Here is a 55,281-nt window from a genome sequence, read left to right as displayed (position 1 = left end):
CGTCGATGGCAGGTCCCAAGCGCCCCGAAGGCCGCGTTCCGCTCGAAGGCATTCCGGCCGGCTTCGCCAAGGCGATGGAGACCGAGTACAAGAAGGCTGCCGAAATCCACAAGCGCTATGCCGTCGAAGGCACCGACCATGATCTCGGCCATGGCGATGTCGTCATTGCCGCCATCACGTCCTGCACCAACACCTCCAACCCGAGCGTGCTGATCGGCGCCGGCCTCTTGGCGCGCAACGCCAACCGGCTCGGCCTCAAGCAGAAGCCGTGGGTGAAGACCTCGCTGGCGCCGGGCAGCCAGGTGGTCGCCGAATATCTGGAAAAGTCCGGCCTGCAGAAGGAGCTCGACCAGATCGGCTTCAACCTGGTTGGTTTCGGCTGCACCACCTGCATCGGCAATTCCGGCCCGCTGCCGGCGCCGATCTCCAAGACCATCAATGATAAGGGCCTGATCGCCGCCGCAGTGCTCTCCGGCAACCGCAACTTCGAAGGCCGTGTTTCACCTGACGTGCAGGCGAACTATCTGGCGTCGCCGCCGCTGGTGGTAGCCCATGCTTTGGCCGGCACCGTCACCAAGGACCTGACCACCGAGCCACTCGGCGAAGGCCGCGACGGCAAGCCGGTCTATCTCAGGGATATCTGGCCGAGTTCGGCCGAGATCCAGGAGTTCATCGAGAAGAACGTCACACGTGAGCTATTCGCCCGCAAATATGCCGACGTCTTCAAGGGCGACGAATACTGGCAGAACGTCAAGGCGCCGGAAGGCCAGACCTATGCCTGGGACGACAACTCGACCTATGTGCAGAACCCGCCCTATTTCGCCGGCATGACCTCCGGTTTCGGCAAGATCGGCGACATCAAGGGCGCGCGCGTGCTCGGCCTGTTCGGCGACAAGATCACCACCGATCACATCTCACCGGCGGGTTCGATCAAGGCCGCTTCCCCGGCCGGCAAATACCTCACCGACCATGGCGTCGGCGTTGCCGACTTCAACCAGTACGGCACAAGGCGCGGCAACCATGAGGTGATGATGCGCGGCACCTTCGCCAACATCCGCATCCGCAACCACATGCTGGGCGAGAACGGCCGCGAGGGCGGCTACACCATCCACTACCCGTCGAAGGAAGAGGAATCGATCTACGACGCGGCGATGAGGTACAAAAAGGAAGGCGTGCCGCTGGTCATCTTCGCCGGCGTCGAATACGGCAACGGCTCCTCCCGCGACTGGGCAGCTAAAGGAACGAATCTCCTCGGTGTCCGTGCCGTCATCGCCCAGTCCTTCGAGCGCATCCATCGCTCCAACCTGGTCGGCATGGGCGTCATCCCCTTCGTCTTCGAGGAAGGCACCTCATGGGCCTCGCTCAACCTCAAGGGTGACGAGCTGGTCGAGATCGACGGCATAAGCACCATCAAGCCACGCCAGACGATGATCGCCAAGGTGACCTATGGCGACGGCACCGTGAAGAACGTGCCGATCATCTGCCGCATCGATACGCTGGACGAACTCGACTACTTCAAGAATGGCGGCATTTTGCAATACGTGCTGCGCGATCTGGCCGCGTAGCGGCCAGGGCTTAGGCAGTAGGGATTGGGCGGTAGCGGGGAACGACATCCCCTACTCCCTACTCCCTACTCCCTACTCCCTACTCCCTACTCCCTACTCCCTACTCCCTACTCCCTACTCCCTACTCCCTACTCCCTACTCCCTACTCCCTACCTCACCACCCTCACCACCGTCCGGTCCGACACCAGCGGCAACAGCCGCGCCATTGTCCGCGCTGTCACCGCCACGCAGCCTTGCGTCGGTGTGAAGCCTGGGCGCGCCAGATGGAAGAAGATGGCGCTGCCGCGGCCGCGCCGGCGCGGCGCCATGTTCCAGTCCAGCACAAGGCAGGCGTCATAGAGACGGTCGTCGCGCCGCATTCGCTCATGGCTGGCGCCATAGGGGATTTTCACCGGCCGGTTGTAGTTGCGGTCGTCCGGCACCTCGCACCAGCCGAGATCGGCGCCGATCGGCGCCATCGCCAGCCGGGTTTTGCGGCCGGCCGCGAAATGATCGCCCCGAAAATATCCTGACAAAATCCGCATCTCGCCAAGCGGCGTCGCACCGTCGCCTTCGCGCTTGTTGGCTGAGATGCCGCCGCGTCCGAGCGCGCAGGCAAACACCTTGCTGCCGGCCTGCAATATCCCCTGGCTGGGGTTGCCCGGCCTCGCCCGAACCACCAGCACACGCAGCCCTTTCGGCAAAATTGCGCCGGCTGCATTGCGATCGCGTTTTTTCTTGTATGATCGTGTCACGGAACAAATCACTGTGATCGGACTGTTGCGCCGGTCAGCTTCCGCATAAATGGGGGGCGGTCAACTGAAAATTCTTTTCAAAACAATGGATTGATCCATGACATCACGTACCATTCTGATCGTTGACGACGATGACGACCTGCGCGGAACCCTCGTCGAGCAACTGGCCCTTTACGAAGAATTCGACGTCTTGCAGGAAGCGACCGCCGCCAAAGGCGTCGCCGCGGCGCGCGGCGGGCTCATCGACCTGCTCATCATGGACGTCGGGCTGCCCGACATGGATGGCCGCGAGGCGGTGAAGATCCTGCGCAAGGGCGGCTACAAGGCGCCGATCATCATGCTGACCGGCCACGATACCGATTCCGACACGATTCTGGGCCTCGAGGCCGGCGCCAACGACTATGTCACCAAGCCGTTCCGCTTCGCCGTGCTGCTCGCCCGCATCCGCGCACAACTGCGCCAGCACGAGCAGAGCGAGGACGCCACCTTTTCGGTCGGCCCCTACACGTTCAAGCCCAGCCAGAAGCTTCTGATCGACGCGCGCGGCGGCAAGGTGCGGCTGACCGAGAAGGAAGCCTCGATCATCAAATTTCTATATCGAGCCGACCAGAAGGTGGTGACGCGCGACGTCCTGCTTGAGGAAGTGTGGGGCTACAATTCCGGCGTCACCACGCACACGCTCGAAACTCACGTCTACCGGCTGCGCCAGAAGATCGAGCGCGATCCTTCCAATGCTGAAATTCTTGTGACAGAAAGCGGCGGCTACAAGCTGGTTCCTTAAACTTTTCATTGTTCAATAGGCGGTCGGGGCGGGACTGTTTCGGGGAGGATCCGGCTGGGGGAGCCTGGATCGGCCCGCTTCGCAGATTGAAGTGTTAGAGCGTCCTTTGCGCCTCCAATTGGACACGCGGCGCTCTAAGGGAGGGATTGGACTGACCGTTCGGGGACGCAGCTAGAGATGGCGCTGGATGACGACATCCGCATCCTGTCCGCCGTGAAGCTCTTTGAGGGTTTCACGCAGGAACAGCTGCGCCTGCTCGCCTTCGGCGCCGAAGCCACCCATCTGCAGGCCGACCGCAAGCTGTACCGCGAGGATGACGAAGCCGACTCAGCCTATATCGTGGTCAGTGGCCGCATCGTGCTCTACCGCGAGCATGACGGCGACCGCATCCCGATCGGCACCGCCGGCCCCGGCACGATCCTCAGCGAACTGGCGCTGATCGCCGACTCAAGACGGCTGACCAGCGCCTCGGCCGAGACCGATTCGGAAGTGATAAGGTTGAGCCGCAAGATGTTTCGCCGCATCCTGGAGGAATATCCCGAGGTGGCGGTGAAACTGCACCAGCGCATCCTCGATGATTTCCAGGCCATGATCGCCCGCATCGAGAAGCTGGCGCCAAGGTTTGGCGGGTAGGTCCCCGCGACCGCGCTCACGCTTGGGTGTGTCGAGATTCAGGTCAGGCCGAGTCGAAAATGGCTGATACCGAGAACCGGAGCGTATTCAAAGTACGCACCGGACGCGCAGGTATCGGCCATTTGCAGGCCGGCCTCACCTGAATATCGGCACGCCTAATCCAGGTCGAACCGCGCAATCACCGGCACATGGTCCGAGGGCCGCTCCCAGCCACGCGCCTCTCGCAGGATCTCATAGCCGGCAAAGCTCGGCACCAGGTTCGGTGACGACCAGACATGGTCGAGCCGGCGGCCGCGGTTCGAGGCTTCCCAGTCGCGCGCGCGATAGCTCCACCAGGTGTAGAGCTTCTGCTCTGGCGGCACGTCGAGCCGCATCAGGTCGACCCAGTCGCCGGCGATCCGCATCGCGTCGAAATTTTGCGTCTCGACCGGCGTGTGGCTGACGACGTTGAGCAATTGCTTGTGCGACCAGACATCGTGCTCCTGCGGAGCGATGTTGAGGTCGCCGACCAGGATCGAGGCCGACACCTCGTCATGCGCGGCGCGGATGGCGTTCATCTCGGCAACGAAATCGAGCTTGTGGCGGAACTTGCGGTTGATCTCCGGATCGGGCTCGTCGCCGCCGGCCGGCACGTAGAAATTGTGGACCAGGATTGCCTTGCCGCCGGCCTGCACCTTGACCGACAGATGCCGGCTGTCATCGATCTCGCAGAAGCGCCGTTTCTCGACAATCTCGATCGGCCGCCGCGCCACCGTCGCAACGCCGTGATAGCCCTTCTGGCCATGGAATGCGATGTGCTCGTAGCCGGCCTTGCGGAACGCCTTTTCCGGAAACAGCTCGTCGGGAACCTTCGTCTCCTGCAGGCAAAGCACATCGGGCGCCTGCTCCGTCAGCAGCCGCTCGACGATCGGCATGCGCAGGCGCACGGAGTTGATGTTCCAGGTGGCGATGGAGAAGGGCATGCGGCGGTCCGAACAAGGTCGCCGATCTACTGCCAGCCGAGCGCCACAAACACAAGCCAGCCTTTGCGGGCGGCGGCCCTGATTCAGGTCAGGCCGAGTCGAAAATGGTGGTCTCCGAGAACCGGAGCGGAGCGTACTTAAACCACGTGAGCACCGGAAGCGCAGGAGATCGCCATTGGCAGGCCGGCCTCACCGCATCTAGCGCTGGTTGGTGTTCAGCTCGCGGTTCGCCGCATAGTCGATGGCAAAGGTGTCCGCAGGGAAGCTGACGCCTTCCTTGGTGTTGTAGATCATCACCGTGGTGTCCTTGCCCTGCGCGTCGGTGATGGTCCACTGGCGCAGATCATAGGATTTCGGATCGAACATCATGGTGATCTTCGAATTGCCGAACACCGACTTGTCGGCAAGCTGGATGGTGGTGAGGTCGCTCTCTTCCTTGATCGATTTCACGCGGCCCCCCGAGAGGTCGATCTTGGTGTCGAGCAACAGCTTCAGCGGCGTCTTCGACAACGGATAGAGATCGGACGTTTTCAGCCGCTTGTTGAGGATGACCACCGACTTGCCGTCGGAAATCACCCGGAAATTCGACTTGCCGTCATAGTTGAAGCGAATCTTGCCTGGCCGCTCAAGGAAGAACTTGCCGCCGGTCTGCTGGTTGTTGGGGCCGAACTGGACGAACTCGCCGCTCATCGATTTGACCGAGGAGAAATGGTCGGCGATCTTTTGCGCCGTCGGCGGCACTGCCGCCTGCGCCGAGGCCAAGAGCTGGAACCCCGGCACGACGTTGATGGCCGCGGCGCCGGCAAGCATCAGGCCAAGGCCGAGCAACTGGCGACGGTTTGGAGCGAAATCGCTGATCGCGGAAAGATCGTTTTTCATGCCGGTCACTCTCGTGTGGTGTGTGTCTCGTTGCAGTCCGTGGACCCCCAGTTAGACTTAAGTTTGGCGGACCGGACAGCGCTCAGTCGCTGTAACGCGCCAAAAGGTTCAAGGTTGCCGCCGGGCCGTATGGGCTGATCAGAACTTGTCGTCCTCGGTCGGCACCAGGATTTCGCGTTTGCCGGCATGGTTGGCCGGGCCGACAATGCCTTCCTTCTCCATCTTCTCGATGATCGAGGCGGCGCGGTTGTAGCCGATGCCGAGCCGGCGCTGGATATAGCTGGTCGACGCCTTGCCGTCGCGCAGCACGACCGAGACCGCCTGGTCGTAGGGATCGTCGGAATCCTCGAAATTGCTGTTGCCGCCACCGCCAGCGCCGCCCTTGCCGGACGGCTCGTCATCGTCCTCGCCGTCATCCTCGGTGATGGCGTCGAGATATTCGGGCACGCCCTGAAGCTTCAGATGGGCGACGATCTTCTCGACCTCGTCGTCGGCGACGAACGGGCCGTGCACGCGCTGGATGCGGCCGCCGCCGGCCATGTACAGCATGTCGCCCATGCCGAGCAGCTGCTCGGCGCCCTGCTCGCCCAGGATGGTGCGGCTGTCGATCTTCGACGTCACCTGGAAGGAGATACGGGTCGGGAAATTGGCCTTGATGGTGCCGGTGATGACGTCGACCGACGGACGCTGCGTCGCCATGATGACATGGATGCCGGCCGCGCGCGCCATCTGTGCCAGGCGCTGCACCGCGCCTTCGATGTCCTTGCCGGCGACCATCATCAAATCGGCCATCTCGTCGATGATGACGACGATGTAGGGCATCGGCTCGAGATCGAGGTTCTCGGTCTCGTAGATCGCCTCGCCGGTCTGGCGGTCGAAGCCGGTCTGCACGGTGCGCGAGATTTTTTCGCCCTTCTTTTCAGCCAACTGCACGCGCGCGTTGAAGCCGTCGATGTTGCGCACGCCGACCTTGGACATCTTGCGGTAGCGGTCCTCCATCTCGCGCACCGTCCATTTCAACGCCACCACGGCCTTCTTCGGGTCGGTGACCACCGGCGTCAGAAGGTGCGGGATGCCGTCATAGACGGAAAGTTCGAGCATCTTCGGGTCGATCATGATCAGCCGGCAGTCCTGCGGCGTCAGCTTGTAGAGCAGCGACAGGATCATGGTGTTGATGGCGACGGACTTGCCGGAGCCGGTGGTGCCTGCGACCAGCACATGCGGCATCTTGGCGATGTCGACGATCACCGCCTCGCCATTGATGGTCTTGCCCAGCGCCAGCGCCAGCTTGGACTTGGTCGTCTCGAAATCGCGGCTGGCCAGGATCTCCCGGAGATAGACGGTCTCGCGCTTGGCATTCGGCAATTCGATGCCGATGGCGTTGCGGCCGGACACCACGGCGACGCGGCAGGCAATCGCGCTCATCGAGCGGGCGATGTCGTCGGACAGGCCGATGACGCGCGACGATTTGATGCCGGGCGCCGGTTCCAGTTCATAGAGCGTGACGACGGGGCCGGGCCGCACCGCGATAATCTCGCCCTTGACGCCGAAATCCTCCAGAACGCCTTCGAGCAGGCGCGCATTCTGCTCCAGCGCGTCCTTGGACAGGCTGGCGTCGCGCACCACGTTCTTCGGCTCCGACAGGAAATGCAGCGACGGCATTTCGAATGTTTCCGAGCCGATCAGCGAGGTCTGCGCCTCGCGCTGGACGCGCGCGCCGGGAGCGGGACGCGGCGCAGGTGCGGCGACGCGGGTCGCCGCATCTGACCGGAAGTTCTGCACCTTGGCGTTCGGCGCGGCACGGCGCTGGACCGGCTCGTCGTCGAGTTCGACCTCCTCGTCGCCATTGTCGAAACCGGCATCGAGGACGTCGTCATCGTCCGGATCGACGGAAACGCTGCGGTCATTGACCATGGCGGCGAAGAATTCCGGCTCGACGCGGGCGCGGCCATCCGGGCTCATCCGCGCTTCGGCGAATTCCGCCGATTCGACCCGTTCGGCGGCGCGGCGCCATGCGGTGGAGCGCTGCTCCATCTCCGGCTCGAACTCGTCGCGCTCCTGCTGGCGGCGCACAGCCCGGCGATGCATCCAGGCGCGGAAAGACAGCCACCAGTGGGTAACGGCGCCGAGCGCCAGTATCCCCTCGTCGCCCTCGTCTTCGTCGAAGAGCAGGTCGTCCTCTCGGGGATCGGGCTCCGCGGTGCGCTCCATGACGGCAAAGCCGTTCTTGCGCGCAATCAGCGCCGAGCCATAGGCAAACAGCCACAGCGCCGGCGCAATGAGCACCATGGCAATGATGCTGGCAACGATACCGGTCGGGTAGCCGCCAATGACCACGCCCGGAATATTGAGCACCATGTCGCCGAACACACCGCCGAGGCCGGTCGGCAACGGCCACGTCTTGGGCGGCACCACGCAGCCGGCCATCGCCGCCGCGAGCAGCGCGAAGCCGAACCACGCAAGGCCGCGCTTCGGCAGCCTGTCGACGCCGCGCGCCGAAAACAGGAGAAAGCCCCAGATCACCGCCGGCACCAGGGCGGCGACCGCGGCAAGGCCGAAGAACTGCATGGCGAGGTCGGAGAATACCGCGCCCGCATAACCCATGGCGTTGGTGACGATGTTGGCGGTGGCGTGCGAGAAGCTGGGATCGGCGACGTTCCAGGTCGCCAGCGCCGCGACGCCAAAGGCGACCAGCGCAAACAGGCCGGCGCCGACCAGCCGCCCGACCTGGCGCCGCGCGAATGCCTGGATGCCGTGCCCCGTATCGGTCAGCGCGAGCGGTGCTGAAGCCCCTGAACGCATGCTTCGTTCCCCGTCTGTCATGGACTGGCCGGGCGCATGACGCACTCCGGCAGATTCGGATGTCAGACTATCGGGGGGAAGGTTAAGGCCGCATTAACTATACGCACCCAGAGCCACGATCTTGCTCACTCCACTGTAGGCAGTCTCAACAGTTCGGAACCAATCCGGTCGACGTCTCCCCGCCGGCGGCCATCACTAGAACGTGATTGCGCAGGGACCGAGGCCTGCCAGCACGGTTGCCAAAAAGAGACGCCCGGAATGACCCGGGCCTCAAAGCGTGAACTCCTTTCGGGAGCGTCACGACAGGATGGGAGAATGCGGGGCGGCCGAGGCCGCCCCGCAAGGCTTACGAGTGGTAGGCCGCTTCGCCATGCGAAGTCAGGTCGAGGCCTTCGCGCTCGGCGTCGGCTGTCGGACGCAGACCGATGATCAAGTCGACGACCTTGTAGAGGATTGCGCTGCCGATGCCCGACCACAGCAGGGTTACCAGGACGCCTTTGCCCTGCGCCAGCAGCTGCGTGGCCGTGCCGGCATAGCCGGCGGCGAAGTCGGCCGTCGAATAGTCGACGATGCCGGCGCCGCCGAGGGCGGGATTGACCAGAATGCCAGTGCCTAGCGCACCGATGATGCCACCGACGCAGTGGACGCCGAAGACATCGAGGCTGTCATCATAGTCGAACGTGTTCTTCACCACCGAGACGAAGAAGTAGCAGACGAAGGTGGCAACGATGCCAAGCACGATAGCGCCCATCGGGCCGGCAAAACCTGCAGCCGGCGTAATCGCGACGAGGCCGGTGACCGCGCCCGAAACAGCGCCGAGCATGGAGGCTTTGCCGCGCAGCAGCGATTCAAGCACGATCCAGGCCACTGCCGCCGCCGCCGTGGCGACGAAGGTGTTGATCATCGCCAGCACCGCATAGGCGTTCGCTTCGAGGTTCGAACCGGCGTTGAAGCCGAACCAGCCGACCCACAGCAATGAAGCGCCGACCATGGTCAGCGTCATCGAGTGCGGCGCCATGATGTCCTTCTTGTAGCCGATGCGCTTGCCGATCATCAGCGCGCCGACGAGACCGGCAATGCCCGCATTGATGTGAACGACCGTGCCGCCGGCGAAGTCGATGGCGCCGAAGCTGAAGATCAGGCCGGACGGGTCGGCATAGGCGCTCGGGCCGCCCCAGAACCAGACCATGTGCGCGATCGGGAAGTAGATTAACGTCACCCATAGGATAACGAAAAGGATCAAGGCGGAGAATTTGACGCGTTCGGCGAATGCGCCGACGATCAGGGCGGGCGTGATGCAGGCGAAGGTCATCTGGAAGACGACGAACACCAGTTCAGGAATGGCGACGCCCTTGCTGAAGGTTTCCGAAAGCGTCGATACGTTGACGCCGGAGAGAAACATCTTCGAAAGGCCGCCGACGAAGGCGTTGCCCGGGGTGAAGGCGAGGCTGTAGCCGTAGAAGACCCAGATGATCATGACCACGCTGGTGATGGTGAAGACCTGCATTAGCACCGACAGCATGTTCTTGGTACGAACCAGGCCGCCGTAGAAAAGCGCAAGGCCGGGAATGGTCATCAACAGCACCAGCACGGTGGAAATCATCATCCACGTGGTGTCGCCCTTGTCGACGGTAAAAGCCGGCGCTGCTGGCGCTGCCGCCGCGACGGCGGGAGCCGCCTCCTGCGCGAAGGCAGCAACCGTGCCCAATGCTCCGAGCGCTAAGGAGCCCAGCAGCGCGGAGCGCGCCACTGACTTCAAGGTGGAAGGTATATTCATTGAACTCTCCATTGGAATACGTGTTCGCCGCTCAAAGTGCGTCGGTGTCTGTTTCGCCGGTACGGATGCGCACCGCCTGATCGATGCCGAAGACGAAGATCTTGCCGTCGCCGATCTGGCCGGTCTTGGCCGCCGCCGTGATGGCTTCGACGGCCTTGTCGACCAGGTCTGTGCTAACCGCGACTTCGATCTTGATCTTCGGCAGGAAACTGACCGCGTATTCCGCCCCGCGATAGATTTCCGTGTGTCCCTTCTGACGCCCGTAGCCTTTGACTTCGGTGACGGTCAGGCCCTGGATGCCGACGGCGGTGAGCGCTTCGCGCACCTCGTCGAGCTTGAACGGCTTGATGATTGCCATCACGATTTTCATAAGGTTTCACCCTTTGCTGTTGCGGTCCCCCGCGTTTGCACACCTTCACCGATCCCAAAAAGCCCGGAGAGTGCCCAACGGGATTCAAGCTCCGTGCCAGTTGCCGAAGCAGGGTGTTAACTCATTGTAAACAAACGGATCGCTCGAGTCCCGGCGCCACGGTGCGCACTGTCAACGGACAGTCACTGATTAAAAAGTAGGCAATTTTTCGAAAATGCCTATTCCGCAGGCGGCCGCTTCAGCCGGATCAGGCCTTCCTGGGCAACCGAGGCGATCAGCGTGCCGTCGCGGGCAAACAGCGAGCCGCGGGTGAAGCCGCGCGACCCCTGCGTCGACGGGCTGTCCTGCGTGTACAGGATCCAGTCATCGAGCGGATGGCTGCGATGGAACCACATCGCATGGTCGAGGCTCGCCGCCTGGATGTCGCGGTCGAAAATGGCGCGGCCGTGCGCAAAGGTCGAGGTGTCGAGCAGCGTCATGTCGGAGAGGTAGGCAAGCACCGCCGCCTGGATGCCGCGGTCGGCCGGCACCGGGCCGGTGGTGCGGATCCAGATGTTCTGCTGCGGCTCCAGCTTTTCGCGGCTGGTGTAATGCTTCAGCATCACCGGCTTCATCTCGATCGGCCGGTCACGCTCCCAGTAGCGCTTGATGCCGTCCGGCACCGCCTCGCCGAACTTGCCCAGCAATTCGCGCTGCGACAACAGGCTGTCGGGCGGCGGCACGTCGCGCGGCATCGGCAGCTGATGCTCAAGGCCAACCTCGTCCTGCTGGAACGAGGCTTCCAGCGAAAAGATCGCCTGGCCGTGCTGGATCGCCACCACGCGCCGCGTGGTGAAGGAGCCGCCATCGCGGATGCGGTCGACCTCGTAGACGATCGGCACCTTGGTGTCGCCGGGCCGCATGAAATAGCCGTGCAGCGAATGCACGTGGCGCTCGGGCTCGACGGTGCGCTGCGCGGCGACCAGCGCCTGGGCGATGGTCTGGCCGCCGAAAACGCGCTGCCAGTCGAGCTTGGGGCTGCGACCACGGTACAGATTGTGTTCAAGCTGCTCGAGGTCGAGAATGCTGAGAAGCTCGTCCATGGCCGCCGTCATGCTTCGTGACCTCGCCGTAAGATGCTATGGCGGTTTCCGACAGGAATGGCGGGCAGTCAAGGCCGGAATGCCCCAGTGGGCGGGGATGGTCGAGACTTCGAAAGGAATTGACATGGCGAACCGCAACCCGGACGCAAAAACCCCGCTCGACGTGCTGGTCGCTGGCGCCGGCTATGTCGGCCTCGCCGCCGCCGTGTCGCTGAAACAGGCGCGGCCGGGCCTCGCCGTGGCGGTCGTTGATGCTGCCCCCGCCGGCGTCTGGCAGAAGGACCGCCGCGCCTCGGCGATCGCCGCCGCCGCCTGCCGCATGCTCGACCAGCTCGGCGTCTGGCAGGAAATCGTCGGGCAATCGCAGGCGATCACCGAGATGATCGTCACCGATTCGCGCACCGCCGATCCGGTGCGTCCGGTGTTTCTCACCTTCGATGGCGAGGTCGCGCCGGGCGAACCGTTCGCCCACATGGTCGCCAACAAGGACCTGAACAGCGCCTTGCGCCGCCGCGCGCAAAAGCTCGGCATCGACATCATCGAAGGTGTCGCGGTCGCATCGTTCGACGGCAATGGCGCCGGCATCACCGTGCATCTGGCCGACGGCGCGGCGATTGAGGCGCGGCTGCTGGTCGCCGCCGACGGCGTCAATTCCAAATTGCGCGACATGGCCGGCATCAAGACGGTGAAATGGGAATATGGCCAGTCCGGCATCGTCTGCACGGTGGCGCATGAGCGCCCGCACAATGGCCGCGCCGAAGAGCATTTTCTGCCGGCCGGCCCGTTTGCAACGCTGCCGCTCAAGCCGACCGAGGACGGCACCAACCGTTCGTCGCTGGTCTGGGTCGAACGTTCCGAGGATGCCGAAAAGCTGGTCTCGGGCGACGACCTCGTCTTCGAGCAGGAGCTTGAATTGCGCTTCGGCCTGAAGCTCGGCGAAATCCGCGTCACCGACAAGCCGCGCGCCTGGCCGCTCGGCCTGACCATCGCGCGCGCCTTTGTCGCCCCGCGCATCGCGCTTGCCGGCGACGCCGCGCACGGCATCCACCCGATCGCCGGCCAGGGCCTCAATCTCGGCTTCAAGGATGTGGCGGCCCTTGCTGAAGTGGTGGTCGAGGCCGATCGCTTGGGACAGGATATCGGCGCGCTCGACGTGCTCGAGCGCTACCAGCAATGGCGCCGCTTCGACACGGTGCAGATGGGCGTCACCACAGATGTGCTGAACCGGCTGTTTTCCAACGACATCGGCGCGCTGCGCCAGCTCCGCGACATAGGCCTCGGCCTTGTCGAACGGATGCCCAGGCTGAAGGAGTTCTTCATCCGCCAGGCGTCGGGGTTGTCCAACGGCACACCACGGCTGCTCAAGGGTGAGGCGATTTAGGCCGGGAATGAGTGCCGCTTTGTCTTAGACGCGGCTCGGCTCCTGACATCAGCCACGCAATGTTGGCGCGGTGGCGCACGATCACGTAGATGCCGCCGGCGATGACCAGCAACCGGTAGGGCAATGGTTGTTCCATGCCGAGGGCGATCGCGGTGAGCGCCGCCAGCATCGAACTCAGGGACACAATTCGGGAAACTGCCAACACCACGGCAAATGCCGTCGCCGCGCCTAGACCCACAGGCCAGGACATCGCCAACAAAACACCCAACCCCGTCGCAGCCGATTTGCCGCCGGTGAAATTCAGCCAGATCGAACGGCTATGCCCAAGCAAAACAGCGAGTCCGGCCAGGCATACAACCCAAGGAGCCCAAACGGGCATATCAGATATTGCCGACGGCGGCGTTGCGGAAGACCAGAAACAAAACCAACGGGCAAAGATGACCGCTGCCGCCCCTTTCAGCACGTCCACCAGAAGCACCACCAATGCTGGCCATTTCCCGAGTGTGCGCAATACATTTGTCGCACCGGTGGACTTGGAGCCGTGCTCCCGGATATTCGATGCCCTTAAGCAGTTTCCCCGCCAGATAGCCGGCAGGCGTAGAGCCGATAAGGTAAGCGGCAGCCGATCCTACCACGCTCGCTATCCAGAATGACATGCGCCCGGGCTGTTTCTCAGTTGACCTCAAACCCCAGCTTCTGCCGCAGTCGCAGCATGCGTTGGTCGGCGACCTTGAAACTCTGCTCGCCGCTCTTGGCAACACGATCCAGCATCTGCAGCAGATCTTCGCGCTCATGCGGATCGAGGCGCTCGCGCAGGAAGGGCGCCAGCTTGTCGATGACGATCGTCGTGTCGTCGATCTGCGCTGCGGCCCATTTGGCGTAGACGACGGCTTCATCGGTCTTCTTCTGGTTGTCCGCAATCTGCGAGATCACCTCGCGGATGACCGTTTCGCGCTTCGGCAGGATCGGGCCGTGCTCCGCTGCCAGTGCGGTGATCAGCGTTGCCGCCGCCACCACCGGATCGTCGATCGCCGTCAGCGGCGACAGCGCCGCCTGCTTGCGCAGCTTCTTGCGCCTTATGTTGCCCTGGACGCGGCCGACGACGTCGGCGACCTCGCGCGCGGCTTCGTTCATGGCCTTCATGCGATACCACCAGAACGCCCCGGCTCCCAGCACGCCGAGAATAGCAATCAGGAAAGGCATGTCGAATTCCCCCGAAAATTGCGGCGACGATAGGAGAACTCCGGCGGTGCTTCAACACGCAAGAATTGTATCTGATGAGAAAACAGAGCTGGCCCCCTAATCATCCAGACGCCGAGATCGGACGTCCTGGGTTCAGATCGCTCGTCACAGGCATCTGATGGTGCAACCGCTTAGCGATAACGCCGACTTCGCATCGAGCGCTGTGCCCATCATGACGATCCGTTCGGCCACTGCAACGCGGCTGTCGGCGCGGTGACGCCAACCTGGGACGATCCGATGTTCCACCCGTTTCTCTACGGGTCGGGGCAAGAGGCGGAATACCGCGCCGGCTTCTACGGCCTTGCCGGCTGGCACAAGGAAGGCCATATGCTGCGCGCGCTGTTCGAGGGCGTGATGTTCGAGCATAGGCGCCACATCGAAGTCTTGAAAAAAGCCGGCGTCGGCTTCGACAGAGCCGTGCTATCCGGCGGCGGCTCGCGCAGCGAACACTGGCCGCAGATCTTCGCCGACGGGCTTGGCGTGCCGATCACCGTCCCCGAAGCGCGCGAGACCGGCGCGCTTGGCGCGGCAATCGGCGCCGGGGTCGCGGCCGGCCTGTTCGCCGACTACGAGGCCGGCGTTGACGCCATGACCCGGTCAAGCGCCGCCTACCGTCCGAACCCGGCCATGCAGGACCATTACAACAGGCGTTATCGCGCCTATTGCGGCCTTGCCGATACGCTGCGATCGTTCTGGGCCGAACAGGCGGCAGAACCGAGTAGAACACCGCCGAGTAAACCACCGCAATGACCCAACGGCTCGATGGCGACTACGACTACATCATCGTCGGCGCAGGCACGGCGGGCTGCGTGCTGGCCAATCGGCTGAGCGAAAACCCGGCGACGCGCGTGCTGCTGCTCGAGGCCGGCGGCAGCGACAATTATCACTGGGTGCATATCCCGGTCGGCTATCTCTATTGCATCGGCAATCCGCGCACCGACTGGATGATGAAGACTGCCCCCGAAGCCGGCCTGAACGGCCGCTCGCTGGTCTATCCCCGCGGCAAGGTGCTGGGCGGCTGCACCTCGGTCAACGGCATGATCTACATGCGCGGCCAGGCGGCGGACTACGATGGCTGGCGGCAGATGGGCAATGTCGGCTGGGGCTGGGACGATGTGCTGCCCTACTTCCTCAAATCCGAGGACCATCATGGTGGCAAGACCGAGCTGCATGGCTCCCGCGGCGAATGGAAAGTGGCGCGGCAACGCCTGTCGTGGCCGATCCTGAACACCGTGCAGGAGGCGGCCAAGGAATTCGGCATCATGCCGCGCGAGGATTTTAACGACGGCGACAATGAGGGGTCCGGCTTCTTCGAAGTCAACCAGAGCAAGGGCGTGCGCTGGAACACAGCCAAGGCATTCTTGCGCCCGGCGCTGCGACGGCCGAACCTCAGGCTGGTCGTCAACGCGCATGTCGAGACGGTGTTGTTCGAGGGCAAGCGTGCTATCGGCGTTTGTTATCGCGTCGGCGGCCAAACCATCGAGGCAAAGGCCAGGAGCGAGGTGCTGCTGACCGCCGGCTCGATCAACACGCCGAAACTGCTGGAGCTTTCCGGGGTCGGCGAGCCGGATCGCCTCGCCGCGCTCGGCATCGATGTGGTTCACGCCAGCCCCGATGTCGGCGAGAACCTTCAGGACCATCTGCAGATCCGCACTGTCTACAAAGTGTCGTCGGCGCTGACGCTCAACACGCTAGCCAACAGCCTGAGCGGCAAGGCGAAGATCGCGCTGCAATATGCCTTTGGCCGCTCGGGACCGATGTCGATGGCGCCGAGCCAGTTCGGCATGTTCTCGAAATCCGATCCGTCGATGGCGACGCCGGACCTGGAGTACCACGTCCAGCCCTTGTCTACCGACCGGCTGGGCGACCCGCTGCACCCGTTCCCGGCAATCACCATGTCGGTCTGCAATCTGCGGCCCGAGAGCGTCGGCTCGGTGCACGCTACGACGCGCGAGCTGGCCGTGCAGCCGGAGATCCGGCTGAACTACCTCTCTACGGCGCGCGACCGCGAGATCGCGCTGCGTTCGGTGCGCCAGGCGCGCAGCATCATGACCGCCAAGGCTCTTGCCGGCTTCCATCCGGAAGAAATCCTGCCTGGTCTCGCCCACCAGTCGGACGAGGACCTGCTGCACCAGATCGGCTCGATCGCCACGACCATCTTCCACCCGGTCGGCACCTGCCGGATGGGCATCGATGACCGCGCCGTCGTCAGCCCGGACCTGCGCGTGACCGGTATCGAGGGGCTGCGGATCATCGACGCGTCGATCATGCCGCGCATCGTCTCCGGCAACACCGCCTCGCCAGTGGTGATGATCGCCGAGAAGGCGGCGGATATGATCCGCCGGCCTGCATGACGTCGCCGCCGCCTATGACCCCGGCACGTCGTAGATCGCCCTGACTTCGACGGTGCCGATTTCAGCCAGCGGAATTTTGCCGGCGATCTCCAGCGCCTTGTCGAGAGTGTCGGCTTCGATCATGACGAAACCAAGCAACTGCTCCTTGGTTTCGGCAAACGGACCGTCAGTGATCAGCCGCTTGCCTTGGCGCCGCCGCACCGTCTTCGACGTCTTCACCGATTGCAGCGCCTGCGCGATGATCAGCTTGCCTTGCTGGTCCAATGACCGGTCATAGGCCATCGAATCGGCGTCGAGCTTGGCCAGACGCTCAGGCGTCATGGCATGGAGGTCCTTTTCCTCGCCGTAGACCAGACAGACATATTTCATTTCCAGCTCCCTTGCTGTGACGAACCATAGGTGATCACGGCGCCGGCGGCATCCTTGCCGGCAGCAGCGTGGTCGAGCACGCAGACCGCAATGCCGATCACGGCGACCGCAGCAAGCAGCCGGCCGAAGCCGGAAGGTCGCGAGCACTCGATCTCGTGTAGACGCGCGCTTTTGTCGGCGTCGTTCCAATGGGCAGAAAACAGATTGTTCATCTTGGATCTCCATCCGCCACGAGAATCCGTGGACGCTCGCAGGACGGCCGGCGCCGATGCAAGTCGACATTTTTGCACGCACATTTTTTCAGAAAAATTTGCAGGGCACGCCGGCGTCGCATCCGGCCGAAACAGCGCGGTGGTCTTCCCCTGCCGCCGCGCTATAGTTGGAGGGAACGCCGCGTGGCCGGCGCTGTCGCTGTAATCAAGGAGAATTCTATGGACCGTACCGCAAACGCCGTCTGGAAAGGCAATCTGAAGGAGGGCACGGGCACGCTCGACAGCCAGAGCGGCACCTTGAAGGGCACGCCCTATTCGTTCAAGGCTCGCTTCGAGGACGAGAGCGGCAAATCCGGCACCAATCCCGAAGAGTTGATCGCGGCGGCACACGCCGGCTGCTACGCCATGCAGCTGTCGCATTTCCTGGCCGAGAACGGCACGCCCGCCACCGAGCTCGACGCCAAGGCGGTGGTGACGCTGGTGCCCGGCACCGGCATCACCGGCAGCGCCATCACCCTGATCGGCAAGGTGCCGGGCATCGATGCGGCGAAGTTCAAGGAACTGGCCGAGAAGGCCAAGGCGGAGTGCCCGGTTTCGAAGGCACTGGGGGCCATCGCAGTGTCGCTCGACGCGAAGCTGGGGTGATCCGCCGATTTTGCCCGGGGTAGCGATTCTTCGCGCCCCCCTCTGCCCTGCCGGGCATCTCCCGGGGAGATTGGAAGCTCGGTAGCTGGCACTTTCTTTCGACGTTCGTGATTGGCGAAGGCCGGCGTGACATCTGATCTCCCCACTTGAGGGGGAGATGGCCGGCAGGCCAGAGGGGGGTGCTGTCCCACCAACGTCTCGGATAACTATTAGGCGCCCAGCGCATCAAGCCGGGCGCGAAGGGCTGCGACTTCCTGCTCCAGAGCCTCCAATCTCGCTTCCAGGTCGGAAGCAGGCAAGGCCGGCGCGCTCCGCTGCACCGATAACGCCGCGACGTCCACCGGTCCTGCGAGCAGATGCACGTAGCGGTCCTCGCGCTGGCCTGGCCCGCACGGTATTTCCTGGATCAGCGGCGGTCGGCGGCCGATCAGCATGTCGAGTTCAGCGCGCAGGTCTTCGATCGACGAAAACCGCGCCATGCGCTCAGCTCGCGCCAGCAACTCATGCGCCGTCTGCGGCCCGCGCAGCAAAAGCAGGCCGATCACCGCAGTCTGCGGCCTCGTCAGCGAGAAGCGCTGCGCCATCTGATGCTCATAGCGCTCGACGCGCGAGCCGAACATCTGACGCACCAGCCCCTTCTGCTCGAGCAGCTTCAGCGTCCGATGCACCTCTGTCGGCTCGAGCGCCATCACAGGCTCGCGCGCCGTCTTCTGGTTGGCGGCTGCAAGTGCTGCATTCAGCGTCAGCGGATAGACATCCGGCGTCAGCTCCTTCTTCTCGATCAGGCAGCCGAGCACACGGACTTCGATCGGATTAAGGATTGGAAGCTCTTCGCTCATTGGGTTGAGTATCCTTTCTAGCGCCGGCGAGACAGCGCCCACCTCTCTGTCCTACCGGATATCTCCCCACCCGTGGGGGAGATGTCCGGCAGGACAGAGGGGCGCGCGAAGGATCGCCGCGTTCGAGATTGCCGCGAGCGAACTCGCCTCAACTAAACCCGCCGCTCCACCATCATCTTCTTGATCTCGGCAATCGCCTTGGCCGGGTTGAGCCCCTTCGGGCAGGTCTGGGCGCAGTTCATGATGGTGTGGCAGCGGTAGAGCCGGAACGGGTCTTCGAGATCGTCGAGCCGTTCGCCCGTGGCTTCGTCGCGGCTGTCGATCAGCCAGCGATAGGCCTGCAGCAACGTCGCCGGGCCGAGATAGCGGTCGCCGTTCCACCAATAGCTCGGGCACGAGGTCGAGCAGCAGGCGCACAGGATGCACTCGTAGAGCCCGTCGAGCTTTTCGCGATCCTCATGGCTCTGCAGCCATTCCTTGGCCGGCTCTGGCGACACTGTCTTCAGCCATGGCTGGATCGAGGCGTGCTGGGCGTAGAAATTGGTGAGGTCGGGCACCAGATCCTTGACCACCTGCATATGCGGCAGCGGGTAGACCTTGACGGCGCCGGAAATGTCGTCGCAGCCCTTGGTGCAGGCCAGCGTGTTGGAGCCATCGATGTTCATGGCGCAGGAGCCGCAAATGCCTTCGCGGCATGAGCGGCGCAAGGCAAGCGTCGGATCGATCTTGTTCTTGATCCAGAGCAGCGCGTCGAGCACCATCGGCCCGCAATCGTCCATGTCGACGAAATAGGTGTCGATGCGCGGGTTCTCGTCATCGTCGGGCGACCAGCGGTAGATGCGGTATTCCCGCAGGTTGGTGGCGCCCTCCGGCTTCGGCCAGGTCTTGCCCGGCTGCACCTTGGAGTTCTTGGGAAGCGTGAGTTCGACCATTACCTCAGATCCTTTCGGATGACGGGCTTCGGCACCATGGTTAGTATACCCTGGCCTTCGGCGCGATCTTGGCAAGACTGATGCCGCCGTCCTTTTCCGCCACCAGCGGCTCGGTGTGCACGGGACGATAGCTGAGGCTCACCTGGCCGTTCTCGCTTAGCCGGGCCAGCGTATGCTTGCGCCAGATAGTGTCGTCGCGGGCCGAGAAATCTTCGCGCGCATGCGCGCCGCGGCTCTCCTTGCGCGCCTCGGCGCCGTAGACCGTGGTGATGGCGTTGGCCATCAGATTTTCCAGCTCCAGCGTCTCGACCAGGTCGGAATTCCAGATCATCGAGCGGTCGGAGACTTTCAGGTCCTTGAGCCCGGTCCATATCTGCGAAATGCGCTTGCAGCCGTTTTCGAGCGACTCCTGTGTGCGGAACACGGCGGCGTCTTCCTGCATCGCCTTCTGCATTTTCTCACGCAGAACAGCGGTTGGCGTCGAGCCATTGGCGTGGCGCAGCCGGTCGAAGCGGTCCATGATGTTTTCGACCGAGGCTTCGTTGGGCGAAGGGATCGCCGAATTACGGTCGATGACCTGGCCGGCGCGGATTGCGGCGGCGCGGCCGAACACCACCAGATCGATCAGCGAGTTCGAGCCCAGCCGGTTGGCGCCGTGCACGGAGGCACAGCCGGCCTCGCCGACCGCCATCAGCCCGGGTGACACCCGGTCAGGATTCTCGACAGTCGGGTTCAGCACCTCGCCCCAGTAATTGGTCGGCACGCCGCCCATATTGTAGTGCACCGTCGGCAGCACGGGGATCGGCTCCTTGGTCAGGTCGACGCCGGCGAAAATCCTGGCCGATTCCGAAATGCCCGGCAGCCGCTCATGCAGCACGGCCGGATCGAGATGGTCGAGATGCAGGAAAATATGGTCCTTGTTCTTGCCGACCCCGCGGCCTTCGCGGATCTCCAGCGTCATGCAGCGCGAGACGACGTCGCGCGAGGCCAGGTCCTTGGCCGACGGCGCGTAGCGTTCCATGAAGCGCTCGCCCTCGGAATTGACGAGATAGCCGCCCTCGCCGCGCGCGCCTTCGGTGATCAGGCAGCCGGCGCCGTATATGCCTGTCGGATGGAACTGCACGAACTCCATGTCCTGCAGCGGGAAGCCCGCCCGTGCCGCCATGCCGCCGCCGTCGCCTGTACAGGTGTGCGCCGACGTCGCCGAGAAATAGGCGCGGCCATATCCGCCGGTCGCCAGCACCACCATCTTGGCGGAGAAGCGATGGATGGTGCCGTCGTCGAGGTTCCAGGCGACCACGCCGGTGCAGGTGCCGTCCGGTTCCATGATCAGGTCGAGCGCAAAATACTCGATGAAGAACTGTGCATTGTTCTTCAGCGACTGGCCGTAGAGCGTGTGCAGGATGGCGTGACCGGTGCGGTCGGCGGCAGCACAGGTGCGCTGCACCGGCGGGCCGTCGCCATAATTCATCATGTGCCCGCCGAACGGCCGCTGGTAGATCTTGCCCTCTTCGGTGCGCGAGAACGGCACGCCGTAATGCTCGAGCTCGTAGACCGCCGCCGGTGCCTCGCGCACCAGATATTCCATGGCGTCGACGTCGCCCAGCCAGTCCGAACCCTTGACGGTGTCGTACATGTGCCACTGCCAGGAGTCCGGACCCATGTTGGACAGCGACGCGGCAATGCCGCCTTGTGCCGCCACCGTGTGCGAGCGGGTCGGGAACACTTTGGTGATGCAGGCCGTGCGCAGGCCCTGCTCGGCCATGCCGAGCGTGGCGCGCAGGCCGGCGCCGCCGGCGCCGACGACCACCACGTCGAACTTGTGGTCGACAAAGGTATAGCCGGTGGCCGATTTCGCGTCCTTGGCCAAATCAGCCTCCGAATGCCAGTTTGAGCAGGGCGAAGATCGAGGCGACGCCGACCGCTATGGTGAAAAACGTGCTGAGTGCGATCAGCGCCAGCTTCATGCCTTCGGCATGCACGTAATCCTCGATAATGACCTGCATGCCGACACGCATATGGGTGAGACCGGAAACGAGCACCAGCGCCAACACCAGCGCCACGAACGGACTGGCGAGCGCCGCCCGCACCTCGGCGAAGCCGGCGCCATTGAGCGCGATCAGGAACCCGACGAAGAACAGTATCAGCGGGATGTTGGCAATGGCCGTCAGCCGCTGTCGCCAGAAATGCCCGGTGCCTTCGCGGGCCGAGCCCAGACCGCGGACCTTGGCCAGCGGCGTGCGCATATCGTTGTTGTTCGTGCCGCTCATCACAAGGTTCCCCGCGCCATGTAGCCGGCGACCCAGATCAGCAGCGTGAGCAGGATGGAACCGGCGAGCGTCGCCCAGGCGATCTTCGATGCCGTGTGTTTCTCCAGCCCGGCGCCGGTGTCCCAGACGAGATGGCGCACGCCGCCCAGCATGTGGTGCATCAGCGCCCAGGTGTAGCCGAACAGGATGAGCCGGCCGAGCCAGGTGCCGAAGGCCCAGTTGATCCAATCGAAAGCGCCTTGCGAACTCGCCGCCGCCATCAGCCACGCGGCGACCAGCAGCGTGCCGAAATACAGCGCCCCGCCAGTGATGCGGTGAATGATCGACATCGTCATGGTGATCGGTGGGCGGTAAATCGTCAGGTGCGGCGAGAGCGGCCGTTCACGTCTGGCGGTTCGGGTGGCTGGTGATTTGCTCATGGCTGCCCCAGTTCGATGTCCGGAGCCGCGGTGGAAAGCGGCACTTACCGCCTCGATATATGACTTCAGACAGCCGGTTTCTAATGCTCTTTTTGCACCGCGTCAAAGCCGGAAAATCGTTTTGAAAACGTCATTTAGTCTGACAAAAGGCTGCTGTTTCGCTTCAATCGATTTGGCCACCGTCGAAAGCCGGCGCACCGTTCGCTGCAGTGCGGCATTTCCTTTGCAATCGACGCAGGCTATCGTTTGCAGGTCTGTGGTGTCGAGCCCCTCTTCATCACCAGCGCCTCGCGCGCGTCGATCACGATTGCGTCATGCGACGCGGCTTCCTGGTAGCGGCTGGACTGGTTGGCGGGTGATGCGGCAAACTCCTCGGTCGTGCCATCGGGCCTGACAACGCGCAACGCCGTGCCGAGGTTCTGGATGGTGATCATGCCGCCATTGCCGCATCTGTAAGTTGCCGTGCCGACAGCAGACCGCGGCGCGGTAAGGTCGGTGACGATCTTGGCTGAAGGTGCGGCAGGCGCTGTCGGAGCCGTTGCGGAAGCCGGGGGCGCCACAGGTGCGGCGGACTGCTGAGCCGGCACGGGCGCGACAGTGGGTGGTACGGTATTCACCGCCGTCGGCGCGCCGTTCTGCGGCACGCAGGCTGCGGCAGTCAGCAAGGGGATCGACAACAGCGTCACCCGAAACGTGCGGCGTAACGCCATATGCTGTCCTCCTGCGCGGCTAACTAGCCGCGATGTTCCACCAAGATCAAGCTCACCCGACGTCAGCGTAGTTGTGTGCGTCGCGGCCGATGGTGCGGGCAAGCATGGCCGAATGATGACGCCCGGGTTTCCATCCCGTCGGATATTAACCATGTTTGGCGAGAGGTCGCCGCCGGATGCGCCTGCCCTCTTAACAAAGGTTAAGAAAAGGTTAATTTCCGATTCGATCGGGTCCACAGCAGAGAGGACACCATGCTTTCGAATTCAGGAAGAGCGCGCCTTGCGGCGCTTGTGCTGGCGACAGCCAGTCTCGGCTTCGCCGCCCCGGCAATGGCCTGGTCGCGCCATCATGACCGCGTCTATGCCGATTCCCTGGGCAATCTCGTCATCGACAGCGCCGCCGGCTACAAGCGCATCATTGTCGGCCAAGGCAGGCTGGCCAAGAAATTGTCCGACTACACCAGCGCCGGGCAGCCGGAAGCGGGACCGGAAGTCCTTTATGAAGACGAGGCGGATCACATCTCCAGGCGTGGCTGCTACCAGCCGCCGGTGTTCGTGAAGGGCCGCTCCTATATGTACGGCCTCTCCGACGGCGAAATGCCCAACCTCAGCCCTTGCCGCTGATGATCCGGCACGGCCGAGAGGCCGTTTAAGCGAGACGCTAACCGACGCTGCCTGTATCCGGGATGAACACCGTTTCGGCCCGCTCATAGGAAAGCGGCACGCTGTCGCGGCCGTTCTTCTTGGCCTTGTAGAGCGCTTCGTCGGCGCGCCGCCTCAGCGGCTCCAGCCCTTCGTCGCCGGTGCGCGCCGCGACGCCGAAGCTCGCGGTCACCCTGGTGCCCGGCGGCAACCCGTCGACACTGCCGGCCGAATAGTGCGTGCGCACGGCTTCGGCAAACAGCCGCGCCGTGGCAAGATCGCTCAGCGACAGAAGCACAGCGAACTCCTCGCCGCCGATGCGGCCGGCAACCGCACGCGTGCCGGCGGCCGCGCGAAGCTTGGCGGCGAAGTCGGCGATCACCTGGTCGCCCGCGGCATGTCCGTATTTGTCGTTGAGCGCCTTGAAGTGATCGAGATCGGCCAGCACCAGCGCGACCGGCACCTTGGCGGCGGCGCAGTGTTGCAGCACCAGCAAGGCGCGCTCCTCGAAACCCCTGCGGTTGAGCAGGCCAGACAGCGGATCGGTGTGCGTCTCGGTCTTCAGCGCCTTCATCACGTCGAGCGCAGCTGCCGAGAACAGGCAGAGCGCGATCAGCAACGACAGCAGCGCGTGCGACAAAAGCGCCGTCGTCCAGTAGGACGAGCCATAAAACCCGTCATAGCTGGTGAACGGCCCGTGCGAGATGACGACGAGCAGCGTGCGGCCGATAAAGTTCAGCCCGGACAGCAGCGACAGTACGAACAGGATTTTTTCCGTCGGGCCGTTCTTGCGCACGGCGCGCAGCTCGGCGGCGACCAGCAGGCTGAGGCCGCCAAAGCCGAAATTGATCGACAGGATGCGCCAAGTCAAGTCCGGCTGGACGAACAGGAACCAGCAGAATGCCACCATCCCGCCACCCGCCAGAATGCCGATCGCGATATAGGGCACGCGCCTGCCGTAGCGTGAGATGATCGCACCGACGAGGCAACAGGCGGCGAGCGTGAAGCAGAGGTTGGAGACCAGCTTGGTCAGCACCATGCCGCCGGGCAGCGTGAAATACTGCAGCAGGAAGCCGGGCGCGGACACGCAATAGCTCGTGCCGAGCACAGCCAGATAGGGCCGGTGGCGCTGATAGAACCATAGCACGAGGAACGCCGCGCCGAGCGCCAGCGCGATCGTCGGATTGAGCAGCGCTATGAACAGGCCGGTGTCCAAAGGACGGTGACTTCCCCGCTTGACGTCAGGGAAGACCTTAGAGCGCAAGCCCCAACAAGCGGTTAAGCCGGGACGAATATGCAAGTCGCCACTGATGAAGCTGCTGCACGGAACCGGGACCTGAGGCAGGCGTTTCGTGACAGCAATCAAGGAGAAGTTATTCATGGCCGACACGATCACGCTGACCGACCACGAAGCAATTCGCTCATGGGCCGCAGGGCGCGCCGGATTTCCGGCGATCGTCGATGTATCGCCCGAAACCGGAACGCAGCCGTTGCTGAGGCTCGTCTTCGGCCAGCACGCCTATCAGGACCAGGATCAACCTGAACGCCCGGTCAACGCAGGCGGCTACGAGCTGGTCGAATGGGACGAGTGGTTCAAGATCTTCGACGAGCGCGAACTGGCGCTGGTGGTCGCGGCCGACGAACCCGGCAGCCGGGAGGAATTTCATGAAATCATCCGGCGTGCCGGCTAGGGAATATACCCCAAGGGTCTTAGAGCGGCGCGCATTAAACAAAACCCCGAACGGTTTTGCCGTTCGGGGTTTGCATAAGCTCAGATCAGGCTTGAAACAGTCTGCGCTATTTCCAGTCGCGGATGTCGACGAAATGGCCGGCGATCGCCGCCGCCGCCGCCATCGCCGGCGACACCAGATGGGTGCGGCCCTTGAAGCCCTGCCGGCCTTCGAAATTGCGGTTCGAGGTCGAGGCGCAGCGCTCATGCGGCTTCAGCCGGTCGTCGTTCATGGCCAGGCACATCGAGCAGCCCGGCTCGCGCCAGTCGAAACCGGCGGCAATGAAGATCTTGTCGAGACCCTCGGCCTCCGCCTGTTCCTTGACCAGACCGGAGCCCGGCACGATCATCGCATCGACATGCGCACTCACCGTCTTGCCTTCGACCACCTTGGCCACCGCACGCAGATCCTCGATGCGGCCATTGGTGCAGGAGCCGATGAAGACGCGGTCGAGCGTGATGTCGGTGATCTTCGTGCCCGGCGTCAGCCCCATATAGTCGAGCGCGCGGATCTTTGACGTCCGCTTGTTCTCGTCCGTGATCTCTTCCGGATTGGGAACGACGCCCTGCACCGAAACGACGTCCTCGGGCGAGGAACCCCAGGAGACGATCGGCGGCAGCTTGGCCGCGTCGAGCACGATCACCTTGTCGAAATGCGCGCCCTCGTCGGACTGCAGCGTCTTCCAGTATTCGAGCGCGGCGTCCCACGACGCGCCCTTCGGCGCGCGCGGCTTGCCCTTGACATAGGCGAAGGTGGTTTCGTCGGCCGCGATCAGGCCGGCGCGCGCGCCGCCCTCGATCGACATGTTGCAGATCGTCATGCGGCCTTCCATCGACAGCGCGCGGATCGCCTCACCGGCATATTCGATGACATAGCCGGTGCCGCCGGCGGTGCCGATCTCGCCGATGATGGCGAGGATAATGTCCTTGGCGGTGACGCCTTCCGGTAACTGGCCATCGACACGCACCAGCATGTTCTTGGCCTTGCGCTGGATCAGCGTCTGCGTCGCCAGCACATGCTCGACCTCGGAGGTGCCGATGCCATGCGCCAGTGCGCCGAAGGCGCCATGCGTCGAGGTGTGGCTGTCGCCGCAGACGATCGTCATGCCAGGCAGCGTGAAGCCCTGCTCCGGCCCGATGATGTGGACGATGCCCTGGCGGATATCGTTCTCGGAATAATATTCGACACCGAAATCCCTAGCGTTCTTGGCCAACGCCTCAACCTGGATGCGGCTTTCCTCGTTCTTGATGCCGAATTTGCGCTCCGGCGAGGTCGAGACATTATGATCGACCACGGCCAGCGTCTTTTCCGGATGCCGGACTTTTCTGCCGGTCATGCGCAGACCTTCGAAGGCCTGCGGGCTGGTCACTTCATGGACGAGATGGCGGTCGATGTAGAGCAGACAGGTGCCATCATCCTGGCGATCGACGACATGGTCGTCGAAAATCTTGTCGTAGAGGGTGCGCGGTGCGCTCATGTGCGTAAATCCGTCGATTTGCAAAAAGGGGAAGGGCAGACGCGCCGAAGCCTTCGGCCCGGCGAAAGCGGCTTAGCTAAGTTGGCTGGTGAGCGCGCCGGAAATGCGCGAAGAGAAACGCGACGGCAGGCGTTTTCTGTCCTGCAGCACGAAACCCTTATAGGCCGGATCGCCAAAAAACTCTTCCATGGCGTGGCTCATACCAATGTTTTGGCTTTTCGGCAATTGCGGCGTGTTTTCGCTTCTCCCCTTGTGAGAGAAGGCGAAGAGGGCGGCGCTCAAAGCACCTCGAACACAAAAGTCTTTACCAACGCATCCGGCTCGGCGATCGCATAGCAGCGGAACCATGGGCTTTGCTCGGCCGGCCGCCATTTCCCGGCCCGCTCCAGCCCGTCGAACACGGCCTGGAAGCCGCCGCTGTCAAACACCTGGTCGCGCACGGTGAAGATCGCGTGGCCGCCTTTTCTGGTGATGCGGACAAGCTCGTGCAGGCCGGACGCCGGCGCATGGCTGATGGTGAACACGCCAGTCGAGAAGAAGGCGCGGAAATGCCCGTCTGGCCAGGGCAGCGGCCCGCCGAGCATTGCCTGCTTCAGATCGCCATAGGCATTGCGGCTGCCGGCGATCTTCAGCATGTCGTCGGAGAGGTCGAGCCCGGCAATGTCGTGATAACCCAGCGCCTTCAATGACGGGCCCGACAGGCCGGTGCCGCAGCCGGCGTCGAGCAGCGGGCCTTCACCCACCTTCACATGGCGCGCCACCCAGGCGGTGATCAGGAACGGCAGCAGATAGCCTAGTGAAGCGGTTTCGCCGTCATAGGTCGCGGCCCAGTCTGCATAGGCCTTGGCCAGCCCTTCCGGCGTGTCGGTCGAATAGACGGTACCCAGCGCCGCATTGGCCTTGTCGATCGTCATCGCCTGCATCCTCCGGAATCCTGTCCTCCGCGATCGTAGCCGTGCCCGCGTCGGACTTCTATTCCTGCTGCGCCCGCCGAAGTCGCTGCTCCAGCCCCCGCAGCGCCAGCGACAGGCTGACGGTGAGGATGAGATAGATATAGGCGACGATCGAATAGGTCTCGAAGAAGCGGAACGAGCCGGCGGCGTAGATCTTGCCCATCTGCGTGATGTCGGCGACGCCGAGCACCGAGACCAGCGAGGAATCCTTGACCATGGCGACGAAGTCATTGCCGAGCGGCGGCAGGATGGTGCGGATCGCCTGTGGGAACACGATCAGCCGGAAGCGCTGCGTGCGCGTCAGCCCGAGCGCCTTGGCAGCCTCGATCTGGCCTTTCTCGACCGACTGGATGCCGGCGCGGAAGACCTCGGAGATGAAGGCGGAATAACCGATGGTCAGCGCCATGATTGCACGCCACAACAGCGACACGTCGCGCACCAAAAGCTCGCCGAGATAGCCGGCGTTTTGCAGCGGCGCGGTCAGCGCATTCCACGCAGTCACGAAGGCCGGCGCGCCGGCGAAGGCGATCCAGAACAACAGCACCAGGATCGGCACGCCACGGATGATCTCGACATAGAAACGAGCGATCTGCCTGAGCCAACGCGACCCCGACAGCCCCATCAGCGCAATGCCGAGCCCGATGGCGGAAGCCAGCGCGAAGGCGACCACGGTGACAAGAATGGTGATGCCGATGCCTTTGGCGACGGTGGCAAAAACCTGGGCGTAGAGATCGCTGGCGGCAATGCAGAGCGCAGCCACGATGGCGAGCGCGATCGCAGCGGCAAGCCACCAGGGGAAATCGGATTTTGGGGTTGAGGCGAGCATCAATGCCCAACGCTGGTGAACAGCTGCGCTCGCAAGATCTGCCGATCTCCCCCCTTGCGGGGGAGATGTCCGGCAGGACAGAGGGGGGTGCTGTCCCTCCAACCTGTCAAACGGTTACAGTCACAACCTTTGGCCTCTTTGGAAAAGCTCAAAACAAAAGGGAGGCGATCCTTCACACCCCCCTCTGCCCTGCCGGGCATCTCCCCCGCAAGGGGGGTCAGCGGCCGTCGCGCCAAGACGGCCTACTGCCCCATCTTGTAGTCGAGAAACCACTTCTTGTTCAGCGCCTCGATCGTGCCGTCGGCCTTCAGCGCCGCGATCGCCGCGTTGACCGGCTTCACCAGGTCCGAGCCCTTCGGGAAGATGAAGCCAAAATCCTCGGTGCCGAGCGGGCCGCCGATCAGCTTGAGCTTGCCGCCGGAGGCATCGACATAGCCTTTGCCGGCGGTGCCGTCGGTCAGGACGACATCGACGTCGCCGGATTTCAGTGCCTGCACCGAAGCGCCGAAGGTCTCGAACTGCTTGATGCGCGGGTTCTGCTCATTGCCGTCGAGCACGCTGTAGACGGCGGTGTAGAACGGCGTCGTTCCGGCCTGCGCGCCGATCAACCCGTCCTTGAAGGCGGCGAAGGTCTTGGCGTCGGTGAAGCGGCTTTCATCGGCGCGCACCAGCATGAACTGCTCCGAACGCATATAGGGGTCGGAGAAATCGACCTTCTCCTTTCGGTCGTCCTTGATGGTGATGCCGGTCATGCCAATGTTGTACTGGTTGTCGGAAACCGCCTGGATCATCGCGTCCCAGGAGGTGTTCTGGTACTCCACCTTGAAGTTCAGCCGCTTGGCGATTTCGTCCATCGCGTCATACTCCCAGCCGATCTGCTTGCCGGTCTTGGCGTCGATGAACTGCAGCGGCGGATAGGCGTTTTCCGTCACCACCACGACCTTCTTGCCGCCGAGATCGGGCAGCGCATCGGCCGCCCATGCAGCGACGGGCGCGAGGAAACAGGCCGCGAGGGCGGCCAGCAGCAGCTTCGATTTGGTCATGACACGCTCCAGGATGAGAAGCCCGCTTGCAGCCGGGCTCGCATGAAAATCCAGGCGCGACTTTAGCCGTCCGCAGACGGCTTGCAAGCCGGTCCGGTGCTCAGCGTCCGGTGAAAGCGGATTCCAATGCCTTCAACCAACGCGGTTTTAGAACGCCCCGGGGTCGGAATTTATTCCGTGATTGCGCCGCCGGCAAACCAGGCCCCTCCTGGACACGGGAACCCGTCAGATGACGGATCAGGATGGTGACGTAGCCTCACGCAGCTTGGCGACAAATCCGGTCAAGGTCCGGTGCAGCGACTTCAGCTCCTCGACTTCCAGCGGCATGGCGCAGGCAAGGCCTGCGGATACGTCCTTGATGCGGGCGCGCAGCGCCTGGCCCTTGGCAGTCGGTTCGACCAGCACGCGGCGCTCGTCGGCCGGATCGCGACGGCGGGTGACGAGACCAGCCGCTTCCATCCGCTTGAGCAGAGGCGTCAATGTCGCCGAATCCAGCCCCAGCGCCTCGCCGAGTTCGCCGACCGTGCTCGGCGCATGCTGCCACAGCGCCAGCATCGCCAAATATTGCGGATAGGTCAGGCCGAGCGGGTCAAGAAGCGGCCGATAGAGCTTGGTCATCAGCCCGCTCGCCGAATAGAGCGCGAAGCAGAGCTGCTGGTCGAGGCGCGGAACGGCGATCCTCCCGGCGGTGTCCGCCGGGACTTCGCTGGCCCTGGTTTCGGTCTTCGTCGTCATGCTGCCTTTGCCGGAAGCGCCACGGTCGAAAGCGCCACCTCGACATTGCCTTTGATCGCATTGGAATAGGGGCAAATCTGATGCGCGGCCGATACAAGCGCTTCCGCCGCCGCCTGATCAAGGCCTTTGGTCTCGGCGGCCAGTGCGACACCAAGTTTGAAGCCTTCACCATTGGGAAGCAGGCTGACGGTGGCGCTCACCGCCGCATCGTCCAGCGGCAGCTTCTGCTTGCGCGCGACGAAGCGGATGGCGCTTTCGAAGCAGGCGGCATAGCCGACCGCGAACAGCTGCTCGGGATTGGTGGCGCCACCCTGTCCGCCGAGCTCCTTCGGCAAAGCGAGGTCGACCTTCAGCAGGCCGTCGCTGGTCTCGTCGTGGCCGGCGCGGCCGCCGGTGACGCGAGCCTGTGTGGTGTAGAGTGCCATGTCAGTTCTCCATTTTATTTGTACACTATCATTTAGTGTACAAGATAATTCGAGTCAACAGCCATGGCCAAACTCTCGCCGGCAATCGTTCACAGTCTGGTGAAACGAAAAAAGGCGGCCGAAGCCGCCTTTTCAAAATCCTTGGACCAGGTTTATTAGGCCGGGGTCGCTTCCGCCGCCTTTGCAGCCTCGTCGGCGGCCTTGGCGGCTTCGTCGACGGCCTTCTTCTCGGCAGCTTCCTTGGCGGCCGTCTCGGCGGCCAGCGCCTGGGCAGCGGCAACCTTCTCGGCTTCGATGCGGGCCTTCTCGGCGTTCAGCGCGTCGCGTTCCTCATCGTTGAGCTTGCGGGCGCGCACGCCGGTGTTTTCCGAAATACGGGCCGACTTGCCGCGACGGTCGCGCAAATAATAGAGCTTGGCGCGGCGCACCTTGCCGCGGCGCACGATCTCGACGCCTTCGACCATCGGCGAGTAGACCGGGAAAACGCGCTCGACGCCTTCGCCGTAGGAGATCTTGCGGACGGTGAAATTTTCCTGGAAGCCGGCGCCGGCGCGGGCGATGACGACGCCCTCATAGGCCTGGACGCGGGTGCGGGTGCCTTCGGTCACGCGAACCTGGACGCGCACGGTGTCGCCGGGCTGAAACTCGGGAAGCTTGCGCTTGGCTTCGATCTTGGCGGCCTGTTCGGCCTCGAGCTGACGGATGATATCCATCTCAATAGTCCACTTCTTGTTCTTCCGACAGTCAGAGCGTCCGACACTCGCCTTGCAGTTCCATTGACCGCTCGGCTATGCCCTTTGTCCCCGAGACATCTTGTCTTCGAAACATTGGGCAGGGGCGACTACACCGTCATTGTTGACGGGTCCGGGAGATTTTTCTCGCCAGTACGGGCGGGCACATACAGCTATTTCACTGACTTGTCACGCCTTGGCCCTGTCTTTTTTGGTCGCATGCCACCACGCAATCGTCCAGTGCAGGGTTGCGCCGGCCCTTCAAGCTTCCTAATCCGGGAGCAGCACACTTGTCCGGCGGCCTCACAATGTCTGTTTTCGACGCAGTCCTGCTCTTCCTCGCGGGTTTTCTGTCAGGCGCCGTCAACGCGGTTGCCGGCGGCGGCACCTTCATAACCTTCGGCGCCATGACGCTGGCCGGCCTGCCGCCGATCGTCGCCAACGCCACGTCCTCGGTAACGCAGTTTCCCGGTTACATCACCTCGACGCTGGCTTACTGGACCGACATCAAGCATTTCTGGCGCGGCGCGCTGCTGCTTTGCCTGATCTCGGCTTTGGGCGCGCTGGCTGGTGCGCTCATCCTGCTGGCGCTCTCAAATCCGTCGTTCCGCGCCCTCGTGCCGTGGCTGCTGCTGGCCGCAACCGCCTTGTTCGCCGCCGGGCCGTGGCTGAAACCAACGCCGAAGCCTGGGCATGAAGCCACGGTCGGCTCTCTGGCCGGTTCGCTGGCGCAGTTCGCTACCGCCATCTATGGCGGCTTCTTCGGCGCCGGCATGGGCGTCATGATGCTGGCGACGCTCGGCCTGACGCAATCCGGCGACTATCACCGGCTGAACGCGCTGAAGAACATGCTGGCCGTGGTCATCGCCGCCGTTGCCATACTGGTCTTCGTTTCCGGCGGCGTTGTTGCCTGGCCTCAGGCAATCGTCATGATCCCCGGCGGCGCGCTCGGCGGCTATGCCGGCGTCTGGATCGCCAAGCGCGTGCCGCAAAACGCAGTACGCGGCTTCGTCATCGCCGTCGGCCTGTTTCTCGCCGTCTACTATTTTGCCAAGGGCTGAGCGGCGAGCAAATCCGGCCGGCGCTCCCTGGTCAGCTTCTCGGACTCGGCGCGCCGCCACGCGGCGATCTTCTTGTGATTACCGGAGACCAGCACGTCGGGGATGGGGCGGCCTTCGAACTCCTGTGGCCGCGTGTAATGCGGGTGTTCGAGCAGGCCGTTCTCGAAACTTTCTTCCTCGCCCGACACCGCATTGCCCATGACGCCGGGCAACAGCCGCACAACGGCGTCGAGCAGTACGAGCGCCGCCGGCTCGCCGCCCGACAGGATGAAATCGCCGATGGAGACCTCTTCCAGTCCACGCGCCTCGATCAGCCGCTGGTCGACGCCCTCGAACCGGCCGCAAACGATGACGGCGCCTGGCCCGCCAGCCAGTTCGCGCACGTGCGCCTGCGTCAGCGGCTTTCCACGCGGGCTCATCAGCAAACGCGGCCGCGGATCGCCCGCCGGCGACGTGTGGTCGATCGCCTTGGCCAGCACATCGGCGCGCATCACCATGCCGGCGCCACCGCCGGCCGGCGTGTCGTCGACGGTGTGATGGCGATCGCTGGCGAAGTCGCGGATCTGGATAGCTTCCAGCGACCATGTCCCGACTTCGAGCGCCCGTCCGGCCAGCGACAGGCCTAGCCCGCCCGGAAACATCTCGGGATAGAGCGTCAGCACCGACGCCTTGAACGTCACCGGTTGCCTCCGGCTTCGCGCGGCCCGCGCGGTCGGCCCTTCGCGTCGAAATCTTCTTCGCGCGGCGCGTCGCCATCCTCATCCTCGACAAGGCCGGCGGCTGCCGGGTCGACGCGGAGAAAACCTTCGGCGATCGAAACCTGAGGCACGGCGGCCTGGGTGAACGGGATCAGCACGCCTTTGCGCCCGCCGAGGGTAACGTCGAGAATGTCGCCGCCGCCGAAATTATGCACCGCCACCACCTTGCCGATGACCGCGCCCTTATCGTCGCGGACTTCAAGTCCGACGAGATCGGCGTGGTAGAATTCGTCCTCCTCGCCATCGTCGGGCAGCATCGAGCGGTCGACGAACAGCTCGGTTCCGGCCAGCGCCTCGGCGGCATTGCGATCGGCAATGCCCTTGAAGCGCACCACCACGACGGTGTTGGCGGGCCTTATGTCGGTGATCTGGAAAACGCGGCCGTCCTTGGCATAGAGCGGCCCATAATCGGCCAGCGCCATCGGCTCGCCAGTGAAAGTCTTCACCCGCAATTCGCCCTTGATGCCGTGGGCGGCGCCGATCACGGCCATTTGCACGGGGTTCTGGGGCTTCGACATGGCTTATATCCTTTGCCCTGCTCTAACGCCCTACCGGCGTCATTTCAATGACAGGTTCTTCACCGCTTCCTAACCCGGCTGCCTGACAATGGCGGCATGCAGGAATTTCTCATCCCGGCAAAACCCGACCTCCAGGCAGCGCGCGAAAGCTGGCTGAAGATGCTGGCGCGCGAGCGCCGGCTGTCGCCGGCGACCGTCGAAGCCTATGAGCGCGACACGCGCCAGTTCCTGCATTTCCTCACAGGTCATTGCGGCGGCTCGCCTGGTCTTTCCGACATCGCCACTCTCCGCCCGGCCGATCTGCGCGGCTTTCTTGCCGCGCGGCGCAACGCCGGCGCCGGCGCCCGCACGCTCGGACGCGGCCTCGCCGGCATCCGCTCGCTGCTGCGCTTCCTCGAACGGCGGGGTCTCGCCAATGCCGCCGGTGCCGCGGCGTTGCGCGCGCCGCGCCAGCCGAAATCGCTGCCCAAGCCGCTGACCGCCAGCGATGCCAAACATGTCGTGTCGGTGGAAGGCCAGCTGGCTGAAGAGCCTTGGATCGCCGCCCGCAACGCCGCCGTGCTGACGCTGCTTTATGGATCGGGCCTGCGCATTTCCGAAGCGCTGGGCCTCAGCGCCGCCGACCTGGCATCGGAAGCCGACACCGTGCTGCGCGTCACCGGCAAGGGTGGCAAGACACGGCTGGTGCCAGTGCTGCCGGTGGCGCTGCGGGCCATCGCCGAATACCGAAAACTTTGCCCCTATCATCTCGACCCCAAGGGCCTGCTGTTTCGCGGCGCCCGCGGCGGGCCGCTCAACCCGGCCATCGTCCAGCGCGACATGGCCAGGCTGCGCTCGGCGCTGAACCTGCCCGACACCGCGACGCCGCACGCGTTGCGCCATTCCTTCGCCACCCATCTGCTCGGGCGCGGCGGCGACCTGCGCACCATCCAGGAACTGCTCGGCCACGCCAGCCTGTCGACGACGCAGGTCTATACCGGCGTCGACACCGCAAGGCTGCTCGAGATTTACGAATCCGCGCATCCCCGCGCGTGACCACTGTATAAGTCCAGGACAATTTCCCCACGCCGGTTAACCGTTTCGCCGCTTTTCAGTCCTAGAACCGCACCATGAAACGCGCCCTTGCCATTGCCGATCGCGCGGCCCTTGTGTCGCTGAAGCTGCTCGTCGCGCTCAACGCCGTGTTTTGCCTGTCTTTTCTCGTCGCACTGCTGCTTGCCATGGGCAGGGCGCACGCCGAAGCCCCGGCCTGCGCCGGCGCCGATCTGCTGTCGGCCCTGCAGAAGGAAGACCCCGCCGCCTATGCCAGGATCGAGACGGAAGCAGCAACGACGCTGAACGGCAAGGGCCTGTTGTGGAAGCTGGAGAAATCCGGCGAAAAGCCATCCTTCCTGTTCGGCACCATGCACATGACCGACCCGCGCGTGACCACTCTGCCGCCGGCAGCCAGGAAAGCCTATGACGCCGCCGGCACCATCATCATCGAGACCACCGACGTGCTCGACAAGCAGAAGATGATGGAGGCCATGCTCAAGGAACCCGAGCTGATGATGTTCACCGACAACACGACGTTGTCGTCGCTGTTGTCGCCGGAGGATGCGGCAGTGGTGAACAAAGGGCTCGATGCGCGCGGCATTCCGCCGGCGAGCGTCTCCAAGATGAAGCCGTGGCTGCTGTCGGCCATGGTCGCGCTGCCGGTCTGTGAGGTCGCCCGTCAGGCAGGCGGCGCACCGGTTCTGGACGTCAAGCTGGCGCAGGACGCCAAGGCCTTGGGGAAGCCGGTGGAAGGGTTGGAGACCGCTGCCAGCCAGCTGCGCGCCATAGCCTCGCTGCCGATTGCGTTCCACATCAAAGGGCTGGTCGAGACCCTGAAGCTCGGCGACAAGATAAACGACATCAACGAAACCATGATCGTGCTTTACCAGCGCGGCGACACCGGCACCTTCTGGCCGCTGTTGCGTTCGATCTCGCCCGACGAAGACGACGACGCAGGTTACGCCGAATTCGACCGGACGATGATCACCGGCCGCAACAAGGTCATGGCCGACCATGCCGCACCGATCCTGGCCAAGGGCAATGCCTTCATGGCCGTCGGCTCCATGCATCTTCCCGGCCCCGAAGGCCTGGTCGAGGATTTTCGCAAGGCCGGCTATACCGTCACCGCCGTCGACTGAGCAGCGCCCGTCTTGAATACCGAATCACGTAAGCCCGGCTCTGTGCGGTGCGCAACTGATTCGCAAAGCGGAGGCGGTTGGCCCTATTTTTGGCGGAAAAGGCCAGCTAAGCTCGTTCTACCTCGTTCGTGATTGATTTTGCGGGGGGAAACACAGGCCAACAAGCGGTTGCGAATCAGAATTTTCCTGCGTTCGTCAATTTGAAGGCCTAGTATGAACCCGTTCAACGGTTGCGCGTTGAGGGGTGTTGATTGATGCTTTTCATCCACGGAGGACACTTTTATGGCGAACCCTAACGATCCAGCGCCCAGGTCGGGTGGTGGCAGCGGCTGGCTGATTGCGCTGGTCGTCGTCATCCTTGCGATTGTCGCGTACTATGTTTTCGGCAGAAGCGGCGAACATCCTGCGCCCGCAGAGCCGCCGGCAGCCAGCACACCGGCGCCCGCACCTGCACCGGCTGAGCCGATGAAGCCCGCCGAACCGGCTCCCGCACCAGCCCCTGCGCCCGCACCGGCTCCTGCGCCAGCCCCGACGCCTGCTCCGGCGCCGAGCCCGTAATCTGGCCAACTGATTTGGCATCTTGCTTCCAACCCAAGAACGGCCCGCTGAAAAGCGGGCCGTTTTGTTTGGGGCACCTATCGGCGAGCGTCGCGATTCTTCACCGCCCCTCTGTGCTGCCGGACATCTCTCCTCAAGGGGGAGATCGGCTGTCTCACGAACAGCGCCGGGTTAGAAACGTGAGAAACTTGAAAGCTCGCGACGCGGCGGTGAAGTCCAATCTCCCCCCTTGAGGGGGAGATGGCCGGCAGGCCACAGGGGGGTGCTGTCCCCTCCAGCGTTTCCTTAAATATGGATCGGCTTGAAGAACGTCGCCAGCGCCGCTTCCTTGACCGCTTCCGACATTGTCGGATGCGCGTGGCAGGTGCGGGCGAGGTCTTCCGAGGAGCCGCCGAACTCCATCAGCACCGCCGCCTCATGGATCATCTCGCCGGCGCCGAAGCCGACAATGTGGACGCCGAGCACGCGGTCGCTGGCTTTGTCGGCGAGGATCTTCACGAAGCCGTCCGTGTGCAGCATGGCGCGCGCGCGGCCGTTGGCGGTGAACGGGAATTTGCCCATCTTGTAGTCGATGCCGGCCTTCCTCAGCTCTTCCTCTGTCTTGCCGACCGAAGCGATTTCCGGGCTGGTGTAGACGACGCTCGGAATGACGTCGTAATTCACATGGCCGGCCTGGCCGGCAATGGTCTCGGCCACCGCCACGCCTTCATCCTCGGCCTTGTGCGCCAGCATCGGCCCGGCGATGACGTCGCCAATGGCGTAGATGCCGGCCACGTTGGTCCTGAGATGCCCGTCGGTCTTGACCCGGCCGCGCTCGTCGACCTCGACGCCGGCTTCTTTCAACCCGAGGCTGTCGGAATAGGCCCGGCGTCCGGTCGAGATCAGCACCGCGTCGGCCTCGATGGTCTCGGCCGCACCACCCTTGACCGGCTCGAAGGTAACGGCGGCGCCCTTTTTGGCCTTGGTCACCCCTGTCACCTTGGTGCCGAGCTTGAACTCGAAACCCTGCTTGGAAAGCAGGCGCTGGAACTGCTTGGAGACCTCGCCGTCCATGCCGCCCAGGATGGTGTCGAGGAATTCGACCACGGTGACCTTGGCGCCGAGCCGTGCCCAGACCGAGCCGAGCTCCAGACCGATGACCCCACCGCCGACCACCACCAGATGTCCCGGCACTTTCTCCAGCGACAGCGCGCCGGTCGACGATACGATCACCTTCTCGTCGATGTCGACCTTGACGCCGGGAATGCCGGCGACATCGGAGCCCGTGGCAATAACGATATTTTTCGTCTCGATCTCCTCGACCTTGCCGTCCTCAGCCGTCACCGACACCTTGCCGGCCGCGACCACCTTCCCGGTGCCGCGAAACGAGTCGATCTTGTTCTTCTTGAACAGGAAGGCGACGCCATTGACGTTGGCCGAAACGGTCGCGTCCTTGTGCGCCATCATCTTCTTCAGATTGAGTTTCGGCGCCGGTATCTCGACACCCAGCGCATCGAAGGAATGGCCGGCCTCGGCGAACATCTCCGAGGCATAAAGCAGCGCCTTGGATGGGATGCAGCCGATGTTCAGGCAGGTGCCGCCGAAAGTGGCGTTCTTCTCGACCACCGCGACCTTGAGCCCGAGTTGTGCCGCCTTGATGGCACAGACATAGCCGCCCGGTCCCGACCCGATGATAACGACATCATAAGCCATGTTCGTTTCCCTTAGCTTGGGGCTCAGCGGCCGCCGCTTACATTCAGGATTGCGCCCGTCGTGTAGGACGCTTCATCCGACAAAAGATAGAGAACGGCATGCGCGACTTCATCCGCCGTGCCGGCTCGTTTCATCGGCAGCATGTCGCGGAACCGCTCGACCCGGTCCGGCTGGCCGCCCGAAGCGTGGATCTCGGTGTCGATGATGCCTGGCCGTATCGCATTGACCCGCACGCCTTCGGTCGCGACTTCGCGCGCCAGTCCGAGCGTGAAGGTGTCGATCGCCGCCTTGGACGCGGCATAGTCGACATATTCGCCTGGCGAGCCGTGTAGCGACGCAGCCGACGAGATGTTGACGATGGCGCCGCCCTGGCCGCCATGCTTGCTCGACATGCGCCGCACCGCTTCGCGGGCGCACAGAAACGAGCCGATGACATTGATGCGCATCATGCGCTCCAGCCGCGCCAGGCTCATCTCGTCGACACGCGCCTTGACGTCGACGATTCCGGCATTGTTGACCAGGGCGTCGAGCCGGCCATAGGCGCTATCGACGGCTTCGAACACGGCGACGATGTCAGCCTCGACGCCGACATCGCCCTTGACCGCTATCGCTTCACCGCCACCGGCCTCGATCTCGGCGACCAGCGCCTGGGCCGCGGCCTCGTTTGCGGCATAGTTGACCGCGACGCGGTAGCCGGCCTTCGCCGCAAGCCGGCAAGTGGCCGCACCAATGCCGCGGCTGCCGCCGGTGACCAGAAGAACTTTCTTCGCCGCGCTCATTCCTGGCAACCTTTCAGCAAAAACACATCCCACGGCAGTTTCGAAAAACCATTGGAGCCAAAGGCAGACGACATCTGCAACGATGGACCAAGATCGGGGAAGATCAGGCTCTGCGGCGCGTCCGTGCCTTCGGCCGCCAGCAGCGCAATGTTGCCCTTGTCGTCGGCGCTGTAGACCACGCCCTGCCAGACCGTGCAGGCGGCAAGCTCGTCACCGGTGACGTCGCCGGTCGGGCATTTGTACATCAGCGAGCCATGCGGTCGCGAAACACCGGAGGTCCACATCACAATGCCGTCGAGAACGATGCCCTTGTCGAGCACCATCTTGAACGAGTTGGTGACGGTGACCGCATCCGTCGTCGGCCGGAAATCAATGCCGGCCTCGCTTTCGGCATCGCCATAGACAGCAAGCGCCAGCGGGCAGGCGGCATGCGCCTCGTAACCCGCTGCGAGAACAGCCAGCCCGGCCATAAATCCGATCATTGGCGAAGCGATGTTTGTCATGAATTGCTCTGGCTGCTCTCGCGGCCGTCGGCGTTTTCGAGCACCTCGAAATCGGTCATCAAGACCAGCGGCTCGCCGGCCGCATCCAGTCCCCAGAAGGAATAATAGTTCCCATCACCGAAGCCAGTGTCGAACATGGCTATATTAAGCGGATTTCCATCAACCGGATTATCCATGCGGAACTTGTCGAACGAGCATGCAACGTCAGCAAGATAGCTGTCGAGTTCCTCCTGGTCGGACATCAGCGTCAGAACCGACTTGTCCATGAACGAAGCAACATTATCATCGACAATAAATCCAGACTTCCAGGACGATGTGCCGACGTCGCGGACGAAGGCAGCCAACTCCCACCGCACCGGCAAGCCAGTGCCAAACCGCAATACCGCTGCAGCAACACGGCCTTGCGCCTCAAGCAACGTGACTGGATAGCATCCCGGCCTGACCTTACGGCTAAACACAGGCCGTTCCAGCCCGGTAATCAGTGGATCGCAAGCGATGATTTCGCCGGTCGGTAGCTCAAGCTCACCGATCGCGGTGACGATGATCTTCCGCTCCGCCATTTCGGCTTCGCTGAGAGCGAAGACACCGAGATTGCTGCTCGCTGGCGCCGAATCCCATTCAGTCGATGTCGCCGGCGGAGAGATGGCGGCGGAAGCCGCCGGCCGGGAACGCCTCAATACGCTACCCGCTACTCGACCCAGCTTGAACCCAAACCGCGCCAGCCAGCCGCTCATGACGGATCAGCTCCGATCACAGATCGAGCACCAGCCGTTCCGGATCTTCCAGGCTGTCCTTGACGCGGACCAGGAAGGTCACCGCTTCCTTGCCGTCGACGATGCGGTGGTCGTAGCTCAGCGCCAGGTACATCATAGGCCGGATCACGATCTGGCCGCCGACCACGACGGGCCGGTCCTGGATCTTGTGCATGCCCAGAATGCCCGACTGCGGCGCGTTGAGGATCGGCGTCGACATCAGCGAGCCGTAAACGCCGCCGTTGGAGATCGTGAACGTGCCGCCTTGCATATCGGCGACCGAGAGCTTGCCGTCACGCGCGGCGATGCCCAGCCGGCCGATATCCTTCTCTATTTCGGCAATCGACATCTGATCGGCGTCGCGCACCACCGGCACGACGAGGCCCTTTTCGGTGCCGACGGCGACGCCGATATGGGCATAGTTCTTGAAGATGATGTCGGTGCCGTCGATCTCGGCATTGACCGAGGGGATCTCCTTCAAGGCGTGGGTGACGGCCTTGGTGAAGAAGCCCATGAAGCCGAGCTTCACGCCGTGCTTCTTCTCGAAGATGTCCTTGTACTTGGTCCTGAGCGCCATCACCGCCGACATGTCGACCTCGTTGAAGGTGGTCAGCATGGCGGCGGTCGACTGCGCTTCCTTCAGCCGGCGCGCAATGGTCTGGCGCAGCTTGGTCATGCGCACGCGCTCCTCGCGCGACGCATCGTCGCCCGAGGACGGCGCACGCACGGCGACCGGAGCCGGTGCGGCCTTCGGAATTTCGGCCGGCTGCGACGGCGCGCCCTTGGAAATCGCGTCGAGCACATCGCCCTTCAGCACCTGGCCGCGCTTTCCCGAGCCAGAAACCTGGTCGACCGACAGATTGTTCTCGGCGATCAGCTTTGCGGCAGCTGGCGCCGGCGGCATGGCGCGCGGCTCGACCGGCCCGGCATCGCCGGCAATCTTGGCGGTCTCGGCCGCAGCCTGCTTGGTCGTATGTGCCGCGTCGGGGCTCGACGCCTGCGACACAGCTTGCGGCTTGGTCTCCTGCTTGGACGCCGGGGCGGCGGCAGCGCCTCCAGCCGAGATCGAACCGAGCAGCGCACCGACGCCGACGGTCTCGCCTTCCTTGGCGGTGATCTCGCCCAGCGTGCCGGCGGCGGCGGCAGGCACTTCCACCGTCACCTTGTCGGTTTCGAGCTCGACCAGCGGCTCGTCGACGGCAATGGCATCGCCGACCTTCTTGAACCACTTGCCGATGGTCGCCTCGGTGACGGATTCGCCGAGAGTGGGAACGCGGATTTCGGTAGCCATTGTGCCTGTTCCGTTTCTTCTCTGTCTGTTCTATTCGCCGGGTTTGTTCTATTCGCCGAGCGCGTCTTCGAGCAGGGCGGCGAGCTGCGCCAAATGCTTCGACATCAAGCCGGTCGCCGGCGATGCCGCCGCAGGACGTCCGGTATAGCGCACCCGCTGGTGCTTGGCGTCGATATGCGCCAGCACCCATTCCAGATACGGATCGATGAACGACCAGGCGCCCATATTCTTGGGTTCCTCCTGGCACCACACCATCTCGGCATTGCGGAAGCGCGACAGTTCGGTGATCAGCGCCTTGGCCGGGAACGGATAGAGCTGTTCGACGCGCAAGAGATAGATGTCGTTGATGCCGCGCTTCTCGCGTTCCTCGTAGAGGTCATAATAGACCTTGCCCGAGCACAGCACGACGCGGCGGATCTTGGAATCCTTGGTGAGCTTGATCGTCTGGTTCTGCAACAGCTGGGCGTCGTCCCACAACAGCCGGTGGAACGAGCTTTCGCCCGAAATCTCCGGCAGCGTCGACACTGCCCGCTTATGGCGCAGCAGCGACTTCGGCGTCATCAGGATCAGCGGCTTGCGGAAGTCGCGCTTCAGTTGCCGGCGCAATATGTGGAAGTAGTTTGCCGGCGTGGTGCAGTTGGCGACTTGCATATTGTCTTCGGCGCAGAGCTGCAGGAAACGCTCGAGCCGGGCCGAGGAATGTTCCGGCCCCTGGCCCTCATAGCCATGCGGCAACAGGCAGACCAGGCCTGACATTCTGAGCCACTTGCGCTCGCCCGACGAGATGAACTGGTCGAACACCACCTGGGCGCCGTTGGCGAAATCGCCGAACTGCGCTTCCCAGAGCGTCAGCGCCTTCGGCTCGGCCAGGCTGTAGCCATACTCGAAGCCGAGCACCGCCTCTTCCGACAGCATCGAGTTGATGACTTCGTAGCCGGCCTGTGCGGCCGAGAGATTGTTGAGCGGGATGTAGCGGGTCTCGTCGCGCTGGTCGTAGAGCACGGAATGGCGCTGCGAGAAGGTGCCGCGTTCGGAATCCTGGCCGGACAGCCGGATCGGATTGCCGTCGAGCAAGATGGCGCCGAAGGCCAGCGCCTCGGCCGTCGACCAGTCGATGCCTTCGCCGGAGTCGATCGCCTGGCGGCGGTTTTCGAGGAAGCGGATGATGGTCTTGTGCGCCTCGAAACCCTTCGGCACCTCGGTCAGTTTCTTGCCGATGTCCTTCAGCACCTTGACCGGCACCGCGGTTTTCCCGCGGCGCTGTTCGTCCTGGTTGTCGGCGGTGCGCAGACCAGACCAGGCGCCGTCCAGCCAGTCGGCCTTGTTGGGCTTGTAGTGCTGGCCGACTTCCCATTCGGATTCCAGATGGGCGCGCCAGTCGGCCTTCATCTTGTCGAGTTCGGCCTGGCTGATATGGCCCTCGGCGATCAGCCGCTCGCCATAGATCTGCACCGTCGTCTTGTGGTTGCGGATGTTGGCGTACATGATCGGCTGGGTGAAGGCCGGTTCGTCGCCCTCATTGTGGCCGAAGCGGCGATAGCAGAACATGTCCACCACCACCGGCTTGTGGAACTTCATGCGAAATTCGATCGCCACCTTGGTGGCATGCACCACCGCTTCCGGGTCGTCGCCATTGACGTGGAAGATCGGCGCCTCGATCATCTTGGCGACGTCGGACGGATAGGGCGACGAGCGCGAGAAGCGCGGATTGGTGGTGAAGCCGATCTGGTTGTTGATGATGAAATGCAGCGTGCCGGCGACGCGGTGGCCGCGCAGGCCCGACAGGCCGAGGATTTCCGCGATCACGCCCTGGCCGGCAAAGGCGGCGTCGCCATGCAGAAGCAGCGGCAGCACCTTGGCGCGCTCTTCCAGCGGCACGATCTCCTCGCGGCTGCGGCCGAACAGATAGTCCTGCTTGGCGCGCGCCTTGCCCATCACAACCGGATCGACGATTTCCAGATGCGAGGGATTGGCGGTCAGCGACAGATGCACCTTGTTGCCGTCGAATTCGCGGTCCGACGAGGCGCCGAGATGGTACTTGACGTCGCCCGAGCCCTCGACCTCGTCAGGAGCGGCCGAGCCGCCCTTGAATTCGTGGAAGATGGCGCGGTGCGGCTTGGCCATCACCTGGGACAGCACGTTCAGCCGGCCGCGATGCGCCATGCCGAGCACGATCTCCTTCATGCCGAGCTGGCCGCCGCGCTTGATGATCTGCTCCAGCGCCGGGATCAGGCCTTCGCTGCCATCGAGGCCGAAGCGCTTGGTACCCTTGTACTTGACATCGATGAACTGCTCGAAGCCTTCGGCCTCGACCAGCTTCTGCAGGATCGCCTTTTTTCCCGTAGCGGTGAAGGAAATCTCCTTGTCGGCGCCCTCGATGCGCGCCTGGATCCAGGCCTTCTCCTCGGGGTCGGAAATGTGCATGAACTCGACACCGAGCGTCGAGCAATAGGTGCGGGTCAGGATCTCCAGCATCTGCCGGATGGTGCCGAATTCGAGGCCGAGCACATTGTCGAGGAAGATCGGCCGGTCGTAGTCGGCTGCGGTGAAACCGTAATTCTCCGGGGACAGCTCGTTATAGTCCTCAAGCGGCTTGGCGATGCCGAGCGGGTCGAGATTGGCGTGCAGATGGCCGCGCATGCGGAAGGCGCGGATCATCATGATGGCGCGCACCGAATCGCGCGTCGCCTGATGCACGTCGGCATCCGACAGCACGACGCCATTGGTGACCGCCTTGTCCTTGACCTTCTTTTCCAGATGCTTCTCGACGATGCCCCAATTGCCGTCGAGCGCCGACACCAGTTCGCCATTGGCCTGCAGCGGCCAGGAGGGCTTTGCCCAGGAAGCGCCCTTGGCGTTCTTGCGTACATCGCCGGCGTCGTCCTTCAGCCCGGCGAAGAAGTCCTGCCATTCGGGGTTTACCGACTCCGGATCGTCCTCATAGGACGCGTACAGCGCGTCGATATAGTCGGCATTGCCGCCATAGAGGAAAGAGGTGAGCGAAAATTGGTCGTTGGCCTGATCTTGTCTTGCCATTTTTGTCCGCGGAGCCTGGCTCCGTCTCCTTTTCAAAAGCGAATAGTGAGTAGCGAGTAGCGAGTAGCGATTTTTCCCGGGTCGCGCCGTTACTCTCTTTTCCCTATTCGCTATTCACTACTCGCTACTCACTTAGCCTTTGATCGCCTCGACCAGGGTCGTGCCCAGCCGTGCCGGCGATGGCGAAACCTTGATGCCGGCCGATTCCATCGCCGCGATCTTGTCTTCCGCGCCGCCCTTGCCGCCGGAGATAACCGCGCCCGCATGGCCCATGGTGCGGCCGGCCGGAGCGGTGCGCCCGGCGATGAAGCCCGCCATCGGCTTCTTGCGACCGCGTTTGGCCTCGTCCTTGAGGAACTGCGCGGCGTCTTCCTCGGCCGAGCCGCCGATCTCGCCGATCATGATGATCGACTTGGTCTCGTCATCGGCGAGGAACATCTCGAGCACGTCGATGAACTCGGTGCCTTTGACGGGGTCGCCGCCGATACCGACGGCAGTGGTCTGGCCGAGGCCGACATTGGTGGTCTGGAACACTGCCTCATAGGTAAGCGTTCCCGAGCGCGAAACAACGCCGACCGAGCCCTTGCGGAAGATGTTGCCGGGCATGATACCGATCTTGCATTCGTCGGGGGTGAGCACGCCGGGGCAGTTCGGGCCGATCAGCCGCGAGGTCGAGCGGTCGAGCCGCGCCTTGACCCTGACCATGTCCATCACCGGAATGCCTTCGGTGATGCAGACGATCAGCGGGATCTCGGCTTCGATGGCTTCGAGGATGGCTTCGGCGGCGCCCGCCGGCGGCACATAGACAACCGAGGCATTGGCGCCGGTCTTTTCCTTGCCCTCGGCAACGGAAGCGAAGATCGGCAGGTTTTCGCCCTTGGCGCCGGTCCAGGTCTCGCCACCCTTCTTGGGATGGATGCCGCCGACCATCTTGGTGCCGTGATAGGCCAAGGCCTGCTCGGTGTGGAACGTGCCGGTCTTGCCGGTCAGGCCCTGAACCAGCACCTTGGTGTTCTTGTCGATGAGAATGGACATCGGAGCCCTTTTCTAAAAGCCGTTGATCGGGGAAGGCGAGACGCGCCGGTAGACGCCGCTCACCATGTCTTGCCAGCTGTCGCTGCCGGCAGGTTTGAAATGCAGTCGCATCCGGTAGGCATCGGCATTGTCGAAAATATACGTCACGCGCGCTGAGCCACGCGGCGACGACCGCTCCAGAACCAGCTCATCGCCGTTCCACGTTCCTGTGGCCGGCGAGGCCGGCACAAAACCCATGGAGTCGAACTGGTGCATGGTGAAGAGCCTGTTTGGCTGATCGAAGCCGAACACGCTGTGCGAGCCGAACGAGACCGTGCCGTCGCGACGCTGGCGATAGCGCTGGACCACGAACAGTCCGCCGAACTGTGCCTCTGCCAGCACGTCCGACGTCGCCGGTCCGCCATCGGCCCACTGCGTTTCCGCCACCTCTTCCTCGCCGCGCCACGCGCCGACCAGCGCCTGCAGGCGCTGGTGATCGGCCGAGAGCGAGAAGGCGTTCATGATCAGAGCCGCTTCAGGTCGGAGACGGTGAGGTCGCTCTTGGCGTTGCCGGTGTTGAGCGTCGTTGCCGGTTCGAACATCAGCACCACCGGCTCGGCGGTCAGCGACCGCGGCCGGTGCTCGACGCCGCGCGGCACGACGATGAAATCGCCCTCGCCGAGCTCGACCGGACCGTCGCGGAAATCGATGGCGATGCGCCCGCGCAGGACGAGGAAGGCTTCGTCCTCATGCTCATGCGCATGCCAGTCGAAGGTCTCGCCGAGCTTGGCAACCTTCGCCTGGCTGTCATTGACGTCGCCGGCAATATGCGGATCGAAGACCTTGCTGATCTTCGCATCCGCCGCCTCGACGAGGTTTATCTTGCGCGGAGGCATTCGCCTTCAGCCCTTCACCGCCGCCACGATCTTCTTGGCTGCGTCGTCGAGATCGTCCGCCGACACGACGTTCAGACCGCTGTCGTTGATGATCTTCTTGCCGAGCTCGGCATTGGTACCTTCAAGGCGCACCACCAGCGGCACTTGCAGGCCGACTTCCTTGACCGCGGCAATGACGCCCTCGGCAATGATGTCGCACTTCATGATGCCGCCGAAGATGTTGATCAAGATGCCTTTGACCGCCGGATCCCGAGTGATGATCTTGAACGCCGCCGTCACCTTCTCCTTCGACGCGCCGCCGCCGACATCGAGGAAGTTGGCGGGCTCGGCGCCGTAGAGCTTGATGATGTCCATCGTCGCCATCGCGAGGCCGGCGCCATTGACCATGCAGCCGATATTGCCGTCGAGCGCGACATAGGCGAGGTCGTATTTCGACGCCTCGATCTCCTTCTCGTCCTCTTCGGTGGTGTCGCGCAATTCCATCAGTTCGGGGTGGCGAAACAGCGCGTTGTTGTCGAACGACACCTTGGCGTCCAGCACGCGCAGGCGGCCGTTTTTCATCACGATCAGCGGGTTGACCTCGAGCAGGCTCATGTCCTTCTCGACAAAGGCCTTGTAGAGGATCGGGAACAGCGTGCCGGCATCCTTGGCGGCATCGCCGGTGAGGCCCAGCGCTTCCACCAATATGTCGACGTCGGTGGTCGTCACGCCGGCCAGCGGATCGATGGCGCGGGTGATGATCTTTTCCGGCGTGTCGTGGGCGACGCCTTCAATGTCCATGCCGCCCTCGGTCGAGACGACGAAAGCGATGCGGCCGACCGAGCGGTCGACCAGGATCGACAGATAAAGCTCGCGATCGATGTCGGCGCCGTCCTCGATATAAAGGCGGTTGACCTGCTTGCCGGCCGGGCCGGTCTGCTTGGTGACCAGCGTGTGGCCGAGCATCTCATTGGCGTTGGCGACGACATCGGCGACAGACTTCGCCAGCCGCACGCCCCCCTTGGCGTCGGGCGACAGTTCCTTGAACTTGCCCTTGCCGCGGCCGCCGGCATGGATCTGGCTCTTCACCACATAGAGCGGACCGGGCAGCGCTTGTGCCGCGGCTTCCGCTTCGCTTGCCTTGAACACCGGCACGCCTTCGGCCACCGGCGCGCCAAAGCTCTTCAGCAGCGCCTTGCCCTGATATTCATGGATGTTCATCTGGATGGTCTCCGGATCGGCTGCTTGGGGGGATCACTTCGAGGCGAGGTGCGGGGCGATCTTGACGCAGGCCCCGGTCAGGCCCTGCACCGTCGCCACCGAGGCGTCGAACATCTTCTGCTCGGCCTTGTTGAGGTCGATCTCGATGATGCGCTCGACGCCGCCGGCGCCGATGACCACGGGAACGCCGACATAGGTGCCCTTGACGCCATACTGGCCCGAGAGATGCGCAGCACAAGGCAGCACGCGCTTCTTGTCCTTGAGATAGGATTCGGCCATCGAAATTGCGGAAGCCGCCGGCGCGTAGAAGGCCGAGCCGGTCTTGAGCAGACCGACGATCTCGGCGCCGCCGTCGCGGGTGCGCTGGACGATCTGGTCGAGCTTTTCCTTCGAGGTCCAGCCCATCTTGATGAGATCGGGCAACGGAATGCCTGACACGGTCGAGTAGCGGATCATCGGCACCATGGAATCGCCGTGGCCGCCGAGCACGAAGGCGGTAACGTCCTCGACCGAGACCTTGAATTCCTCGGCTAGGAAATAGCGGAAGCGCGCGCTGTCGAGCACGCCGGCCATGCCGACGACATGGGTCTTGGGCAGGCCGGAAAACTTCTGCAGCGCCCAGACCATGGCGTCGAGCGGGTTGGTGATGCAGATGACGAAGGCCTTGGGTGCATACTTCTTCAGCCCGGCGCCGACCTGTTCCATGACCTTGAGGTTGATGCCCAGCAGATCGTCGCGGCTCATGCCTGGCTTGCGCGGCACGCCCGCGGTGACGATGCAAACGTCGGCGCCCTCGATGCCGGCATAATCATTGACGCCGGTCAGCCGGGAATCAAAACCGTCGACAGGCGACGACTGCGCGATATCGAGCCCCTTGCCTTGCGGAATGCCCTCGGCAATATCGAACAGCACCACGTCGCCGAGGTCCTTGAGGCCGATCATGTGAGCGAGCGTGCCGCCGATCATGCCGGAGCCGATGAGCGCTATCTTGTTGCGTGCCATGTGAGGAAATTTTCCCTTTGTCTGTGACGACGCCCAAAATCCCTGGCGATCTGTTGACGGCGTCGAGGAAGAGGCCGGAATGCTATGGTCTCAGCTAGATTTCGCCGCATCCAGTAGCCCCGGTGGAAAATATATTCAATCGATTATTTTCGAGTGAATGATTTCAATCGGTTAGAAACATTGGGACTTACGTAAACGTCAAAGTTTGTAGGCCAGCTTGGGAGATTTTACACAATGAGCGTGGAAATCAGAAGACTATATCCAGGCGATGACGCCCTTGTGAAGCGCATCGCCGAGGACGTGTTCGACGAGCCGGTCCGGGCAGACAGGCTTGCTGCCTACCTCGCCTCATCATCAGGTCATCTCATGATCGTGGCACTGGCCGATGGCGTCGTCGTCGGCCAGTGTGCTGCCGTCATCCACCGCCACCTGGACAAGGTTAGCGAACTCTACATCGACGAGGTCGGCGTCTCACCCGCCTACCAGCGCCATGGCATCGCGCGAAAGATGCTCGACGCCATGTTCGCGCTCGGCCGCGAGCAGGGATGCGGCGAAGCCTGGGTCGGCACCGAACCGGACAATGTTCCAGCGCGCGCGCTTTATGAATCGCGCAAGGAGGTGCATGGGCCGGCGGAGTCGTTTGTGATGTATGTGTACGAGCTTTAGGCGTCGGCGGGACAGCGCCCCCCTCTGCCTTGCCAGGCATCTCCCCCACGAGGGGGGAGATCGGACGTCACGCGACCTTTCGCCAATCTCCAATGGCCGCAGGAATGAGCGGAGCGCCGAAACCGCCAATCTCCCCCCGTGTGGGGGAGATGTCCGGCAGGACAGAGGGGGGCGCGAAGGATCACTACATAATGACCTCTTCGAACCCTCAGACCTGCACTTCCGCCTTCGCCTTTTGCCGTTCCGCCCAGTCCTCCAGCCAATCCCGGCTCTGCATTTCGATCAGCCGCGAGGCCGTGCGCTCGAATTCGAACACCTCGTTGCCGCGCCTGGCCGTATAGAGCTCAGGGGGCGAGGCATCGGCGCTTACCACCAGCCGTGTGTGATGATCGTAGAGCGTGTCTATCAGGAGGATGAAGCGCTTGGCCTCGTTGCGCTTGCCTTCGCCCAGCACCGGCACGTGATCGATGAAGACGGTCGAGAAGCGGCCGGCAATCGCCAGGAAATCGCGCGCGCCGAGCGGCTTTTCGCAGAGATCGGCGAAGGAAAACCGCGCCGCATTGCCGGAAGCAGCCGGTATTCTCACCTGCCGCCCCTTGAGCGTCAGCGCGGTCTCGGCCGTTGCCGCCCCGTGCGTCATCGCCTGCCAGGCTTCGTCGAGCATACGATCGGCTTCGGCATCCCCCGGCGTGACATAGACAGGCGTGCGGGCGAGCTTTTCCAGCCGGTAGTCCTTGTCGGCATCGAGCGTCAGCACATGGGCGTGGCGCTCGAGAATGCTGATGAAGGGCAGGAAGAGTTGGCGGTTCAGCCCGTCGCGATAAAGGTCTTGCGGCGCGACATTCGAGGTGGCGACCAGAACCACGCCATTGGCGAACAGCGCCGAAAACAGCCGCGACAGGACCATCGCATCGGCAATGTCGGTGACCGAAAACTCATCGAAGCACAGCACCCAGGCCTGTTCGGCAAGCTGAAGCGCGACCGGCGGGATCGGGTCGTCCTCCTTGACGTCGCCGTTCTTGCGCGCCTGCCGGTGCTTCTGGATGCGGTCCTGCACATCGGCCATGAAGTCGTTGAAATGAACGCGGCGCTTGGGCCTGACCGGCAACAGCTCGAAGAACATATCCATCAGCATGGTCTTGCCGCGACCGACGCCGCCATGAATGTAGAGGCCCTTGACGACCTCGCGCGTCTCGCGCTTGCGGGCAAACAGCCAGCCGAGCGCGCTCGACTTGTGCGCCAGCCGCTTGACCGAGATCTCGTCGGTCAGCCGGTCGAGCGCGGCGGCGATGCGCTCCTGCGCCGCATCGCGCTCGATGGCGCCGGTTGCGACCAGATGGTCGTAGCGCTGCCTGACGGTCGCATGGGTCTGGAGGCCGTCACGCAAATGCATCGGTCACGTCGCTGTCTAGGGATAGGCAGCCTATCTTGTAAGCGATATCGGCAAGCCGTTGGTAGTCTGGCCGTCGAATTTCGAACCGCCCGAGGAATAGAGCCGCGCCAGCGTGCCGCCATTCTCGTCATAGAGCGTCAGCTGCTTGCCGGCGACGTTCCACGATTTGATGCCGTCGATGGGCGGCGGGCAATGCAGCGGCCCGGCGCGGAAGCCGGCGCCGAATTTGGTCTGCGGCGTCGCCACCTTGCAGCTCTGTCCGGACACGCTGGCGTTCCAAACGCCGGCAACGCTCGCAGCGGTAAGGTCGGAGGCTCCGGCCGGCGCCGATCCGTCCGGCGGCAGCGAGGCGACCTGCGCGCCTGCCGGCGCGGTCGGGAATTGCGATGGGTCGGTGGTGCCCGGCGCTGCCGGGGGCGGCAGTTGGCTTCCGCTCACCGTGCCGGCGGGCGCGGGCTGCAGCGGGGCGGGCTGCTGGTCATCCATCGATGAAAAACGCGAGGTCGAACAGCCGCTCGCAACGAGCGCTGCCAGCGATACGGCCATCAGCCCGCTTCTCGAAAAAATCATTCCAACCTCCGTCGGATCCGGCTGGGGGGAAGCCGTCCGCACAATCTCACCCCTCACCAAGATGGAGAAGGTGGCGAAATTTCAACCCGATATGGTTAAAATAGGGTTTGCACCACGAATTGTTGTAAATTTGTCGCAAAATGGCTGGCGGACAAAAGGCATGTCTTCGCTCTAGCGCGGTTCCAACCGGTACATTGGTTGCGAAAGCGGCACCGGAGCCCGCAGCAGGTCGGCGCATCGGCGGTCGAGCGCAACTGCCGGCGCAAAACTGACTGAAGCGCTTGAGGCGCAAGGCCTGGCGCGTGAGCGGTTTCGCGCCTTCCGTCCGGGCGAGCTTTGGGACGTTCTCCGAGATCGAGCGCGGCTGAAGTCTGCATTTGGCCGTTTACGGCACTGCCGTTTTAGCCGATGGTCTATCGCAACAGGGGGGAACAGATGAAATCAATCTTGGCAGTTTTGATCGCGCTGGTAATTTCGACGCCGGCCGCTTTCGCGGGCGAAATCTCCGATCGCGCCGCTGAAGCCGAAAAGGCACTGCAGGCGGGTGATGGCGCCGGCGCGCTGGACAAATTCCGCAGCGCCGAGGACGCTCTGTGGCAAGCGATGCCGCTTGGCGTGCAAAATGTGAAGCATATCCTGTCGGCCAGCGGGTTCGGCGCCTACGCCGAGCGCCCGAACCATGTCTACAAGCCGGGCGAAGAGATTGTGCTTTATATGGAGCCGGTCGGTTACGGCTACGGCTCGGATGGGCTCGGCAACAACCAGATCGCGCTTTACGTTGACCTTACCGTGCTTTCCCAGTCGGGCGAGAAGCTGGGAACCGTCGAAAAGCTTGGTCGGGTCCAGCTCGCCTCGCGCTCGCATAACCGAGAGATGTTCTTCAAATTAAACGTCTCCCTGGATGGCGTTCCCCCCGGCAAATACCGCGCGGATTTCCTCATGCACGACGAGAACTCGCCAAAGACGGCGCCTTTCACGACCGACTTCGAGATTGCCGAATAGCGCGCCTAGTCGGAGAGAGCCTCGCGGCAAGAGGGAACCAGAGCGCGGCAGATGCGTTCTTAGGCCGCTGCAGTCAATTTGCGAGGCATTGTCCATGATCAAATGGATCATCATTCTTCTGATCGTTGCTGCCGCCGCCAGCCTGCTCGGCATGCCGGCGCTGGCCGGTGCCGCCGCCACCGGCGCGCGCCTGCTGATCGGCATCGTTCTCGTCATCTTCCTGCTGATCGTACTCGGCGTTTTCGCGGTAACCTAGACGCAGCCCACACTGGTAATTCCCGCCCGTTTCCGCCATATAGCGGCGAAACGTACAGGAATTACCTCAGATCATGGCAGGCACTGCCCCCTTCGCCAAGATGAACGGCATCGGCAACGAAATCATCGTCGCCGACATGCGTGGCCGTGCCGATAGGGTCACGGCGGCGTCGGCTGTCGCGCTGAACGCCGATGCGGCGACCAGGTTCGACCAGATCATGGCGATCCACGATTCGCGCACGCCGGGCACCGCCTTTTACATCGACATCTTGAATTCCGACGGCTCGGGCGCGCAGGCCTGCGGCAACGGCATGCGCTGTGTCGTCCAGGCGCTGGCCGCCGAAACCGGCCAGAAGACTTTCACCTTCGAGACCCGCGCCGGCATCCTCAACGCCGTCGAACATGCCGACGGCACCATCTCGGTCGACATGGGCACGCCGCGCTTCGGCTGGCAGGATATCCCGCTGGCTGAGGAATTCCGCGACACCCGCATGATCGAGTTGCAGATCGGCCCCATCGACGCGCCGGTGCTCCATTCGCCTTCGGCTCTCTCGATGGGCAACCCGCACGCCATCTTCTGGGTCGAAAACGATGTCTGGTCCTACGAACTCGAGCGTTTCGGCCCGCTGCTCGAAAACCATCCGATCTTCCCCGAGCGCGCCAACATCACTATCGCCCAGGTAACGTCGCCGGAGACGATGATCATCCGCACCTGGGAGCGCGGCGCCGGCCTGACCAAGGCCTGCGGCTCGGCCGCTTGCGCTTCCGTCGTCGCCGCTGCCCGCACCCGGCGCACCGGCCGCAGCGTTACGCTGATGACGCCCGGCGGCGGCTCGCTGCATGTGGAATGGCGCGACGACGACCACGTCATCCTGACCGGTGCCGCTGAATGGGAATTTTCCGGCAGTTTCGATCCGTCGACCGGCACCTGGGCCCGCGACACCGAAAGCGCGGCCTGATGTCTGCACTTGCCGATACCAAGGGCCCCAACTCCCAAGGCATAGACGTCGTCACCTTTGGCTGCCGTCTCAACACCTATGAATCCGAAGTGATGCGCCGCGAGGCCGAAAGCGCAGGTCTCGGCGCGCTCAAAGGCGGCGCCATTATCTTCAACACCTGCGCCGTCACCGCCGAAGCGGTGCGCCAGGCCAGGCAGTCGATCAGAAAGGCCCGCCGCGAAAATCCGGCGGCGCACATCATCGTCACCGGCTGCGCCGCGCAAACCGAACCGCAGAATTTTGCCGCCATGGACGAGGTCGACCTCGTGCTTGGCAACGAAGAGAAGCTGAAGGCCAACTCCTACCGCGCGCTGCCGGATTTCGGCGTCAACGACACCGAGAAGGCGCGCGTCAACGACGTTTTCTCGGTGCGCGAGACCGCCGGTCATATGGTGGACGCCATCGAGGGCCGGGCGCGCGCTTTCGTGCAGGTGCAGAATGGCTGCGACCATCGCTGCACCTTCTGCATCATCCCCTACGGCCGCGGCAATTCGCGCTCGGTGCCGATGGGCGCGGTTGTCGAGCAGGTCAAGCGTCTCGCCGGGAACGGCTATGCCGAGATCGTGCTGACCGGCGTCGACATGACCGGCTTCGGCGCCGACCTGCCGGGCGCGCCGAAGCTGGGAAAGCTGGTGAAGACCATCCTGAAGCAGGTGCCTGATGTGAAGCGGCTGCGGCTGTCCTCCATCGATTCGATCGAAGCCGACGACGATCTGCTGGACGCCATCGCCACCGAGCCCAGGCTGATGCCGCATCTGCATCTGTCGCTGCAGTCGGGCGACGACATGATCTTGAAGCGCATGAAGCGCAGGCATTTGCGCGACCAGTCGATCCGCTTCTGCGAGGATGTGCGCAAGCTGCGCCCCGAAATCGTCTTCGGCGCCGACATCATCGCCGGCTTCCCGACCGAGACCGAAGAAATGTTCGAGAATTCGACAAAAATTGTCGAGGAGTGCGGGCTGACTCATCTGCATGTCTTTCCGTTTTCTCCGCGCGAAGGCACGCCCGCCGCGCGCATGCCGCAGGTCCGCCGCGAACTGGTCAAGCAGCGGGCGACCCGGCTGCGCGCCGTCGGCGAGGCCGCCTATCGCCGCCATTTGTCGTCACTCCCGGGAACGCGCCAGTCGATCCTGGTCGAGCGGGACGGCCTTGGCCGCACCGAAGGGTTCACGCTTGCCGCGCTAGGCACCGGCGCGCCGGGCGAGATCGTCGAGGCAGATATCACCGGCCATGATGGCGCGCGCCTGATAGCCTCGCCCCTCACTGCCCGCGCCGCCCGAGACGATTGAAGCATGGCCGGTTTTTTCAAGAACATATTTTCGTTCGGCAAGAAGGAAGTCGTCGAGGAGCGCATCGACGAAACCGCTCCCCTGCCGCCGATCAAATGGGATGCGCTTGAGGCGCTGAAGCCGGCGGCCGAGCAGGTCGTTCCGGAGTTCTTGAAGCGCGAGGAGCCCGAGCCGCCGACGCCCCACCCTCCCCTCGATGGGGAGGGTCGCCACGAAGTGGCGGGGAGGGGTGAGAGCGCCGACGCCGGCGCCACTCACCCCCCCCCCCACGCGTGGCTTGGGACCACCCCCCACGGGGGGGGGGTAAAGCCTGGGCCCCAGTCGGCGGCAGAAGCACCGCAGCCCGCACCCCCC

56 protein-coding genes and 3 pseudogenes (1 of these 59 only partly in view) are annotated in these 55,281 nt (G+C 63.5%); 18 read left to right on the top strand and 41 right to left on the bottom strand.

Annotated features, from left to right (window positions below; genetic code table 11):
• Positions 1-1,565 carry the 3' portion of an aconitate hydratase AcnA gene (gene acnA, locus NKH38_RS26715; protein ID WP_023715753.1) on the top strand. It extends 1,126 nt beyond the left edge of the window, so only the last 1,565 of its 2,691 coding nucleotides appear in the window; its start codon lies off the left edge, out of view; its stop codon occupies positions 1,563-1,565.
• Between the two features lie 149 nt (positions 1,566-1,714).
• On the opposite strand, the gene NKH38_RS26710 is transcribed toward acnA, so the two are convergent.
• A complete protein-coding gene (locus NKH38_RS26710; protein ID WP_196813612.1) occupies positions 1,715-2,251 on the bottom strand; it encodes a L,D-transpeptidase family protein in 537 nt (178 codons plus the stop codon).
• A gap of 145 nt (positions 2,252-2,396) precedes the next feature.
• Between NKH38_RS26710 and NKH38_RS26705 the strand changes: the two genes are divergently transcribed.
• Positions 2,397-3,080 (top strand): response regulator transcription factor, encoded by a 684-nt coding sequence (locus NKH38_RS26705; RefSeq protein ID WP_352764269.1) that lies wholly within the window; start codon positions 2,397-2,399, stop codon positions 3,078-3,080.
• A gap of 177 nt (positions 3,081-3,257) precedes the next feature.
• Positions 3,258-3,713, top strand: coding sequence for a cyclic nucleotide-binding domain-containing protein (locus NKH38_RS26700; RefSeq protein WP_023670494.1), 456 nt, complete (start codon positions 3,258-3,260; stop codon positions 3,711-3,713).
• A 155-nt stretch (positions 3,714-3,868) separates the two neighbouring features.
• Here the strand turns inward: NKH38_RS26700 and xth are convergent, their stop codons facing one another.
• The 6 genes from xth to tesB all read right to left on the bottom strand — a co-directional run bounded on the left by xth (position 3,869) and on the right by tesB (position 11,597).
• Positions 3,869-4,675 carry an exodeoxyribonuclease III gene (gene xth / locus NKH38_RS26695; RefSeq protein ID WP_023670495.1) on the bottom strand — a complete coding sequence of 269 codons (807 nt, stop codon included), beginning with the start codon at positions 4,673-4,675 and terminating at the stop codon, positions 3,869-3,871.
• 198 nt (positions 4,676-4,873) lie between these two features.
• Positions 4,874-5,554: an outer-membrane lipoprotein carrier protein LolA gene (locus tag NKH38_RS26690; protein WP_023670496.1), complete on the bottom strand. Its 681-nt coding sequence runs from the start codon at positions 5,552-5,554 to the stop codon at positions 4,874-4,876.
• 138 nt (positions 5,555-5,692) lie between these two features.
• Positions 5,693-8,356 carry a DNA translocase FtsK gene (locus NKH38_RS26685; RefSeq protein WP_352764256.1) on the bottom strand — a complete coding sequence of 888 codons (2,664 nt, stop codon included), beginning with the start codon at positions 8,354-8,356 and terminating at the stop codon, positions 5,693-5,695.
• 346 nt (positions 8,357-8,702) lie between these two features.
• Entirely contained in the window at positions 8,703-10,151 is a 1,449-nt protein-coding gene (locus NKH38_RS26680; RefSeq protein WP_373420142.1) for an ammonium transporter, read from the bottom strand.
• Positions 10,152-10,164: 13 nt separating this feature from the next.
• Entirely contained in the window at positions 10,165-10,503 is a 339-nt protein-coding gene (locus tag NKH38_RS26675; protein ID WP_023670499.1) for a P-II family nitrogen regulator, read from the bottom strand.
• 218 nt (positions 10,504-10,721) lie between these two features.
• The gene (tesB, locus tag NKH38_RS26670) at positions 10,722-11,597 is read right to left on the bottom strand and encodes an acyl-CoA thioesterase II (protein ID WP_023687727.1); all 876 of its coding nucleotides are present in this window, start codon (positions 11,595-11,597) and stop codon (positions 10,722-10,724) included.
• 112 nt (positions 11,598-11,709) lie between these two features.
• Between tesB and NKH38_RS26665 the strand changes: the two genes are divergently transcribed.
• Positions 11,710-12,966 (top strand): ubiquinone biosynthesis hydroxylase, encoded by a 1,257-nt coding sequence (locus NKH38_RS26665; RefSeq protein WP_352764235.1) that lies wholly within the window; start codon positions 11,710-11,712, stop codon positions 12,964-12,966.
• On the opposite strand, the pseudogene plsY reads toward NKH38_RS26665, so the two are convergent.
• Positions 12,947-13,622, bottom strand: a pseudogene (plsY, locus tag NKH38_RS26660) (glycerol-3-phosphate 1-O-acyltransferase PlsY). The gene NKH38_RS26665 and the pseudogene plsY sit on opposite strands and share 20 nt — an antisense overlap.
• A 16-nt stretch (positions 13,623-13,638) precedes the next feature.
• Positions 13,639-14,169 carry a hypothetical protein gene (locus tag NKH38_RS26655; protein ID WP_023670503.1) on the bottom strand — a complete coding sequence of 177 codons (531 nt, stop codon included), beginning with the start codon at positions 14,167-14,169 and terminating at the stop codon, positions 13,639-13,641.
• A gap of 207 nt (positions 14,170-14,376) precedes the next feature.
• On the opposite strand from NKH38_RS26655, the pseudogene NKH38_RS26650 reads away from it, so the two are divergent.
• Together NKH38_RS26650 and NKH38_RS26645 are read left to right on the top strand one after the other, a co-directional pair.
• Positions 14,377-14,958 (top strand): annotated as a pseudogene (locus NKH38_RS26650) (FGGY-family carbohydrate kinase); the annotation flags it as partial.
• Positions 14,955-16,562, top strand: coding sequence for a GMC family oxidoreductase (locus tag NKH38_RS26645; RefSeq protein ID WP_023742127.1), 1,608 nt, complete (start codon positions 14,955-14,957; stop codon positions 16,560-16,562). The pseudogene NKH38_RS26650 and the gene NKH38_RS26645, both read left to right, overlap by 4 nt.
• Positions 16,563-16,574: 12 nt before the next feature.
• On the opposite strand, the gene NKH38_RS26640 is transcribed toward NKH38_RS26645, so the two are convergent.
• Together NKH38_RS26640 and NKH38_RS26635 are read right to left on the bottom strand one after the other, a co-directional pair.
• Positions 16,575-16,931: a YciI family protein gene (locus NKH38_RS26640; RefSeq protein WP_023698373.1), complete on the bottom strand. Its 357-nt coding sequence runs from the start codon at positions 16,929-16,931 to the stop codon at positions 16,575-16,577.
• The gene (locus tag NKH38_RS26635) at positions 16,928-17,143 is read right to left on the bottom strand and encodes a hypothetical protein (protein ID WP_023698372.1); all 216 of its coding nucleotides are present in this window, start codon (positions 17,141-17,143) and stop codon (positions 16,928-16,930) included. The genes NKH38_RS26640 and NKH38_RS26635 overlap by 4 nt, the downstream gene beginning before the upstream one ends.
• A 219-nt stretch (positions 17,144-17,362) precedes the next feature.
• On the opposite strand from NKH38_RS26635, the gene NKH38_RS26630 reads away from it, so the two are divergent.
• Positions 17,363-17,788: an OsmC family protein gene (locus NKH38_RS26630; protein WP_023807689.1), complete on the top strand. Its 426-nt coding sequence runs from the start codon at positions 17,363-17,365 to the stop codon at positions 17,786-17,788.
• A 209-nt stretch (positions 17,789-17,997) separates the two neighbouring features.
• Here the strand turns inward: NKH38_RS26630 and NKH38_RS26625 are convergent, their stop codons facing one another.
• The 6 genes from NKH38_RS26625 to NKH38_RS26600 all read right to left on the bottom strand — a co-directional run bounded on the left by NKH38_RS26625 (position 17,998) and on the right by NKH38_RS26600 (position 22,958).
• A complete protein-coding gene (locus tag NKH38_RS26625; RefSeq protein ID WP_352764209.1) occupies positions 17,998-18,627 on the bottom strand; it encodes a YceH family protein in 630 nt (209 codons plus the stop codon).
• Positions 18,628-18,779: 152 nt separating this feature from the next.
• Positions 18,780-19,559 carry a succinate dehydrogenase iron-sulfur subunit gene (locus NKH38_RS26620; protein ID WP_023670510.1) on the bottom strand — a complete coding sequence of 260 codons (780 nt, stop codon included), beginning with the start codon at positions 19,557-19,559 and terminating at the stop codon, positions 18,780-18,782.
• Between the two features lie 40 nt (positions 19,560-19,599).
• Positions 19,600-21,429 (bottom strand): succinate dehydrogenase flavoprotein subunit, encoded by a 1,830-nt coding sequence (gene sdhA / locus NKH38_RS26615; RefSeq protein WP_023683886.1) that lies wholly within the window; start codon positions 21,427-21,429, stop codon positions 19,600-19,602.
• A gap of 1 nt (position 21,430) precedes the next feature.
• Positions 21,431-21,829, bottom strand: a complete 399-nt coding sequence (sdhD, locus tag NKH38_RS26610; RefSeq protein WP_023683885.1) for a succinate dehydrogenase, hydrophobic membrane anchor protein — start codon at positions 21,827-21,829, stop codon at positions 21,431-21,433.
• Positions 21,829-22,248 carry a succinate dehydrogenase, cytochrome b556 subunit gene (gene sdhC / locus NKH38_RS26605; RefSeq protein WP_023683884.1) on the bottom strand — a complete coding sequence of 140 codons (420 nt, stop codon included), beginning with the start codon at positions 22,246-22,248 and terminating at the stop codon, positions 21,829-21,831. The genes sdhD and sdhC overlap by 1 nt, the downstream gene beginning before the upstream one ends.
• Positions 22,249-22,487: 239 nt before the next feature.
• Entirely contained in the window at positions 22,488-22,958 is a 471-nt protein-coding gene (locus NKH38_RS26600) for a hypothetical protein (protein ID WP_023709350.1), read from the bottom strand.
• Between the two features lie 252 nt (positions 22,959-23,210).
• On the opposite strand from NKH38_RS26600, the gene NKH38_RS26595 reads away from it, so the two are divergent.
• Complete coding sequence (locus NKH38_RS26595; RefSeq protein WP_023726052.1) at positions 23,211-23,582, top strand: hypothetical protein; 372 nt, start codon at positions 23,211-23,213, stop codon at positions 23,580-23,582.
• 37 nt (positions 23,583-23,619) lie between these two features.
• On the opposite strand, the gene NKH38_RS26590 is transcribed toward NKH38_RS26595, so the two are convergent.
• Positions 23,620-24,816 carry a GGDEF domain-containing protein gene (locus NKH38_RS26590; protein WP_352764193.1) on the bottom strand — a complete coding sequence of 399 codons (1,197 nt, stop codon included), beginning with the start codon at positions 24,814-24,816 and terminating at the stop codon, positions 23,620-23,622.
• Between the two features lie 163 nt (positions 24,817-24,979).
• Here NKH38_RS26590 and NKH38_RS26585 point away from each other — a divergent pair, with 163 nt between their 5' ends.
• A complete protein-coding gene (locus NKH38_RS26585; protein WP_023670517.1) occupies positions 24,980-25,291 on the top strand; it encodes a hypothetical protein in 312 nt (103 codons plus the stop codon).
• A 106-nt stretch (positions 25,292-25,397) separates the two neighbouring features.
• Here NKH38_RS26585 and leuC read toward each other — a convergent pair whose 3' ends face one another.
• The 8 genes from leuC to rplS form a co-directional block, all read right to left on the bottom strand.
• A complete protein-coding gene (gene leuC, locus NKH38_RS26580) occupies positions 25,398-26,807 on the bottom strand; it encodes a 3-isopropylmalate dehydratase large subunit (RefSeq protein WP_023670518.1) in 1,410 nt (469 codons plus the stop codon).
• 72 nt (positions 26,808-26,879) lie between these two features.
• Positions 26,880-27,089: a hypothetical protein gene (locus NKH38_RS26575; RefSeq protein WP_352764273.1), complete on the bottom strand. Its 210-nt coding sequence runs from the start codon at positions 27,087-27,089 to the stop codon at positions 26,880-26,882.
• The gene (locus tag NKH38_RS26570; RefSeq protein ID WP_352764190.1) at positions 27,086-27,721 is read right to left on the bottom strand and encodes a class I SAM-dependent DNA methyltransferase; all 636 of its coding nucleotides are present in this window, start codon (positions 27,719-27,721) and stop codon (positions 27,086-27,088) included. Before NKH38_RS26570 ends, NKH38_RS26575 begins: the two co-directional genes overlap by 4 nt.
• Before the next feature lie 58 nt (positions 27,722-27,779).
• Positions 27,780-28,586, bottom strand: coding sequence for an amino acid ABC transporter permease (locus NKH38_RS26565; protein ID WP_023737993.1), 807 nt, complete (start codon positions 28,584-28,586; stop codon positions 27,780-27,782).
• A gap of 242 nt (positions 28,587-28,828) precedes the next feature.
• On the bottom strand, positions 28,829-29,629 hold the full coding sequence (locus NKH38_RS26560; protein ID WP_023687705.1) for a transporter substrate-binding domain-containing protein: 801 nt from the start codon (positions 29,627-29,629) through the stop codon (positions 28,829-28,831).
• Positions 29,630-29,866: 237 nt separating this feature from the next.
• On the bottom strand, positions 29,867-30,364 hold the full coding sequence (locus NKH38_RS26555; protein WP_023683877.1) for a MarR family winged helix-turn-helix transcriptional regulator: 498 nt from the start codon (positions 30,362-30,364) through the stop codon (positions 29,867-29,869).
• Complete coding sequence (locus NKH38_RS26550; RefSeq protein WP_352764184.1) at positions 30,361-30,789, bottom strand: organic hydroperoxide resistance protein; 429 nt, start codon at positions 30,787-30,789, stop codon at positions 30,361-30,363. The genes NKH38_RS26555 and NKH38_RS26550 overlap by 4 nt, the downstream gene beginning before the upstream one ends.
• A 155-nt stretch (positions 30,790-30,944) precedes the next feature.
• A complete protein-coding gene (gene rplS / locus NKH38_RS26545) occupies positions 30,945-31,502 on the bottom strand; it encodes a 50S ribosomal protein L19 (RefSeq protein WP_352764181.1) in 558 nt (185 codons plus the stop codon).
• 326 nt (positions 31,503-31,828) lie between these two features.
• Here rplS and NKH38_RS26540 point away from each other — a divergent pair, with 326 nt between their 5' ends.
• Entirely contained in the window at positions 31,829-32,581 is a 753-nt protein-coding gene (locus NKH38_RS26540; protein ID WP_023683874.1) for a sulfite exporter TauE/SafE family protein, read from the top strand.
• Here the strand turns inward: NKH38_RS26540 and trmD are convergent.
• Together trmD and rimM are read right to left on the bottom strand one after the other, a co-directional pair.
• On the bottom strand, positions 32,563-33,261 hold the full coding sequence (trmD, locus tag NKH38_RS26535) for a tRNA (guanosine(37)-N1)-methyltransferase TrmD (protein WP_023726048.1): 699 nt from the start codon (positions 33,259-33,261) through the stop codon (positions 32,563-32,565). The genes NKH38_RS26540 and trmD overlap by 19 nt on opposite strands.
• Positions 33,258-33,857, bottom strand: coding sequence for a ribosome maturation factor RimM (rimM, locus tag NKH38_RS26530; RefSeq protein WP_023730247.1), 600 nt, complete (start codon positions 33,855-33,857; stop codon positions 33,258-33,260). The genes trmD and rimM overlap by 4 nt, the downstream gene beginning before the upstream one ends.
• 96 nt (positions 33,858-33,953) lie before the next feature.
• Between rimM and NKH38_RS26525 the strand changes: the two genes are divergently transcribed.
• A complete protein-coding gene (locus NKH38_RS26525) occupies positions 33,954-34,892 on the top strand; it encodes a tyrosine recombinase XerC (RefSeq protein WP_023706731.1) in 939 nt (312 codons plus the stop codon).
• A gap of 74 nt (positions 34,893-34,966) precedes the next feature.
• Positions 34,967-36,031 carry a TraB/GumN family protein gene (locus NKH38_RS26520; protein WP_352764176.1) on the top strand — a complete coding sequence of 355 codons (1,065 nt, stop codon included), beginning with the start codon at positions 34,967-34,969 and terminating at the stop codon, positions 36,029-36,031.
• Positions 36,032-36,874: 843 nt separating this feature from the next.
• Here NKH38_RS26520 and lpdA read toward each other — a convergent pair.
• The 11 genes from lpdA to mdh all read right to left on the bottom strand — a co-directional run bounded on the left by lpdA (position 36,875) and on the right by mdh (position 48,754).
• Positions 36,875-38,281 carry a dihydrolipoyl dehydrogenase gene (lpdA, locus tag NKH38_RS26515; RefSeq protein ID WP_023730249.1) on the bottom strand — a complete coding sequence of 469 codons (1,407 nt, stop codon included), beginning with the start codon at positions 38,279-38,281 and terminating at the stop codon, positions 36,875-36,877.
• 23 nt (positions 38,282-38,304) lie between these two features.
• The gene (locus tag NKH38_RS26510) at positions 38,305-39,060 is read right to left on the bottom strand and encodes an SDR family oxidoreductase (RefSeq protein ID WP_023670532.1); all 756 of its coding nucleotides are present in this window, start codon (positions 39,058-39,060) and stop codon (positions 38,305-38,307) included.
• Positions 39,057-39,563: a hypothetical protein gene (locus NKH38_RS26505; RefSeq protein ID WP_023710222.1), complete on the bottom strand. Its 507-nt coding sequence runs from the start codon at positions 39,561-39,563 to the stop codon at positions 39,057-39,059. The genes NKH38_RS26510 and NKH38_RS26505 overlap by 4 nt, the downstream gene beginning before the upstream one ends.
• Positions 39,560-40,297, bottom strand: coding sequence for a DUF4241 domain-containing protein (locus NKH38_RS26500; protein ID WP_031195599.1), 738 nt, complete (start codon positions 40,295-40,297; stop codon positions 39,560-39,562). The genes NKH38_RS26505 and NKH38_RS26500 overlap by 4 nt, the downstream gene beginning before the upstream one ends.
• A gap of 16 nt (positions 40,298-40,313) precedes the next feature.
• Positions 40,314-41,606, bottom strand: coding sequence for a 2-oxoglutarate dehydrogenase complex dihydrolipoyllysine-residue succinyltransferase (gene odhB, locus NKH38_RS26495; RefSeq protein WP_023710224.1), 1,293 nt, complete (start codon positions 41,604-41,606; stop codon positions 40,314-40,316).
• A gap of 48 nt (positions 41,607-41,654) precedes the next feature.
• A complete protein-coding gene (locus NKH38_RS26490) occupies positions 41,655-44,642 on the bottom strand; it encodes a 2-oxoglutarate dehydrogenase E1 component (protein ID WP_352656367.1) in 2,988 nt (995 codons plus the stop codon).
• A 132-nt stretch (positions 44,643-44,774) separates the two neighbouring features.
• Entirely contained in the window at positions 44,775-45,677 is a 903-nt protein-coding gene (gene sucD / locus NKH38_RS26485) for a succinate--CoA ligase subunit alpha (RefSeq protein WP_352656369.1), read from the bottom strand.
• A gap of 12 nt (positions 45,678-45,689) precedes the next feature.
• Positions 45,690-46,178, bottom strand: coding sequence for a DUF1579 family protein (locus NKH38_RS26480; RefSeq protein ID WP_023710227.1), 489 nt, complete (start codon positions 46,176-46,178; stop codon positions 45,690-45,692).
• A gap of 2 nt (positions 46,179-46,180) precedes the next feature.
• Positions 46,181-46,552 carry a cupin domain-containing protein gene (locus NKH38_RS26475; RefSeq protein WP_023710228.1) on the bottom strand — a complete coding sequence of 124 codons (372 nt, stop codon included), beginning with the start codon at positions 46,550-46,552 and terminating at the stop codon, positions 46,181-46,183.
• 6 nt (positions 46,553-46,558) lie between these two features.
• A complete protein-coding gene (sucC, locus tag NKH38_RS26470; protein ID WP_023710229.1) occupies positions 46,559-47,752 on the bottom strand; it encodes an ADP-forming succinate--CoA ligase subunit beta in 1,194 nt (397 codons plus the stop codon).
• 33 nt (positions 47,753-47,785) lie between these two features.
• Entirely contained in the window at positions 47,786-48,754 is a 969-nt protein-coding gene (gene mdh, locus NKH38_RS26465; RefSeq protein WP_023710230.1) for a malate dehydrogenase, read from the bottom strand.
• Between the two features lie 234 nt (positions 48,755-48,988).
• On the opposite strand from mdh, the gene NKH38_RS26460 reads away from it, so the two are divergent.
• Positions 48,989-49,420 (top strand): GNAT family N-acetyltransferase, encoded by a 432-nt coding sequence (locus tag NKH38_RS26460; protein ID WP_023710231.1) that lies wholly within the window; start codon positions 48,989-48,991, stop codon positions 49,418-49,420.
• A gap of 208 nt (positions 49,421-49,628) precedes the next feature.
• Here NKH38_RS26460 and zapE read toward each other — a convergent pair whose 3' ends face one another.
• Together zapE and NKH38_RS26450 are read right to left on the bottom strand one after the other, a co-directional pair.
• Positions 49,629-50,813: a cell division protein ZapE gene (gene zapE, locus NKH38_RS26455; RefSeq protein ID WP_023713412.1), complete on the bottom strand. Its 1,185-nt coding sequence runs from the start codon at positions 50,811-50,813 to the stop codon at positions 49,629-49,631.
• Between the two features lie 30 nt (positions 50,814-50,843).
• On the bottom strand, positions 50,844-51,383 hold the full coding sequence (locus NKH38_RS26450; RefSeq protein WP_023687689.1) for a protease inhibitor Inh/omp19 family protein: 540 nt from the start codon (positions 51,381-51,383) through the stop codon (positions 50,844-50,846).
• Positions 51,384-51,818: 435 nt separating this feature from the next.
• Here NKH38_RS26450 and NKH38_RS26445 point away from each other — a divergent pair, with 435 nt between their 5' ends.
• The 5 genes and pseudogenes from NKH38_RS26445 to NKH38_RS26425 all read left to right on the top strand — a co-directional run.
• Positions 51,819-52,385 carry a hypothetical protein gene (locus NKH38_RS26445; protein WP_023710233.1) on the top strand — a complete coding sequence of 189 codons (567 nt, stop codon included), beginning with the start codon at positions 51,819-51,821 and terminating at the stop codon, positions 52,383-52,385.
• Positions 52,386-52,479: 94 nt separating this feature from the next.
• Positions 52,480-52,641, top strand: coding sequence for a DUF1328 family protein (locus NKH38_RS26440; RefSeq protein WP_023671746.1), 162 nt, complete (start codon positions 52,480-52,482; stop codon positions 52,639-52,641).
• A 73-nt stretch (positions 52,642-52,714) separates the two neighbouring features.
• Positions 52,715-53,599 (top strand): diaminopimelate epimerase, encoded by an 885-nt coding sequence (dapF, locus tag NKH38_RS26435; protein ID WP_023706744.1) that lies wholly within the window; start codon positions 52,715-52,717, stop codon positions 53,597-53,599.
• Positions 53,599-54,927, top strand: coding sequence for a tRNA (N(6)-L-threonylcarbamoyladenosine(37)-C(2))-methylthiotransferase MtaB (gene mtaB, locus NKH38_RS26430; protein ID WP_352764169.1), 1,329 nt, complete (start codon positions 53,599-53,601; stop codon positions 54,925-54,927). The genes dapF and mtaB overlap by 1 nt, the downstream gene beginning before the upstream one ends.
• A gap of 3 nt (positions 54,928-54,930) precedes the next feature.
• Positions 54,931-55,281, top strand: a pseudogene (locus NKH38_RS26425) (signal recognition particle-docking protein FtsY); the annotation flags it as partial.

Source organism: Mesorhizobium sp. M1078 (genome assembly GCF_040318615.1).
Lineage (GTDB): Bacteria > Pseudomonadota > Alphaproteobacteria > Rhizobiales > Rhizobiaceae > Mesorhizobium.
The sequence above is the reverse complement of the archived record's forward strand: the minus strand, read 5'-3'. Positions and strand labels throughout refer to the sequence as shown.

Coding starts and splice junctions, on each gene's coding strand:
- NKH38_RS26705 (WP_352764269.1), top strand. CDS start 2,397: ATGACATCACGTACCATTCTGATCGTTGACGACGATGACGACCTGCGC.
- NKH38_RS26700 (WP_023670494.1), top strand. CDS start 3,258: ATGGCGCTGGATGACGACATCCGCATCCTGTCCGCCGTGAAGCTCTTT.
- xth (WP_023670495.1), bottom strand. CDS start 4,675: ATGCCCTTCTCCATCGCCACCTGGAACATCAACTCCGTGCGCCTGCGC.
- NKH38_RS26690 (WP_023670496.1), bottom strand. CDS start 5,554: ATGAAAAACGATCTTTCCGCGATCAGCGATTTCGCTCCAAACCGTCGC.
- NKH38_RS26685 (WP_352764256.1), bottom strand. CDS start 8,356: ATGCGTTCAGGGGCTTCAGCACCGCTCGCGCTGACCGATACGGGGCAC.
- NKH38_RS26675 (WP_023670499.1), bottom strand. CDS start 10,503: ATGAAAATCGTGATGGCAATCATCAAGCCGTTCAAGCTCGACGAGGTG.
- tesB (WP_023687727.1), bottom strand. CDS start 11,597: ATGACGGCGGCCATGGACGAGCTTCTCAGCATTCTCGACCTCGAGCAG.
- NKH38_RS26665 (WP_352764235.1), top strand. CDS start 11,710: ATGGCGAACCGCAACCCGGACGCAAAAACCCCGCTCGACGTGCTGGTC.
- NKH38_RS26655 (WP_023670503.1), bottom strand. CDS start 14,169: ATGCCTTTCCTGATTGCTATTCTCGGCGTGCTGGGAGCCGGGGCGTTC.
- NKH38_RS26645 (WP_023742127.1), top strand. CDS start 14,955: ATGACCCAACGGCTCGATGGCGACTACGACTACATCATCGTCGGCGCA.
- NKH38_RS26640 (WP_023698373.1), bottom strand. CDS start 16,931: ATGAAATATGTCTGTCTGGTCTACGGCGAGGAAAAGGACCTCCATGCC.
- NKH38_RS26635 (WP_023698372.1), bottom strand. CDS start 17,143: ATGAACAATCTGTTTTCTGCCCATTGGAACGACGCCGACAAAAGCGCG.
- NKH38_RS26630 (WP_023807689.1), top strand. CDS start 17,363: ATGGACCGTACCGCAAACGCCGTCTGGAAAGGCAATCTGAAGGAGGGC.
- NKH38_RS26625 (WP_352764209.1), bottom strand. CDS start 18,627: ATGAGCGAAGAGCTTCCAATCCTTAATCCGATCGAAGTCCGTGTGCTC.
- NKH38_RS26620 (WP_023670510.1), bottom strand. CDS start 19,559: ATGGTCGAACTCACGCTTCCCAAGAACTCCAAGGTGCAGCCGGGCAAG.
- sdhD (WP_023683885.1), bottom strand. CDS start 21,829: ATGAGCGGCACGAACAACAACGATATGCGCACGCCGCTGGCCAAGGTC.
- sdhC (WP_023683884.1), bottom strand. CDS start 22,248: ATGAGCAAATCACCAGCCACCCGAACCGCCAGACGTGAACGGCCGCTC.
- NKH38_RS26600 (WP_023709350.1), bottom strand. CDS start 22,958: ATGGCGTTACGCCGCACGTTTCGGGTGACGCTGTTGTCGATCCCCTTG.
- NKH38_RS26595 (WP_023726052.1), top strand. CDS start 23,211: ATGCTTTCGAATTCAGGAAGAGCGCGCCTTGCGGCGCTTGTGCTGGCG.
- NKH38_RS26585 (WP_023670517.1), top strand. CDS start 24,980: ATGGCCGACACGATCACGCTGACCGACCACGAAGCAATTCGCTCATGG.
- leuC (WP_023670518.1), bottom strand. CDS start 26,807: ATGAGCGCACCGCGCACCCTCTACGACAAGATTTTCGACGACCATGTC.
- NKH38_RS26570 (WP_352764190.1), bottom strand. CDS start 27,721: ATGACGATCGACAAGGCCAATGCGGCGCTGGGTACCGTCTATTCGACC.
- NKH38_RS26565 (WP_023737993.1), bottom strand. CDS start 28,586: ATGCTCGCCTCAACCCCAAAATCCGATTTCCCCTGGTGGCTTGCCGCT.
- NKH38_RS26560 (WP_023687705.1), bottom strand. CDS start 29,629: ATGACCAAATCGAAGCTGCTGCTGGCCGCCCTCGCGGCCTGTTTCCTC.
- NKH38_RS26555 (WP_023683877.1), bottom strand. CDS start 30,364: ATGACGACGAAGACCGAAACCAGGGCCAGCGAAGTCCCGGCGGACACC.
- NKH38_RS26550 (WP_352764184.1), bottom strand. CDS start 30,789: ATGGCACTCTACACCACACAGGCTCGCGTCACCGGCGGCCGCGCCGGC.
- rplS (WP_352764181.1), bottom strand. CDS start 31,502: ATGGATATCATCCGTCAGCTCGAGGCCGAACAGGCCGCCAAGATCGAA.
- NKH38_RS26540 (WP_023683874.1), top strand. CDS start 31,829: ATGTCTGTTTTCGACGCAGTCCTGCTCTTCCTCGCGGGTTTTCTGTCA.
- rimM (WP_023730247.1), bottom strand. CDS start 33,857: ATGTCGAAGCCCCAGAACCCCGTGCAAATGGCCGTGATCGGCGCCGCC.
- NKH38_RS26525 (WP_023706731.1), top strand. CDS start 33,954: ATGCAGGAATTTCTCATCCCGGCAAAACCCGACCTCCAGGCAGCGCGC.
- NKH38_RS26520 (WP_352764176.1), top strand. CDS start 34,967: ATGAAACGCGCCCTTGCCATTGCCGATCGCGCGGCCCTTGTGTCGCTG.
- lpdA (WP_023730249.1), bottom strand. CDS start 38,281: ATGGCTTATGATGTCGTTATCATCGGGTCGGGACCGGGCGGCTATGTC.
- NKH38_RS26510 (WP_023670532.1), bottom strand. CDS start 39,060: ATGAGCGCGGCGAAGAAAGTTCTTCTGGTCACCGGCGGCAGCCGCGGC.
- NKH38_RS26505 (WP_023710222.1), bottom strand. CDS start 39,563: ATGACAAACATCGCTTCGCCAATGATCGGATTTATGGCCGGGCTGGCT.
- NKH38_RS26500 (WP_031195599.1), bottom strand. CDS start 40,297: ATGAGCGGCTGGCTGGCGCGGTTTGGGTTCAAGCTGGGTCGAGTAGCG.
- odhB (WP_023710224.1), bottom strand. CDS start 41,606: ATGGCTACCGAAATCCGCGTTCCCACTCTCGGCGAATCCGTCACCGAG.
- NKH38_RS26490 (WP_352656367.1), bottom strand. CDS start 44,642: ATGGCAAGACAAGATCAGGCCAACGACCAATTTTCGCTCACCTCTTTC.
- sucD (WP_352656369.1), bottom strand. CDS start 45,677: ATGTCCATTCTCATCGACAAGAACACCAAGGTGCTGGTTCAGGGCCTG.
- NKH38_RS26480 (WP_023710227.1), bottom strand. CDS start 46,178: ATGAACGCCTTCTCGCTCTCGGCCGATCACCAGCGCCTGCAGGCGCTG.
- NKH38_RS26475 (WP_023710228.1), bottom strand. CDS start 46,552: ATGCCTCCGCGCAAGATAAACCTCGTCGAGGCGGCGGATGCGAAGATC.
- sucC (WP_023710229.1), bottom strand. CDS start 47,752: ATGAACATCCATGAATATCAGGGCAAGGCGCTGCTGAAGAGCTTTGGC.
- mdh (WP_023710230.1), bottom strand. CDS start 48,754: ATGGCACGCAACAAGATAGCGCTCATCGGCTCCGGCATGATCGGCGGC.
- NKH38_RS26460 (WP_023710231.1), top strand. CDS start 48,989: ATGAGCGTGGAAATCAGAAGACTATATCCAGGCGATGACGCCCTTGTG.
- zapE (WP_023713412.1), bottom strand. CDS start 50,813: ATGCATTTGCGTGACGGCCTCCAGACCCATGCGACCGTCAGGCAGCGC.
- NKH38_RS26450 (WP_023687689.1), bottom strand. CDS start 51,383: ATGATTTTTTCGAGAAGCGGGCTGATGGCCGTATCGCTGGCAGCGCTC.
- NKH38_RS26445 (WP_023710233.1), top strand. CDS start 51,819: ATGAAATCAATCTTGGCAGTTTTGATCGCGCTGGTAATTTCGACGCCG.
- NKH38_RS26440 (WP_023671746.1), top strand. CDS start 52,480: ATGATCAAATGGATCATCATTCTTCTGATCGTTGCTGCCGCCGCCAGC.
- dapF (WP_023706744.1), top strand. CDS start 52,715: ATGGCAGGCACTGCCCCCTTCGCCAAGATGAACGGCATCGGCAACGAA.
- mtaB (WP_352764169.1), top strand. CDS start 53,599: ATGTCTGCACTTGCCGATACCAAGGGCCCCAACTCCCAAGGCATAGAC.